Annotated in this window: 50 protein-coding genes (1 of these 50 running past the window's edge); 14 read left to right on the top strand and 36 right to left on the bottom strand. The window is 65.8% G+C overall.

All coding sequences use genetic code 11. The features are described 5' to 3' along the window. The first annotated feature begins 10 nt into the window (after positions 1-10). Positions 11-976 (top strand): transcriptional regulator FeaR, encoded by a 966-nt coding sequence (gene feaR, locus DMX06_RS11925; protein ID WP_110737240.1) that lies wholly within the window; start codon positions 11-13, stop codon positions 974-976. A gap of 243 nt (positions 977-1,219) precedes the next feature. Here the strand turns inward: feaR and DMX06_RS11920 are convergent, their stop codons facing one another. The 8 genes from DMX06_RS11920 to DMX06_RS11885 form a co-directional block, all read right to left on the bottom strand. Beyond that, positions 1,220-1,585: a cupin domain-containing protein gene (locus DMX06_RS11920; RefSeq protein ID WP_050705511.1), complete on the bottom strand. Its 366-nt coding sequence runs from the start codon at positions 1,583-1,585 to the stop codon at positions 1,220-1,222. Positions 1,586-1,615: 30 nt separating this feature from the next. Then, positions 1,616-2,914, bottom strand: coding sequence for an NAD(P)/FAD-dependent oxidoreductase (locus DMX06_RS11915; protein ID WP_110737298.1), 1,299 nt, complete (start codon positions 2,912-2,914; stop codon positions 1,616-1,618). Positions 2,915-3,182: 268 nt separating this feature from the next. Further along, entirely contained in the window at positions 3,183-4,340 is a 1,158-nt protein-coding gene (cprA, locus tag DMX06_RS11910; protein ID WP_110737238.1) for a cationic peptide resistance protein CprA, read from the bottom strand. Between the two features lie 341 nt (positions 4,341-4,681). After that, entirely contained in the window at positions 4,682-5,353 is a 672-nt protein-coding gene (gene pdeM, locus DMX06_RS11905) for a ligase-associated DNA damage response endonuclease PdeM (protein WP_110737296.1), read from the bottom strand. A gap of 11 nt (positions 5,354-5,364) precedes the next feature. Continuing rightward, entirely contained in the window at positions 5,365-7,959 is a 2,595-nt protein-coding gene (locus tag DMX06_RS11900) for a ligase-associated DNA damage response DEXH box helicase (protein WP_110737236.1), read from the bottom strand. After that, positions 7,956-9,611, bottom strand: coding sequence for an ATP-dependent DNA ligase (locus DMX06_RS11895; RefSeq protein ID WP_110737234.1), 1,656 nt, complete (start codon positions 9,609-9,611; stop codon positions 7,956-7,958). Before DMX06_RS11895 ends, DMX06_RS11900 begins: the two co-directional genes overlap by 4 nt. Further along, positions 9,611-10,621, bottom strand: coding sequence for a ligase-associated DNA damage response exonuclease (locus tag DMX06_RS11890; RefSeq protein ID WP_110737232.1), 1,011 nt, complete (start codon positions 10,619-10,621; stop codon positions 9,611-9,613). Before DMX06_RS11890 ends, DMX06_RS11895 begins: the two co-directional genes overlap by 1 nt. Before the next feature lie 108 nt (positions 10,622-10,729). Continuing rightward, the gene (locus DMX06_RS11885; RefSeq protein WP_110737230.1) at positions 10,730-11,560 is read right to left on the bottom strand and encodes an alpha/beta fold hydrolase; all 831 of its coding nucleotides are present in this window, start codon (positions 11,558-11,560) and stop codon (positions 10,730-10,732) included. Positions 11,561-11,677: 117 nt separating this feature from the next. Here DMX06_RS11885 and DMX06_RS11880 point away from each other — a divergent pair, with 117 nt between their 5' ends. After that, on the top strand, positions 11,678-12,118 hold the full coding sequence (locus DMX06_RS11880) for a MerR family transcriptional regulator (protein WP_110737227.1): 441 nt from the start codon (positions 11,678-11,680) through the stop codon (positions 12,116-12,118). A gap of 171 nt (positions 12,119-12,289) precedes the next feature. Here the strand turns inward: DMX06_RS11880 and DMX06_RS11875 are convergent, their stop codons facing one another. Continuing rightward, a complete protein-coding gene (locus DMX06_RS11875; RefSeq protein WP_110737293.1) occupies positions 12,290-13,243 on the bottom strand; it encodes an acetoacetate decarboxylase (ADC) in 954 nt (317 codons plus the stop codon). A gap of 211 nt (positions 13,244-13,454) precedes the next feature. On the opposite strand from DMX06_RS11875, the gene DMX06_RS11870 reads away from it, so the two are divergent. From DMX06_RS11870 to katB, 3 genes are all read left to right on the top strand, one after another. Beyond that, positions 13,455-14,681 (top strand): NADH:flavin oxidoreductase/NADH oxidase family protein, encoded by a 1,227-nt coding sequence (locus tag DMX06_RS11870; protein WP_110737225.1) that lies wholly within the window; start codon positions 13,455-13,457, stop codon positions 14,679-14,681. A 56-nt stretch (positions 14,682-14,737) separates the two neighbouring features. Beyond that, entirely contained in the window at positions 14,738-15,151 is a 414-nt protein-coding gene (gene arfB / locus DMX06_RS11865) for an alternative ribosome rescue aminoacyl-tRNA hydrolase ArfB (RefSeq protein ID WP_110737223.1), read from the top strand. A gap of 155 nt (positions 15,152-15,306) precedes the next feature. After that, a complete protein-coding gene (gene katB, locus DMX06_RS11860) occupies positions 15,307-16,848 on the top strand; it encodes a catalase KatB (protein ID WP_110737221.1) in 1,542 nt (513 codons plus the stop codon). Between the two features lie 130 nt (positions 16,849-16,978). Here katB and DMX06_RS11855 read toward each other — a convergent pair whose 3' ends face one another. Further along, positions 16,979-18,202 (bottom strand): MFS transporter, encoded by a 1,224-nt coding sequence (locus DMX06_RS11855; RefSeq protein WP_181427813.1) that lies wholly within the window; start codon positions 18,200-18,202, stop codon positions 16,979-16,981. A 144-nt stretch (positions 18,203-18,346) separates the two neighbouring features. Between DMX06_RS11855 and DMX06_RS11850 the strand changes: the two genes are divergently transcribed. Beyond that, positions 18,347-19,279, top strand: a complete 933-nt coding sequence (locus tag DMX06_RS11850; protein WP_110737216.1) for a LysR family transcriptional regulator — start codon at positions 18,347-18,349, stop codon at positions 19,277-19,279. 33 nt (positions 19,280-19,312) lie between these two features. Here the strand turns inward: DMX06_RS11850 and DMX06_RS11845 are convergent, their stop codons facing one another. From DMX06_RS11845 to DMX06_RS11815, 7 genes are all read right to left on the bottom strand, one after another. Continuing rightward, positions 19,313-20,218, bottom strand: a complete 906-nt coding sequence (locus DMX06_RS11845; RefSeq protein ID WP_110737214.1) for a MurR/RpiR family transcriptional regulator — start codon at positions 20,216-20,218, stop codon at positions 19,313-19,315. Between the two features lie 78 nt (positions 20,219-20,296). Next, on the bottom strand, positions 20,297-21,061 hold the full coding sequence (locus DMX06_RS11840; RefSeq protein ID WP_110737211.1) for an ABC transporter ATP-binding protein: 765 nt from the start codon (positions 21,059-21,061) through the stop codon (positions 20,297-20,299). A gap of 19 nt (positions 21,062-21,080) precedes the next feature. Continuing rightward, positions 21,081-22,193 (bottom strand): succinylglutamate desuccinylase/aspartoacylase family protein, encoded by a 1,113-nt coding sequence (locus DMX06_RS11835; protein WP_110737209.1) that lies wholly within the window; start codon positions 22,191-22,193, stop codon positions 21,081-21,083. Between the two features lie 9 nt (positions 22,194-22,202). Then, the gene (locus DMX06_RS11830) at positions 22,203-22,901 is read right to left on the bottom strand and encodes an ABC transporter permease (RefSeq protein ID WP_110737207.1); all 699 of its coding nucleotides are present in this window, start codon (positions 22,899-22,901) and stop codon (positions 22,203-22,205) included. A 12-nt stretch (positions 22,902-22,913) separates the two neighbouring features. After that, the gene (locus tag DMX06_RS11825) at positions 22,914-23,603 is read right to left on the bottom strand and encodes an ABC transporter permease (RefSeq protein WP_110737205.1); all 690 of its coding nucleotides are present in this window, start codon (positions 23,601-23,603) and stop codon (positions 22,914-22,916) included. 24 nt (positions 23,604-23,627) lie between these two features. Further along, entirely contained in the window at positions 23,628-24,404 is a 777-nt protein-coding gene (locus DMX06_RS11820) for an ABC transporter substrate-binding protein (protein ID WP_110737203.1), read from the bottom strand. A gap of 133 nt (positions 24,405-24,537) precedes the next feature. Continuing rightward, a complete protein-coding gene (locus DMX06_RS11815) occupies positions 24,538-25,317 on the bottom strand; it encodes an NAD(P)H-dependent oxidoreductase (protein ID WP_110737200.1) in 780 nt (259 codons plus the stop codon). An 84-nt stretch (positions 25,318-25,401) separates the two neighbouring features. On the opposite strand from DMX06_RS11815, the gene DMX06_RS11810 reads away from it, so the two are divergent. After that, positions 25,402-26,310 carry a LysR family transcriptional regulator gene (locus DMX06_RS11810; RefSeq protein WP_110737197.1) on the top strand — a complete coding sequence of 303 codons (909 nt, stop codon included), beginning with the start codon at positions 25,402-25,404 and terminating at the stop codon, positions 26,308-26,310. Between the two features lie 313 nt (positions 26,311-26,623). Then, positions 26,624-26,938: a hypothetical protein gene (locus tag DMX06_RS11805; RefSeq protein WP_110737195.1), complete on the top strand. Its 315-nt coding sequence runs from the start codon at positions 26,624-26,626 to the stop codon at positions 26,936-26,938. Positions 26,939-27,015: 77 nt separating this feature from the next. Here DMX06_RS11805 and DMX06_RS11800 read toward each other — a convergent pair whose 3' ends face one another. The 13 genes from DMX06_RS11800 to DMX06_RS11740 form a co-directional block, all read right to left on the bottom strand. Continuing rightward, positions 27,016-27,534, bottom strand: coding sequence for a GNAT family N-acetyltransferase (locus DMX06_RS11800; protein ID WP_110737193.1), 519 nt, complete (start codon positions 27,532-27,534; stop codon positions 27,016-27,018). Between the two features lie 76 nt (positions 27,535-27,610). Next, positions 27,611-28,660, bottom strand: a complete 1,050-nt coding sequence (locus DMX06_RS11795) for a hypothetical protein (protein WP_110737191.1) — start codon at positions 28,658-28,660, stop codon at positions 27,611-27,613. Positions 28,661-28,692: 32 nt separating this feature from the next. Next, on the bottom strand, positions 28,693-30,504 hold the full coding sequence (locus DMX06_RS11790) for a hypothetical protein (RefSeq protein ID WP_110737188.1): 1,812 nt from the start codon (positions 30,502-30,504) through the stop codon (positions 28,693-28,695). A gap of 3 nt (positions 30,505-30,507) precedes the next feature. Beyond that, on the bottom strand, positions 30,508-31,800 hold the full coding sequence (locus DMX06_RS11785; protein WP_110737291.1) for a hypothetical protein: 1,293 nt from the start codon (positions 31,798-31,800) through the stop codon (positions 30,508-30,510). Between the two features lie 18 nt (positions 31,801-31,818). Continuing rightward, positions 31,819-32,742, bottom strand: a complete 924-nt coding sequence (locus DMX06_RS11780; RefSeq protein ID WP_110737186.1) for a hypothetical protein — start codon at positions 32,740-32,742, stop codon at positions 31,819-31,821. Positions 32,743-32,799: 57 nt separating this feature from the next. Further along, positions 32,800-35,187: a hypothetical protein gene (locus DMX06_RS11775; RefSeq protein WP_110737184.1), complete on the bottom strand. Its 2,388-nt coding sequence runs from the start codon at positions 35,185-35,187 to the stop codon at positions 32,800-32,802. A gap of 10 nt (positions 35,188-35,197) precedes the next feature. Next, positions 35,198-36,340, bottom strand: a complete 1,143-nt coding sequence (locus DMX06_RS11770) for a hypothetical protein (RefSeq protein ID WP_110737182.1) — start codon at positions 36,338-36,340, stop codon at positions 35,198-35,200. Further along, a complete protein-coding gene (locus DMX06_RS11765) occupies positions 36,319-37,764 on the bottom strand; it encodes an alkaline phosphatase family protein (RefSeq protein ID WP_110737288.1) in 1,446 nt (481 codons plus the stop codon). The genes DMX06_RS11770 and DMX06_RS11765 overlap by 22 nt, the downstream gene beginning before the upstream one ends. Further along, a complete protein-coding gene (gene eboE / locus DMX06_RS11760; protein WP_110737179.1) occupies positions 37,754-38,986 on the bottom strand; it encodes a metabolite traffic protein EboE in 1,233 nt (410 codons plus the stop codon). Before eboE ends, DMX06_RS11765 begins: the two co-directional genes overlap by 11 nt. After that, positions 38,983-39,867 carry a TatD family hydrolase gene (locus DMX06_RS11755; RefSeq protein WP_110737177.1) on the bottom strand — a complete coding sequence of 295 codons (885 nt, stop codon included), beginning with the start codon at positions 39,865-39,867 and terminating at the stop codon, positions 38,983-38,985. The genes eboE and DMX06_RS11755 overlap by 4 nt, the downstream gene beginning before the upstream one ends. A 35-nt stretch (positions 39,868-39,902) precedes the next feature. After that, complete coding sequence (locus DMX06_RS11750; protein WP_110737175.1) at positions 39,903-40,676, bottom strand: EboA domain-containing protein; 774 nt, start codon at positions 40,674-40,676, stop codon at positions 39,903-39,905. Next, on the bottom strand, positions 40,673-41,542 hold the full coding sequence (locus tag DMX06_RS11745; RefSeq protein WP_375538096.1) for a UbiA family prenyltransferase: 870 nt from the start codon (positions 41,540-41,542) through the stop codon (positions 40,673-40,675). Before DMX06_RS11745 ends, DMX06_RS11750 begins: the two co-directional genes overlap by 4 nt. A 5-nt stretch (positions 41,543-41,547) precedes the next feature. Further along, positions 41,548-43,422 carry a 3-dehydroquinate synthase gene (locus tag DMX06_RS11740; protein WP_110737171.1) on the bottom strand — a complete coding sequence of 625 codons (1,875 nt, stop codon included), beginning with the start codon at positions 43,420-43,422 and terminating at the stop codon, positions 41,548-41,550. A gap of 599 nt (positions 43,423-44,021) precedes the next feature. Between DMX06_RS11740 and DMX06_RS11735 the strand changes: the two genes are divergently transcribed. Both DMX06_RS11735 and DMX06_RS11730 read left to right on the top strand, forming a co-directional pair. Further along, positions 44,022-45,224, top strand: a complete 1,203-nt coding sequence (locus DMX06_RS11735; RefSeq protein WP_110737169.1) for a DUF3142 domain-containing protein — start codon at positions 44,022-44,024, stop codon at positions 45,222-45,224. Continuing rightward, positions 45,211-47,358, top strand: coding sequence for a hypothetical protein (locus tag DMX06_RS11730; protein ID WP_110737167.1), 2,148 nt, complete (start codon positions 45,211-45,213; stop codon positions 47,356-47,358). Before DMX06_RS11735 ends, DMX06_RS11730 begins: the two co-directional genes overlap by 14 nt. A gap of 43 nt (positions 47,359-47,401) precedes the next feature. Here DMX06_RS11730 and DMX06_RS11725 read toward each other — a convergent pair whose 3' ends face one another. The 6 genes from DMX06_RS11725 to DMX06_RS11700 are packed head-to-tail and all read right to left on the bottom strand — an operon-like array spanning position 47,402 to position 53,618. Beyond that, positions 47,402-48,943: an ABC transporter substrate-binding protein gene (locus DMX06_RS11725; RefSeq protein WP_110737164.1), complete on the bottom strand. Its 1,542-nt coding sequence runs from the start codon at positions 48,941-48,943 to the stop codon at positions 47,402-47,404. A gap of 34 nt (positions 48,944-48,977) precedes the next feature. Next, a complete protein-coding gene (locus DMX06_RS11720; RefSeq protein WP_110737162.1) occupies positions 48,978-49,952 on the bottom strand; it encodes an ABC transporter ATP-binding protein in 975 nt (324 codons plus the stop codon). Further along, a complete protein-coding gene (locus DMX06_RS11715; protein WP_110737160.1) occupies positions 49,949-50,935 on the bottom strand; it encodes an ABC transporter ATP-binding protein in 987 nt (328 codons plus the stop codon). The genes DMX06_RS11720 and DMX06_RS11715 overlap by 4 nt, the downstream gene beginning before the upstream one ends. Next, a complete protein-coding gene (locus tag DMX06_RS11710) occupies positions 50,932-51,780 on the bottom strand; it encodes an ABC transporter permease (RefSeq protein ID WP_110737158.1) in 849 nt (282 codons plus the stop codon). Before DMX06_RS11710 ends, DMX06_RS11715 begins: the two co-directional genes overlap by 4 nt. After that, positions 51,777-52,724: an ABC transporter permease gene (locus DMX06_RS11705; RefSeq protein ID WP_110737156.1), complete on the bottom strand. Its 948-nt coding sequence runs from the start codon at positions 52,722-52,724 to the stop codon at positions 51,777-51,779. Before DMX06_RS11705 ends, DMX06_RS11710 begins: the two co-directional genes overlap by 4 nt. Before the next feature lie 3 nt (positions 52,725-52,727). Next, positions 52,728-53,618 (bottom strand): proline iminopeptidase-family hydrolase, encoded by an 891-nt coding sequence (locus tag DMX06_RS11700; RefSeq protein WP_110737154.1) that lies wholly within the window; start codon positions 53,616-53,618, stop codon positions 52,728-52,730. Positions 53,619-53,790: 172 nt separating this feature from the next. Here DMX06_RS11700 and DMX06_RS11695 point away from each other — a divergent pair, with 172 nt between their 5' ends. From DMX06_RS11695 to DMX06_RS11680, 4 genes are all read left to right on the top strand, one after another. Further along, complete coding sequence (locus DMX06_RS11695; protein ID WP_110737152.1) at positions 53,791-54,552, top strand: LuxR family transcriptional regulator; 762 nt, start codon at positions 53,791-53,793, stop codon at positions 54,550-54,552. A gap of 98 nt (positions 54,553-54,650) precedes the next feature. Then, entirely contained in the window at positions 54,651-55,550 is a 900-nt protein-coding gene (locus DMX06_RS11690) for a proline iminopeptidase-family hydrolase (protein ID WP_110737150.1), read from the top strand. Between the two features lie 171 nt (positions 55,551-55,721). Beyond that, positions 55,722-56,144 (top strand): PA0061/PA0062 family lipoprotein, encoded by a 423-nt coding sequence (locus tag DMX06_RS11685; RefSeq protein ID WP_110737148.1) that lies wholly within the window; start codon positions 55,722-55,724, stop codon positions 56,142-56,144. Positions 56,145-56,186: 42 nt separating this feature from the next. Next, positions 56,187-56,440 carry the 5' portion of a dTMP kinase gene (locus DMX06_RS11680; RefSeq protein WP_110737146.1) on the top strand. It continues 364 nt past the right edge of the window, so the window shows 254 of its 618 coding nt (coding positions 1-254); its start codon is at positions 56,187-56,189; its stop codon lies off the right edge, out of view.

Here is a 56,440-nt window from a genome sequence, read left to right as displayed (position 1 = left end):
GGAGGTTGCCATGCCCCAGCCCGTCACTCAGTGCAACGCCAGACCCGCCTTGGACGGCCTGGAGCGCTGGACCACGGCCATGCAGAAGGTCTGCGGCCGGTTCCAGACCGAACTGGCCTTCAACCGCTCGCTGTTCATCGGCGAGATCTCGACCTACAACCGCGCCGGCCTGGCCCTGGCCAACCTGCGCACCAACGCCGGCACTATCCGCCGCCTGGGCGACAACCCCGACCGCGACGACGACCAGCATTGCTTCCTGGTCAGTCAACGCATGGGCTACTCGCAGATCACCCAGGACGGCGTGAGCATCCAGCTGTCACCGGGCGAGTTGCTGCTGATGGACTCGGTGGGCCCGTGCGAAATCACCCCGTTCGGCCTGATCGAGCATGTCTCGCTGTCGCTGTCCCGCGAGCAGGTGCGCAAGCACGTGACCGGGCAGGGCGCGACCTTCGGCAAAATCTCCTCGACCAACGCCTGCGGGCGCATGCTGCACCTGCTGATGGACCAGTTGTGCCGCGAGGGCGACGAGGCCGGGGAAACCCAGGGCGAGGCATTGCAGGCGGCGTTCATCGCCTTGCTGGAGCCGGGTTTCGAGCGCGGCGACGACAATCCCGGGTCGCTTGCCGGGCTCAGCGGCGCCAGCCTGCGCGGCTACGTGCAGAAGGTCATCGACGAATCGCTGGGCCAGCCGGGCCTGACCCCGGCCAACCTGGCCGAACGCCTGAGCATCTCGGTACGCCACCTGTACCGCCTGTTCGAGGAGGAGGGCGACAGCGTCTGCCGCTACATCCAGCGCTCACGCCTGAAGCGCAGCGCGGACGACCTGTCCAACCCGTTCCTCAAGCGCGAGTCGATCACCTCGATCGCCTACAAGTGGGGGTTCACCGACTCGGCGCATTTCAGCCGGGCATTCAAGAAGCACTTCGAGCAGTCGCCGAAGGATTTCCGGGCCATGGCGTTGATGGCTGGGCGATGATGTATTCAGACTTGGCGCGCTTACCGCCGCTGTTCCTGGGCCAGGCGTTGCAGCGCCGGGGCCAGGGCGTTGATCAGCGTGAAGTGGTGGGATGCGAGGAAACAGGACATGGACGTGGGAGCGGCGGTGCGCCGATGCGACTTGCCCCGCGATAGCGTCCGTTTGCCAGGCGAGGATGTGCCGGCGCACGCTATCGCGGGGCAAGTCGCATCGGCGCACCGCCGCTCCCACGGGGGCGTTTCGTCAGGCGATCGCCAGGTAGTGCTTCACAAAGGTCTCGCTCAGCACCTCCCACAGCACCGGCGTGCCCTTGGTCACGAACCAGGCATCGCCCGCCTTGTAGCGCGTCACCTGACCGGTGGATTCATCGGTCAGCTGGATCTCGCCGGTCACGATCACCGCCTGCTCACTGAACGGATAGACCATGCGGAACTTGCCCTGGGTGGTGCCGAAGTAGGCGCTGCTGACCGGGTCGGTGGGGGCGCCGTGGGTCATCTTGCCGTAGCACTTGACCTCGCCTTCGAGGATGGTCGAGCCGAGGTCGGCAACGGTGCCCCAGGCGTCGAGTTCGGACAGTTGCACACCCTGGCGGACGGCGGTGAGGGTCATGGTGGTTCTCCTGGTCTTGTTCAAAAGGAATCAACGGCGGCCGTTGAAGAAGCCCGACAGCTGGTGCACGGTCTTGCCGGCGGTCAGCAGCAGCGGGCGGATATGGTCCTTGCCGAGGATGCGCGCATGCTTGACCGAGCTGATCAGGTCGTAGCGGCTGGAGCCTTCGCTCATGCCTTCGGCGAGGATCTTGCAGATGATGTGGCTGGGAGTGACGCCGAAACCTGAATAACCTTGGACGTAGAAGGCATTGGGGCGATTGCTCAGGGTGCCGATCTGCGGGAACAGGTTGGCGCTGGTGGCCATCGGCCCACCCCAGGCCAGGTCGATGCGCACCTCTTTGAGGTACGGGAAGATCTTCAGCATCAGGTTGCGGTTCCAGGCCTTCAGGTCCTTCGGGATGTGCTCCACGAAAGGGGTGGCGGCGCCGAACAGCAGGCGGTTCTCGCGGGTGACGCGGTAGTAGTCGATCACCGGGCGGATGTCGCTGTAGGCGCCGCGGATCGGGCTGATGCGCTGGATGAGCTCATCCGACAGCGGTTCGGTCATCAACTGGAAGGCGTAGGTGTTGACGGTGCGCGCATGCAGCTCGGGTTCGAGCTTGTTGAGGAAGCTGTCACAGGCCCACAGCAACTTGCTGGCCTTGACCGAGCCGCGTCCGGTACGCACGGTGATCCGCTCGCCGTAGTGCACCTCCAGAGCCGGGCTGTGCTCGAAGATCCGTGCGCCGTGGCCGACCAGGGCCTGGGCCTCGCCGAGCAGCAGGTTCAGCGAATGCACGTGGCCGCCGCCCATGTGCAGCAGGGCGCTGCTGTAGGCGTCGGAGCCGATGATCTGCTTGACCTGCGAGCCGCCGAGGAAGCGGATCTCGTCCTTGCCGTTGATTGCCTTGAAGTCCTTTTCCCAGGCGCGTAGGGTCTTCTCCTGGCGAGCGTTGAAGCCCATGTAGCCGTAGCCGTGACAGAAGTCGGCGTCGATCTGGTAGCGGGCGATGCGTTCCTTGATGATGCCGGCGCCCAGTTCGCTGATCTCGAAGATCTCGCGCAGGCCTTTCTCGCCGACGCTGCCCTTGATCTTCTCCAGGTCGTGGCCGATGCCGGCCATGATCTGTCCGCCATTGCGGCCGGTGCCGCCGAAGCCCAGATAGCGGGCTTCGAGCACGACGACGTTGGTGATGCCTTTCTCGGCCAGTTCCAGGGCGGTGTTGATGCCCGAGAAGCCGCCGCCGATCACCACCACATCGGCGTCGATGTCGCTTTCCAGGGTGGGGAAGCTCAGGTTGTATTTCTTGGTGGCGGTGTAGTACGTGGGCGTTTCGATGTTGATCATGGCGCAGCCTGGACAGTTGGAATTGTTGGACAGCAGGGCTTGCACAAGCGCTGGCGGTTGCAGGCATTGAGCACCTAACGACAGGTAGGTGTCTTGCCTGGGGCTGCCAGGGTTTTGCTTCAGGCTGCCAAGTTGTCCATCGCGTCCAACACCGTAGGCATACGGCGGCAGCATGACCTCCACAGGAGAAGTGGTGATCATGCGCTCATGAATATGTTAAGTAAATTACCCTCTGTTGCTGCTTTCCTGTAGGCGCGGCAAATGGCGCTTACTTGAAATCCCACTGCATCTGCGTGGCGATGCTCACACCACTGGACGACCTGACACACACGTCCAGGTAGTCGGTGAAGCGTGGCGGCACGGCGATGCCTTCTTCCAGCAACCGGCTGTTGTCGAACAGGTAGTTGAGGTCGGCGAAGCCGCTGTACAGGCGCAGTGCGCGCAGCACCAGGCGTGGGTTGGCCGGCCCGATGCGGGTTTCGAAACTGCTGGCCAGCGACTTCAGGTCGTCGACATCGACCTTGCGGTAGCGCTCGCCCACCGGTTGCGCGCCATTGGCCAGGGCGAAGGCCTCGTCGATCTCGGCGAAGGTGCAGGCCGAACCATGGCCAGCGGAGATGTGGTACAGGTCATGGCCCAGGCGCGGCTTGAGGGCCAGGCCGATCAGCGCCTCGGCACAATAGTCCACCGGGATCACGTCGATCTGTTCGTCCAGGCCGCAGGTGAAGCTTTCCAGGGCGAAGCCCATGCGGAACACCCAGAAGATGCTGCCCGACGCCTGGCAACCCAGGCTGCGGTGGCCGACCACGATGGACGGCCGCGCCACCACCAGGGGCAGGGCGGGCAGCTCTTCACGCAGGCGTCGCTCAATCTCTGCCTTCGAGGCGGTGTAGTCCACCAGTTGCTGGGCCGCCTCGGGGAATTCCCAGGATTCGCTGATCGGCGACTCCCGCTGCGGGCCGCAGCACATGGCGGTGCCCACGTGCAGGAAGCGCTTCAGGCGCGTGGAGCGGCTCAGCACCTGGGCAAAGGCAAAGGTGCCCTCGACGTTCACCGGCCAGATGTTGGGGTTCTTCGAGAATGACGCCACGGCGGCGCAGTTGATCACCCGGTCGATCTGCATCAGCCGTGGGGTCTCGCGGGCCAGCCAGGTGGTGTCGAGAAAGTCGCCGCAGAGGATCTGCGCTTCGTTCAGTGCCTGGCACTGGCTGTCGTCGACACCGTGCTGGCGCAGGTTGTCACGCAGGCGCTGCAGGCCCTGCGCCGGGTTATCGGCGCGAACGAGAAAGCACAGGGCCTCGGCATGCCCTTCGGTGATTATCTGGGCGGCGACGGCGCCACCGAGAAAACCTGTAGCGCCGGTCAGCAGAATACGCTCCTGGGACGGTTGAGGGGCGGTGGGCGTATGGATGGCGGGGGTATTCATAGGTTTCCTCGGCAAGTAGTTTGCCCGTGTTCGATCCGTTCTGACGGATGTGAAAGTTGCGTAAAAGTTTGAACGCTGAGCAAGTTCAGGTCGGCACGTATCAGCCTTATTTAATAAGAAGGTGCTGTGCGCCAGTGCAGGCTTATAAGTGTGCCACCTCTGGGCCAGGCCTTTGCGGCCGGGGTGGTGAGTAATTGTCTGGCGGGTGGGCAATTAATGCAATTAACTGTTTATGCCGCTTTGCAGGGTTTTGGTGAAAGAATTTTAATGGCGAATGCGACGATGTGAGTAATTGTAGAAAATGTGTAAATATATTTAGAAATATTGTTCGATAACACGCATTACGTGGGCACTTCCCAGATCCCACCGTCACCCATGACGAATACCCGCTGACCCGCACTCGCCTGCAGTGTCATCGCCCCGGTGAAGCTGCCGAACGATGGCAACAGGGTCAGGTGTTCTGAAACCATGAAACAGGGCAGACGCACCTGCTGGCGACCACGGCCGCGCAAGCGGTACGCCGGATGCACATGCCCCGCCAGCACATGCCGGCCAGGGTGCGCGCAGGGTTCGTGGTGCAGGGCGAACGGGCCGAGCAGCAAAGGCTCGGCCACCACCTCGAATCCCAGTGCGGGCGGAGGGTCACCGGCATGGCGGTCATGGTTGCCGCGTACCAGAGTGATGGGCAGCGCCGCATTGCGCGCGCGCCACTCGGCCAGGGTCGCCAGGGTCTGTGGGGTCCTGCCTTGGGCGCTGTGCAGGAAGTCGCCGAGGAACACCAGCTGTTGACAGGCAAGACTGTTCAGCAGCGCATCCAGACGTTGCAGGTTGCAGGAGGTGGTGCCGCTGGGCACCGGTTGGCCCAATGCCCGGTAGCCAGCCGCCTTGCCCAGATGGAGGTCGGCGACCAGCAAGGTATGGCGCTCGGGCCACCACAGGGCCTTCTGCGCCAGCAAGCAGAGCTGGGTGCCGGCCACCCATACCACCTGGTGTGCCAGGGGGACGCTGGGCATGCCCTTCATGGTCACGGCCGCTGCCGCGCCGGGCGCGGCCGCCCGTTCTTGGTACGCCGCGTTCGGCGCGCGCTGCCCGGCTCGCGGTTGTCGTCCTCGACCCACACTGTTGTCACAGGCGTGTCGTTGCCACCTGGCCCTGCGGCCTGTTCCAGGTCGGCGACCATGCGCCGGATCCGGTCGGCGAGTTTCTCCGAACTGAGGCTTTCGCGAAAGCGCTCCACCAGCAGGGGAAAGGCAAACGGCGTGGCGCGCCTGATCACGCGCACGTCCAGGCGCAGCGTCTGCAGGCGCTGCAAGGTCTGGCGCAGGCGCTGCACGTCGAGCTCCTGGCTCAGCACCTCCTGGCGCGCCTGCGTGAGCAACAGGTTGTCGGGGTCGTGCTGCTGGAACACGTCGAAATACAGCCCGCTGGAGGCCTGCAACTGGCGTGTGCTCTTGGGCGCACCGGGATAGCCGGTGAACACCAGCCCGGCGATCCGGGCGATCTCGCGAAAGCGCCGCCGCGCCAGCTCGCTGGCATTAAGGCTGGCGAGCACCTCGGGCAACAGATCGTCGCTGTCGAACAGGGCTGGGGTGAGGGCGCCGGGGTAGTCGACCGGGCTCGCACAGAGCAGCTCCAGGCCATAGTCGTTGACCGCGATGGAGAAGCTGCGCGGCGTCTCCCGCGCCAGGCGCCAGGCCAGCAGGCTGGCGAGGCCCAGGTGCACCGAGCGACCAGCGAAGGGGTAGAGGAACAGGTGCCAGCCTTCACGGGACTTCAGCGTCTCGGCCAGCAATGTGCATTTGCCGGGCAGCGCCGACCAGGCTTGCTGCACGGTCAGCAGCGGGCGCAACAGGCGTATCTCCGGGCTGTGGTAGTGGCCCTGGTCCGCGGCATCCAGCTGCTCCAGCAGCGCCTCGGCGAGTTCGCCGCTGAGCGGCATGCGCCCGCCATTCCAGCGCGGGATGGCGGCCTTGCTGCCGCTGGCGCGGCGCACGTAGACGCACATCTCACGCACTTCCACCAGCTCCAGGGTGCGGCCGCCGAACAGAAAATGGTCGCCCGGGCGCAGGCGGGCGATGAAGCCCTCCTCGACGGTGCCCAGCGAGCCGCTGCCACCGCGGCCCCAGAACTTCACAGTGAGGCTGGCATCGCTGACGATGGTGCCGATACTCATGCGGTGACGCCGCGCCAGGCGTGCGTCGGGCACCCGCCAGCGGCCTTCGGCATCCGGCTCGGCGCGGCGGAAATCGGGGTAGGCCGTGAGCGAGAGACCGCCGTGGCGGATGAACGCCAGGGCCCATTGCCATTGGCCGTCGGACAGGTCGCGGTACGACCAGGCGCTGCGCACCTCGGCGAGCATGTCCTGGGCCAGGGAGCCATCGCCAAGGGCCATGCTCACCAGGTGCTGGACCAGCACATCCAGCGGCCGCTCGGGCGCCTGGCGCGCCTCGACCTTGCCTTCGGCCACCGCCGTGCGCACGGCGGCAGCCTCCAGCAGCTCCAGGCCATGGGTCGGCACCAGCGTTGCCCGCGAAGGGCGGCCCGGCGCATGGCCGGAGCGTCCGGCGCGTTGCATCAGGCGGGCGACCCCCTTGGCCGAACCGATCTGCAGCACCCGCTCCACGGGCAGGAAGTCCACGCCCAGGTCCAGGCTTGAGGTGCACACCACCGCTTTCAACTGGCCTTTCTTCAAGGCCAGTTCCACCCAGTCGCGCACCTCGCGTGACAGCGAGCCGTGGTGCAACGCCAGCAGCCCGGCCCAGTCGGGCCGCGCCTCGAGCAGCGCCTGGTACCAGGTTTCCGCCTGCGAGCGGGTGTTGGTGAACACCAGCGTGGCAGGGCTGCCCTCCAACTGCTCGACGACCTGCCCGAGCATGCGCAGCCCCAGGTGCCCGGCCCAAGGGAAGCGCTCGAGGGTGGCCGGCAGCAAGGTGTCGATGCGCAGGTCCTTGGCGTCGTGCCCCTGCACCAGGCGGCCCGCCGGCATCAGCACTTGCTTGGCATGGCCCAGGTTGCCCAGCGTGGCCGAAAGCGCCCAGACCAGCAGCGACGGCTGCCAGCGGCGCAGGCGGGCGAGGGCCAGTTGCAACTGCACGCCTCGTTTGTTGCCGAGCAACTCGTGCCATTCGTCCACCACCAGCATGCGCAGGCCGGCGAACGCCTCGCGCGCATTGGCCTGGGTCAGCAGCAGGGTCAGGCTTTCCGGCGTGGTCACCAGAGCGCTGGGCAGGCGCCGCGCCTGGCGGGCGCGCTCGGCGCTGCCAGTGTCGCCGGTACGCAGGCCGATGCTCCAGGCGATCCCCAGGTCATCCAGGGTCGCCTGCAATGCCCTGGCCGTGTCGGCGGCCAGGGCGCGCATGGGGGTGATCCACAGCACGGTCAGCGGCGCCATGGCAGGCTTGCCGCGACGTGCGGGCGTGGGCAGGGGGGCAAACTGCCCGGCGAAGCAATCCAACGCGGCGAACCACACGGCATAGGTCTTGCCGGCGCCGGTGGCGGCGTGCAGCAGCCCCGATTCGCCATCGGCCACGGCTTGCCAGACGGCCTTCTGGAAGGTGAACGGCTTCCAGCCGCGCTCGGCGAACCAGCGGCTGGAAGGCTGGCGGCGCTTGACCGTCACAGCAGCCCCTGCAAGGTGGCCAGCGTGTCGGCCTGCTCGATGGTCTTGTCGGTGCGCCAGCGCAGCATGCGCGGAAAACGCACCGCGATGCCGCTCTTGTGGCGCTTGGACAGGGCGATACCTTCGAAACCCAGTTCGAACACCAGGGTCGGGGTGACGCTGCGTACCGGACCGAACTTGTCCACTGTGGTCCTGCGCACGATGGCGTCGACCTTGCGCATCTCTTCGTCGGTGAGGCCGGAGTAGGCCTTGGCGAAGGGCACCAGCACCCGCTCGCCGAGGGCACTGTCGTCCCATACCGCAAAGGTGTAGTCGCTGTACAGGCTGGCACGTCGGCCATGGCCGCGCTGGGCATAGATCAACACCGCGTCGATGCTGAGCGGGTCGATCTTCCATTTCCACCACAGCCCCAGGTCACGGGTACGGCCCACGCCGTACAGCGAGTCACGGCGCTTGAGCATCATGCCCTCCACACCCAGCTGGCGCGAGGCCTCGCGCTGGCGGGCGAGCGCCTGCCAGTCGTCGCCGGTCACGCGCGGCGACAGGCGCAGGTGCGCATCGCCGATGCTATCGACCAGCGCCTCAAGCCGTGCCCGACGCAGGTCCTGGCTGCGGCTGCGCCAGTCTTCGCCTTGCCACTCCAGCAGGTCGTAGGCCAGCAGCGCTGCGGGCAAGGTTTCCAGCAGCTTCTTGCCCAAGGTCTTGCGCCCGATGCGTTGTTGCAGCAGGGCGAACGGCTGGACGCCGAATGCCTGTTCGCCGCTGTCGGATGGCGCCTTCCAGATCACCAGCTCGCCATCGAGCACGGTGCCGTCGGGCAGCGCGGCGGCAAGTTGCGCAAGCTCGGGGAAGCGCTCGGTGATCAGCTCCTCGCCCCGCGACCACAGCCAGGCACGCCCCTCGCGTTTCACCAGCTGGGCGCGGATGCCGTCCCACTTCCATTCCACCAGCCACTCCTGGGGCGGCCCGAGCACCGCGTCGAAGCGCTCGAGCGGCTCCTGCAGCGGGTGCGCCAGGAAAAACGGGTAGGGCTGGCCGCCGCGCTGGGCATGTTCCTCAGCCGATTCCGGGGCGATCAACGTCAGGTAGCGCTGGGGCGTCGGCTGGTACGCAAGGTCGGTGTAGCCGACCATGCGCTGCGCCACGCGCTTGGCGTCGACCCCGGCCAACGTGGCCAGGGCGCGGGTCACCAGCAGCTTCGAGACACCGACGCGAAAACCACCGGTGAGCAGCTTGAGGCTGACCATCAGGCTTTGCCGGTCGAGCCGCGTCCACAGCGCCTGCAGGCGCGGCGCGAGTTCCTCGGGGGGCAGGCCGCGCAACGGCAGCAGTTGCTCAAGCCACCACTGCAAACTTTCATCCGCGACCTGGGTCGACTCTGGCAGCAACAGCGAAAGGGTTTCGGCGAAATCGCCGACGGCCTGGTAGCTCTCCTCGAACAACCACTCGGGCAGGCCGCACAGGCGGATCGCCAGGTCGCGCAGCACACGGGTCGGCACCACCTGGCGGGGGCGCCCGCCAGCGAGGAAGTACACCGCCCAGGCGGCATCGTCTGGTGGTGCGGCGGCCAGATACTCTTGCAGCGCGGCGAGCTTGGCATTGCTCGAGGTGGTGGCATCGAGCCGGGCGTAGAGTTCGGCGAAGGCTCTCATCAGGCGCTTGGCTCCAGGCTGTCATCTTCCTCGCCGTACTCGGTCTGGAAGGCTCGGGCATCCAGGCCGCGCTCGGTCAGGTAGCGAACCAGCACATTGACCTGACCGTGAGTGACCATCACCCGCTCGGCACCGCTCTGCTCGATGGCCCAGAGCAGGCCGGGCCAGTCGGCGTGGTCGGAAAGCACGAAGCCGCGATCGACGCCGCGCCGGCGTCGCGCCCCGCGCAGCAGCATCCAGCCGCTGGCGAAGGCGTCGCTGTAGTCGCCGAAGCGGCGCATCCAGGTGCTGCCCCCCGCCGAGGGCGGGGCGAGGACCAGCGCCTGGCGCAGCAATGGATCGCCCTTGGCGGTCGCCGTGGCGGGCAGGGTTTCGGGCAGGCGCACACCGGCGGCGCGGTAGACCTGGTTCAGCGGCTCCACCGCGCCATGCACAAGCAGCGGGCCAATACCGGCATCGATGCCGTGGAGGATCCGCTGGGCCTTGCCGAAGGCGTAGGCGAACAGCACGCTCGGACGCCCGGCGGCGGCATTGGCGCGCCACCAGGCGTCGATGTCGGCGAAAATGCAGGCCTGGGCTTGCCAGCGGTAGATCGGCAGGCCGAAGGTCGATTCGCTGATGAAGGTGTGGCAACGCACCGGTTCGAAGGCTTCGCAGGTACCGTCCGCTTCGACCTTGTAGTCGCCCGAGGCGACCCACACTTCGCCCCGGTACTCCAGGCGTACCTGGGCCGAGCCGAGCACGTGGCCGGCCGGATGCAGGCTCAGGGTCACGCCATGGTGATCCAGGCGAGCGCCGTAGGGCAGGGTCTGCAGGTCGATGTCTTCGCCCAGGCGGGTGCGCAGGATGCCCGCGCCGGGCGCTGCCGCAAGGTAATGCCGATTGCCGCGGCGGGCATGGTCGCCGTGGGCATGGGTGATGACTGCCCTGTCGACCGGGCGCCACGGGTCGATGTAGAAATCACCGGGTGGGCAGTACAGCCCTTCGGGGCGGGCGACGATGAGCTCCATGGCGCACCTTGGCCTTGGGGGTTAAAAGCTCAGAGCGTCGGAAGGCGGGACAGGTTCATTCGGGCAAGAGCCGACGTCGGGATCGACGTCGGCCGTTGGCCGGTAGGGTTAGGCGCGGAAGAATGCCAGCAGATCCTTGTTGATCACGTCGGCGTGGGTGGTAGGCATGCCATGGGGGTAGCCCTTGTAGGTCTTCAGGGTGCCCTTGGCCAGCAACTTGGCCGACAGTGGCCCCGAATTGTCGTAGGGCACGATCTGGTCGTCGTCGCCATGCATGACCAGCACCGGCACCGTTACCTTTTTCAGCGACTCGGTGAAGTCGGTCTGGGAGAACGCGACGATGCCGTCATAGTGCGCCTGGGCGCCGCCCATCATGCCCTGGCGCCACCAATTGAGGATCACCCCCTGGTCCGGTTTGGCCCCGGGGCGGTTGTAGCCGTAGAACGGTCCCGCCGGAATGTCGTGGTAGAACTGCGCCCGGTTGGCCTTGAGCTGGGCCTGCAGATCATCGAACACCGACTTGGGCAGCCCGCCGGGGTTGCTGTCGGTCTTGACCATCAACGGTGGAACCGCGGCAATGATCGCGGCCTTGGGCACCTTGTCTTCGGGATGGCGGGCCATGTAATGGATCACCTCGCCGCCCCCGGTGGAGTGGCCGACATGGATAGCCCCCTCGACGCCCAGGTGCTTGACCACGGCGGCCACATCGTCGGCGTAGTGGTCCATGTCGTGGCCGTCCCAGACCTGGCTCGAGCGGCCGTGGCCACGGCGGTCATGGGCGACCACGCGAAAGCCCTCGGCGACGAAGAACAGCAGCTGGGCATCCCAGTCATCGGCGCTCAGCGGCCAGCCGTGGTGGAAGAAGATCACCTGGGCATTACGTGGTCCCCAATCTTTGTAGAAGATCTCGACACCGTCTTTGCTTGTGACGTATCCCATTTCGCGTCTCCTGTTTCTAGGGTGTGGAGCGGGCAGGCCGGTGACAGTTCACTTGGCCACCGGACAACTCTAGGATTAAAGTGCGCTTGAAGGTCAATGCAATTTCAAAGGTGCCGCATGAGAATAGGAGAGTTGGCCAGACTGACCGGGCTGGCCGCGTCGCGCATCCGTTTCTACGAGGCCAGCGGGCTGATCACCTCGGTAGAACGCAAGGCCAACGGCTACCGCGACTATGACGCCGACGCGGTGTGGGTGCTGGAAATGATCACCAACGCCCAGGCTGCGGGATTTTCGCTGGAGGAAATTCGCCAGTTGCTGCCGGCCAAGGCCAAGGGCTGGCAGCATGACGAACTGCTCGGCGGGCTCAAGCGCAAGGTCGAGGAGATCGAGCAGCTGCAGGAGCGCCTGGCGCGCAACAAGGCGCAGTTGCTGCTGGTGATCGAGGGGATCGAAAACAAGCCCGAGGGCATGCCCTGCGTGGACAACTCGCAACGGGTGCTGGAGCGGCTTCGCGAGGAGCTTGCCCAGGGCAAGGCGCGGCGGGCCACTGACTTGTAGGAAATCACCCAGCCCTTCGGACCGCGTTGTTGCGCAGGAAACTGGCCCCTGTGGGAGCGGCCTTGCGTCGCGAAAGGGCTGCGCAGCAACCCTGGCAATTTCGATGGTGGCTCGAAATCTGGGGCCGCTTCGCGCCCCTTTCGCGACGCAAGGCCACTCCCACAGGGTCTCTCATTCGCCCGCGGCCAGCGCCGCCAGCGGCCGGGGCGCATACAGCGCGCTCTGGAACGCAGGCACATACTCGTACTTGACCATCCGCCCCAGCTGCAGATCGCGGATATAGCGCGACAGCTCGCCATCCCCCAGCACCAGCTGCGCCGAATCCTGGCTCATGCTCGAGGCGTGCTGGGTCTGGCGCGAGGTGGCGTAGCCGTAGGCCAGCTGCCCCTTGTGGTCGAGGTTGGTGAAACTGTTGGTCACCAGGCCCGGCTCATCGGACAGCCCCTCGAGCTTCTTCGCCCTGAAGATCACATCCACCTTGCCGCTCTGCGCATCGCCGATGTCGTAGGTCACCGCCCGCGCATCCTCGCGGCGGTCGATCGCGGTGAGCCACTTGGGCAGGTTGTAGCCCACCACGCCGCGCACCCGCGCCAGCTCGGTATTGACCGGCAGCTTGAGCACATAACCCCAGAAGTCCTTGGCCATCGACTGGCCGACCAGGGAGAAGGGCCCGAGATTCGCCTTGCCGGGCTTGCTGGTGATGATCGACAGGGCGATCTCGTTGTAGCTGTCGTTGTCGCAGTAGTCGTAGGTGTAGGCGGTAAACGCCACCAGCCCGCGGCCCGGCCAGACCTGCAACGGTTGCACCTGCTCGAGCACTGCGGCGGGCATCAGGGCGCGCAGGCGGTCGAGGTCGGCGGTGTAGACGGCGGTGAAGCGGCTGTTGCTGTAGTAGAAGTTTGGTGAATAGGAGGTAAAGCCCATGTCGACCCGGGTCTTCTCCAGGCCCTTGAACCAGCTCAGGTCGATGCCCGGTGCCTCGGCCTGGATCACGGCCAGCGGCGGGTTGGAACGGTAACGGTCGTACAGCCCGCCCTTGAGCACCGGCACCGAGAGCCCGGCGATGTCGATCTGCGTGGTTTCGGCGTGTTCAGGGAGGCCATTGGCGGCGTGGGTGGCGGGCATCAGCAGGGCGCCGGCCAAGGCGGTTGCGCTTGCGAGTTTCACGGGGCGGTATCTCCGGGGTGGATGACGTAGGGGCAGTCGCTGCGCAACCACCCTAACGTTCAACCCAACTTGAGAGTCAATGATCAAATTTTCGCCAACCCAGGGCTTGACCTTAAAGCTGACTTCAAGGCTAACGTCTGCGGCACGCCACTTTTTCGAGGTATTGCCGATGGACGTGTTCTCCTCCCTGACCCTGCCCAATGGCGCGGTCGTCCCCAACCGCATCGCCAAGGCCGCCATGGAGGAAAACATGGCCGATGCCGACCATGCACCTTCGGATCGGCTGATGCGCCTGTACCAGACCTGGGCGCAGGGCGGCGCCGGTCTGCTCATCAGCGGCAACGTCATGGTCGACCAGCGCGCCATGACCGGACCCGGCGGCGTGGTGCTGGAGGATGACCGGCACCTTGAGCGCTTTCGCCAGTGGGCCGCCATCGGCCGCGCGAAGGGGGCGCAGTTCTGGCTGCAGATCAACCACCCCGGCCGGCAGATGCCCGCGAGCCTCGGGCAGGAAACCTGGGCCCCCTCGGCCGTGGCGTTGGACCTGGGCAACATGTCCAGGCATTTCTCCACCCCGCGGGCGATGACCCACGAGGTGATCGATGATGTGATCCGGCGCTTCGCCAACACCGCGCGGCTGGGGGAGCAGGCGGGCTTCAGTGGGGTGGAAATCCACGCGGCCCATGGCTACCTGCTCAGCCAGTTCCTTTCGCCCCTGAGCAACCAGCGCACCGACCAGTGGGGCGGCACCTTGGAAAATCGTGCGCGACTGCTGCTGGAGGTGGTCAAGGCGGTGCGCGCAGCGGTGTCGCCCGGTTTCGCCGTGGCGGTCAAGCTCAACTCGGCGGACTTCCAGCGCGGCGGCTTCAGCGCTGACGATGCCCGGCAGGTGGTGCGCCTGCTCAATGAGCTGGCGGTCGACCTGGTGGAACTGTCCGGTGGCAGCTACGAGGCCCCGGCGATGCAGGGCCAGGCCCGGGATGGCCGCACGCTGGCGCGCGAAGCGTACTTCCTGGAGTTCGCCCGGGACATCCGCACGGTGGCGAAGATGCCGGTGATGGTCACCGGCGGCATCCGCCGTCGACCGGTCGCCGAGCAAGTGGTGCAGAGCGGCGTCGAGATGGTCGGCATCGGCACCGCCCTGGCCATCGCACCGGCCTTGCCCCGTGACTGGCAGGCGGGGGAGGAGGCGGTGCCGGAACTGCGCCCGATCACCTGGAAGAACAAGGCGCTGGCCTCGCTGGGCAACATGGCCATGGTCAAGTTCCAGCTGCGCAGGCTGAGCGAAGCCAAGGCGCCCGATCCGCAGGTGGCGCCCTGGTGGGCGCTGCTGCGCCAGCAATGCACCGACGCCGTGCGCGCCAGGCAGTACCGGCGGCGCATGGCGCAGGCCTGACACCCCAGGGCGCCAAGGAGATGCGATAATGGCCGCGCTATCACAAGAGGCGCACCATGCTGAGCATCTCCAACAACGTGCATCTGCCGGATGCCGAGATCGAACTGACCTACATCCGCGCCCAGGGCGCCGGGGGGCAGAACGTCAACAAGGTCTCCAGCGCCGTGCACCTGCGCTTCGACATACCGGCCTCGTCGCTGCCCGCGTTCTACAAGGAGCGGCTGCTGGCATTGCGCGACAGTCGCATCACCGCCGACGGCGTGGTGATCATCAAGGCCCAGCAGTACCGCACCCAGGAGCAGAACCGCATGGACGCACTGGAACGTCTGGCCGAGCTGATCATCGGTGCCGGCAAGGTCGAGAAGAAGCGCCGGCCGACCAAGCCGACCCTCGGTTCAAAGACCCGCCGCCTCGACTCGAAGTCCAGGCGCGGCACGATCAAGGCGGGGCGCGGCAAGGTGGACTTCTAGTGACACCTGGGCCTTCCTATAACATTCATGAATAAAAAACAGGATTAAAATTACCAATTGCACTGATGAGCAGGATCAATTTAGGGATCGGTCACGGGCTACTTACCCTTTTCGAGGCGCATCAAGACGCCTGAAAAGAACCCTTAGGAGTACCCATGATCCCTTTGCTCAAGCTGTTCCAACCCGGTCGCCTGCTGGTGGCGGGCAGTCTCGCCGCCAGTCTGCTGTCGCTGTCCGTGCAGGGCGCCACCCTGACCCGTGACAACGGCGCGCCGGTGGGCGACAACCAGAACTCGCAAACCGCCGGCCCCAACGGCTCGGTGCTGCTGCAGGACGTGCAGCTGCTGCAGAAGCTGCAGCGTTTCGACCGTGAACGCATCCCCGAGCGCGTGGTGCACGCCCGCGGCACCGGCGCCCATGGCCAGTTCACCGCCAGTGCCGACATCAGCGACCTGAGCATGGCCAAGGTGTTCCGCCCCGGCGAGAAGACCCCGGTGTTCGTGCGCTTTTCCTCGGTGGTGCACGGCAATCACTCGCCGGAAACCCTGCGTGACCCGCGCGGCTTTGCCACCAAGTTCTACACCGCCGACGGCAACTGGGACCTGGTCGGCAACAATTTCCCGACTTTCTTCATTCGCGACGCGATCAAGTTCCCGGACATGGTCCACGCCTTCAAGCCGGACCCGCGCAGCAACCTCGATGACGATTCGCGCCGCTTCGATTTCTTCTCCCATGTACCGGAAGCCACCCGCACCTTGACCCTGCTGTACTCCAACGAAGGCACGCCGGCCAGCTACCGTGAGATGGACGGCAACAGCGTGCACGCCTACAAGCTGGTCAACGCCAAGGGCCAGGTGCACTACGTGAAGTTCCACTGGAAGAGCCTGCAAGGGCAGAAGAACCTCGACCCGAAACAGGTCGCCCAGGTCCAGGGCCGCGACTATAGCCATATGACCCACGACCTGGTCAGCGCGATCAGCCAGGGCAAGCTGCCGAAATGGGACCTGTACATCCAGGTGCTCAAGCCTGAGGAGCTGGCGAAGTTCGACTTCGACCCGCTGGACGCGACCAAGATCTGGCCTGACGTGCCGGAGCGCAAGATCGGCCAGATGGTACTCGAGCGCAATGTCGACAACTTCTTCCAGGAGACCGAGCAGGTGGCCATGGCACCGTCGAACCTGGTACCGGGTATCGAGCCCTCCGAGGACCGTCTGCTCCAGGGGCGCCTGTTCGCCTACGCCGATACCCAGATGTACCGGGTCGGCGCCAATGGCCTGAGCCTGCCGGTGAACCGCCCGCGTGCCGAGGTCAACACCGTCAACCAGGATGGCGCGATGAACGCCGGGCACACCGACAGCGGCGTGAACTACCAGCCGAGCCGCCGCCAACCGCGTGACGAGCAGGCCGACGCGCGTTATGTGCAGACAGCGCTGGCCGGCAGTACCCAGCAGGCGAAGATCCAGCGCGAGCAGAATTTCAAACAGGCGGGCGAGCTGTTCCGTTCCTACGGCAAGAAGGACCAGACCGACCTGATCAACAGCCTCGGCCAGGCCCTGGCGACGGCGGACGAGGAAAGCCGCTACATCATGCTGTCGTTCTTCTACAAGGCGGATGCGGACTACGGCACCGGCCTGGCCAAGGTGGCCAGGGCCGATCTCGAGCGGGTCCGGCAGTTGGCGGCGAAGCTCAAGGACTGAACGGCGCAGATCTGTAGAAGCGGGTTTCCCGCGAAGCCGGGCGCGTCATGGGTAAATCCGTTTCTCCACCGATATCGCGGCCTGGGGGTGTAATGTCTCCCGATCTGTCCAGCGAGTGGCAGTAGAGGGTTCAAGCCGGGTGGTTGCGCGAGCAACTGCCCCGGGGACCATCGACCACGTGACGATAGGCGTAAAGCACGGCCAGCATCGCCACCAGCGAGGCCAGCGCGCCGATCAGGAACACCACGGGCACTTCCTGCTGGCGGGCGAGCAGACCGGCCAGCGGTGCCGTCAGGCTGATGGAAATATCGAAGCAGGCGTCATAGAAACCGATGGCCAGTCCCAGGCTGTGCACTGGCACCGCACGCAGCGCCACCAGTGCCAGCAAGGGATAGATCATCGACACGCCGAAGCCGCTCAGTGCCGCCCCCAGCATCGCCTGGGCGGGGCTCGCCGCCAGCCACAGCAGCAACTGGCCGATGGCTTCGATGGCCAGCATCGACAAGGCCATGCCCGGCCCCGAGGTGCTGTCCACCCGAGCGCCGAGCAACAGGCGGGCGCAGACGTAACCTGCGCCGAACGCGGCGAGGGCATAGCCGGCGCCGTTCCACTGATGGTGCGCGTAGGTGAGGGTGATGAACGACGAGACCGATACATAGCCAACGGTTGCCAGCGCGAACACCAGGCCGGGGCGCCAGATCCGGGCCAGCAGCGCCGCCAGGGGCATCGACGCGCCCGAAGCGTGGACGAGGCGGGCCGCCGGCGTGCGCAGTGCAACGAGCAGGCCGAGCAGCGGAATGATCGCCGTCACCGCCGACACCCAGGCAAAGCTTACGACTTCACCCAGCTGCGCCGCCAACGCCGCGCCGCAGGCGATGCCGGCGAACATGGCGATGCCGATCCAGGACAGCGCCTTGCCGGCCTGCTCTGCGCCGAACAGGGCGATCGGCCAGGTACTGCCACCGGTAAACAGCAGGCTCTGGGCAAACCCCATGGCGATCCGCCCGGCGATGATGGCCCCCAGGCTGGCCGCAGGGGCATCCTGCAGTTGCGCGGCCACCAGGTAGCAGAGGCCGGAGACCACGCTGCCCAGCAGGCCCAGGACCACTGCTCGTTTCGGGCCGCGGCGATCGGCGGCGGTCCCGGCGAAATGACGGGTGAGCAGGGTGGCCAGCGACTCGACGCCCATGACGCACCCCACCATGAGCATCCCGTAGCCCAACTGCCCATGGACCCACAGCGGCACGCTGGCCAGCGGCATGCCCATGGTCATCAGGCCGAGGAACACCGCGGTGGCCACCGGTAGCAAGCGGCCGGTATCCGTGTGCTGTGCAGGTTGCGTTTCAATGGTCATGGTCCAGGTCCCTGGGCAGGTGAAGGGGGCAGGTAGACGCTTGGGCCCACCTTGCTTTTTGCCGTAGCCTATTGGAGAACCCAGGATTGATCTGGGCGATAAATTCCGCATGTAGTGGAATTTTCGTCATCAATGGAGTGGCTGATGTACGCATCCGAACGGTTGAAGGGAATCGACGTCTTCGTCGCGGTGGCCGAAATGGGCAGTTTCAGCGCCGCCGCCGAGCGCCTGAGCCTCAGTGGCTCGGCGGTGAGCAAGAGTGTGGCGCGGCTGGAGGCGCGCCTGGGCGCGCGATTGTTCAACCGCACCACCCGCAGGCTGTCGCTGACCGAGGCGGGCGCGCTGTTCTACAAGACCTGCACCGGCGTGCTGGCCGATCTGGAAGAGGCCGAGCAGGCCATCTTCGCCGAGAGCGACGCCCCCCACGGCAAGGTACGCATCGACCTGCCGGCCGCCTTTGGCCGACTGCATGTGCTGCCGCTGATCGTGGCGTTCACCCGGGCGCATCCGCGGTTGCAACCGCATGTGTCGTTTTCCGACCGCTACATCGACCCGGTGCAGGAGGGCGTGGACATCCTCGTGCGCATCGGCGGTGCGCAAGCCTGGCCCGCGGCCCTGGGGCACCAATACTTCGGTGCCCAGCGCCTGGCGTTCTGCGCCTCGCCCGACTACCTGGCGCTGCGTGGCACGCCACAGGACGAGCAGGCCCTGGAGCACCACCTGTGCATCGGCTATGGCGAGGCCGCAGGTCTGGTCACGCCATGGTATCTGGGCGGTGGGTTGCCGGGCGAGATCAGGCAGCGGATCGTCCAGCCACACCTGGCCATTGGCGATGGCGAAGGCATGCTCGGCGCGGTCCTGGCGGGCCTGGGCATCGGCCAACTGCCGACTTGGCTGACCCGAACGCATATCGAGTGTGGCACGCTGGTCGAGGTCTTGCCGCAGCTCACCTCACAAGGGTTGCCGATGAATCTGGTCTGGCTGAAAAAGCGAGAGGGATTGCCCAAGGTACGGGCGTTGCTGGATTACCTGCTGCCCCGATTGAGTGCCGAAGGCTGCTCAGGGGGAGCGGAGTAGATTCACGGTGATCTATCCAGCTGTCTGGCGCACCTACTTTCTGGTGAACTTGTCACCCGGCACATGCAGATACGACATCACGCTTTCGGTGAGCTCGGTGGCCAGTTTCACCGCCTCCTTGTTGCGCGCCATGACCCCGGCCACCAGGCCTTCGATCAATGCCAGCACGGCGATGTTGGAACTGGTCAGCACCGGATGGTCGGCGGGGGCATACAGCACGTGACGGGCCAGCGGCGCCAGCGGCGAGGCCGGGGAGTCGGTGATGGCCAGCACGGTGGCCTTGCGCTCATGGGCGAAGCGCGACAGCTGCAGGGTGTCCTGGGAGTAGCGCGGCAGGGCGATGGCCAGCAGCACATCCTGTTCGGTGATCGCGGCCAGGCGGTAGGCAGCGTTCTCGTTGCCGCCTTCCATGCTGATGGCGCAGGCGTCCTTGCAGAACGGCACCAGGGTCGAGGCGGCCAGCCCGGCCAGGTAGACACTGTTGCCGAACCCCAGCACATAGACCTTGCGCGCCTCGAGCAGGCAACTGACGAATGCCTCGAAAGCGTCGGCCTGGTTGTTGCTGGCGGTGGTCGCCAGGTTGCTGGTGGCGCTCTGGATCTGTTCATGCAGGCCGAAGTCGCCCCCCGGGCGCTGGGCCAGTTCGTTGCGCAGCTTGTCCACCGGCGAGACCATCTGTTGCAGGGTCGCCACCAGCTCGGCCTTCATGCCGCTGTAGCCGCCCAGGTCCAGGGCCTTGGCCAGGCGGTTGACCGCGGCCGGCGAGGTGGCGGTGGCCTGGGCCATCTCCTCGATGGTCAGGGTCGCGGCCTTCAGCGGATGGCGCAGGATGTAGTCGGCGACCTTGCGCAGGGACGGCGGCAGTTCGCTCAGGCTCTGCGATAGCTTGAGCATGACCGCAGAGGCGTAGACGGTGGTGTTCTTGGTATGGCTCGACATCCGGCGCGACGCTCCCTGAAAGTTGCCGGTAGTGTATCCCAAGGCGCCCGGCGGCGGTGCCGCAGAGCGCCCTGGCGCTTACTTCAGGCTGCCGGCGAGGAACTGGCGCAGGCGTTCGGACTGCGGCCGGGCCAGCACTTCGCGTGGGTCGCCGCGCTCCTCGGCCTGGCCCTGGTGGAGGAACAGCAACTGGTTGGACACCTCGCGGGCGAAGCCCATTTCGTGGGTGACCACGACCATGGTGCGGCCCTCCTGGGCCAGGTCCTGCATGACCTTGAGCACCTCGCCCACCAGTTCCGGGTCGAGCGCCGAGGTCGGCTCGTCGAACAGCATCACCTCGGGCTCCATGGCCAGCGCCCGGGCAATGGCCACCCGTTGCTGCTCGCCACCGGACATGTGCGCCGGGTAGGCGTCGCGGCGATGGCCGACACCGACCTTGGCCAGGTAGTGCTCGGCCTTGTCCCGGGCCTCCTTGCGGTTCATGCCGAGCACGTGCACCGGGGCTTCCATGACGTTTTCCAGGGCGCTCATGTGCGACCACAGGTTGAAGTGCTGGAAGACCATGCTCAGCCGCGCGCGCAGGCGCTGCAGCTGGCGCGGGTCTGCAGCGCGCAGCCCGCCGCGTGCGCATTCGCGCAGCTTGAGCTGTTCGCCGTTGACCAGGATCTGCCCGGCATTGGGTTGCTCGAGCAGGTTGATGCAGCGCAGGAAGGTGCTCTTGCCCGAGCCGCTGGAGCCGATGATGCTGATCACATCACCGGCGTCGGCCTGCAGCGAAACGCCCTTGAGCACCTGGTGGTTGCCGTAGCTTTTGTGCAGGTCGTGGATTTGCAGTTTGTTCATCAGTCGGTACTCGCAGGAGTCAGTCGCTGAGCAAGCGACCTTGGCGGATGGAGGTGCTGCCGGCGACCTTGGCCAGCCACAGGCCGGGCTGGGCGAAGCGCAGGCGTTCGCGGGCGTAGAGGATGCCGTCGGTGGTGGCCCTGACCACGCTGTGGCGGTCGCTGAGCGGATCGAGCACTTCGAACAGCGGATCGCCGACCCGCACCTGCGCGCCCAGCGGCTGCAGGTAGCTGACCACCCCCGGGTGCTCGGCGTAGGCATACTGCGCCCCGGCGAAGGGCGTGGGCTGGCAGCAATGCTCCGGTGCGGGCGGCCACGGGCCGCTGATCAGGCCTTGATCGGCAAGGTAGCCGAGGATCTGCTCGGCGCTGGCCTGGCATTGCTCGCGCTCGGTGTCGGCCATGCCACGCAACTCGATGGTGGTCGCCACGCAGGCCAGGGGAATTTCGGCCTCGGGGAAGTACTCGCGAAGGTGCAGCCACGGCGCCGAGCAGGCTTCGTCGAAGGCATCGCCGCCGGCGCCCTCGGCCAGCAGCGCCGCTTGCGCGCCGAGGCGGGCGGCCAGCGGACGCAGCTGGGTCCAGTGCTGCGGCATGGCGTACAGCAGCATCACCGATTCGAAGTCGCAGTGCAGGTCCAGCACCAGGTCGGCGTCGCAGGCGTGGCGCAGCAGCTGGCGGCGCAGGCCGTCCAGTTCCGAGTGGGGCGCGGGCAGTTCGTCAAGAAGCTCGAGCATGGCCTGGCGGATGGTTGCCACGTTGGCCTGGCCATCGCTGCCCAGGCGGCCTTCCAGGTGTGCGGCCAGCGCTTCGGTCAGCGCCGGAAAATCGCGATTGAAATTCTTGCCGCTGTTGAACTCGAAACGGCCCTGGTGGGTGGCCTGGAACATCTGGCCGATGCCGATCGGGTTGGCCAGCGGCACCAGTTCGATCTGCGCCTGCAGCCGACCCTGCGCCTCGAGTTCGAGCAGGCGGCGCTTGAGTTCGATGGCCACGCGCATCCCCGGCAGCTCGTCGGCGTGCAGCGAGGCCTGGATGTAGGCCTTGCGCGGGCCGCTGCCAAAGCGCAGCACGCGCAGCGAGCGCTGGGTACCGCAGGCGCTCCAGGGCAGGATATGGTCGATGTGCTGCATGGAAGCTCCTTAGTGCTTGCGGGGGGCGAGGTAGGCCAGCCAATGGCGCTCGGCCAGTTTGAACAGGCGTACCAGCAGGAAAGTCAGGACCAGGTAGATCAGCCCGGCGGTGATGAACGCCTCGAACGGCAGGTAGTAGCGCGCGTTGAAGGTCTTGGCCGCGCCGGTGATGTCCACCAGGGTGACGATCGAAGCCAGGCTGGTGGTCTGCAGCATCATCAGCACCTCGTTGCCGTACTGCGGCAAGGTGCGGCGCAGGGCCGAGGGCAGCAGGATGCGCCGGTACAGCGTCAGCCTCGACATGCCCATGGCGCGGGCCGCCTCCACCTCGCCGCGTGGCGTGGCGCGCAGGCTCCCGGCCAGCAACTCGGCGCTGTAGGCGCTGGTGTTGATGGCGAACGCCAGGCAGGTGCAGAACGTGGCGCTGGACAGGTAGGGCCACAATGGGCTCTGGCGCACCGCCTCGAACTGGGCCAGCCCGTAGTAGATCAGGAACAGCTGCACCAGCATCGGCGTGCCGCGGATCACATAGGTGTAGAGCCAGGCGGGGTAGCGCAGCAGGCACGCGCGCGAGACCCGCATCAACCCCAGCGGGATCGCCAGGGCCAGGCCGCAGGCCAGCGAGATCAACAGCACCTTTAGGGTCAGGGCGATGCCGTTCAGGTACAGCGGCAGGTTCTGCCAGATCAGCTGATAGTCGAGTGTCATCGGGCAGATCCCCTAGAGTTCGGCGGCTTTGAAGCCGACCGAGTAACGTTTCTCCACGCCGCGCAACAGCAGCAGCGAGGCACTGGTGAGCAGCAGGTACAGCGCCGCCACGGCGAGGAAGAAGGTGAACGGCTGGTGGGTGGCGTCGGCGGCGTTCTTGGCCTTGAACATCATGTCTTGCAGGCCGATCACCGAGATCAGCGCCGTGGACTTGGTCAGCACCAGCCAGTTGTTGGTGAAGCCTGGCAGCGCCAGGCGCACCATCTGCGGCAGGCTGATCCGCCGGAACACCTGCAGGGCGCTCATGCCGTAGGCCATGCCGGCCTCGGCCTGGCCCTTGGGGATGGCCAGGAAGGCGCCGCGGAAGGTCTCCGAGAGGTAGGCACCGAAGATGAAGCCCAGGGTGCAGACCCCGGCGACGAAAGGGTTGATGTCGATGTACTGCTCGTAACCCAATGCCAGCGCCAGGCGGTTGACCAGGTCCTGGCCGCCATAGAACACCAGCAGGATCAGCACCAGGTCGGGAATGCCGCGCACCACCGTGGTGTAGACCTCGCCCGGTACCGCCAGCCATTTCAGGGGGGACAGGCGACAGGCCGCACCGAACAGGCCCAGGCCGATGGCCAGGGCCATCGCCAGCAGGGCCAGGTGGATGCTCAGCCAGGCGCCATCGAGAATGCTCGATCCGTAGCCGTGAAGCATGATGAAAACCCTCGTCAGCCTGCGCTATTGGCCGTAGATGTCGAACGGGAAGTACTTGCGTTGCACCTGCTGGTAGGTGCCGTTGGCGCGGATCGCGGCGATGGCGGCATTGAGCCGTGTCAGGTTGGCGCTGTCGCCCTTGCGCACGGCGATGCCGGCGCCGCGGCCGAAATAGTGCGGGTCGGCGATGTCCGGGCCGACCAGGGCAAAGCCCTGGCCTGACGGGGTCTTGATGAAACTTTCTTCGGTGTTGACGATATCGGCGAGGGTGGCATCCAGGCGCCCGGACACCAGGTCGAGGAAGGCTTCATTCTGCGAGGCGTAGCGGACGATCTCGACCCCCGCCGGTTCCAGTTGCTCGGTGGCGAAACGGTCATAGGTGGACGACCGCTGTACCCCGACCTTGCGGCCTTTGAGGTCCACCGCCGGGGTGTCGAGCCGGCTGCCGGCCTTCATCGCGAACTTGCCGGGGGTCTGGTAGTACTTGTCGGTGAAGTCGACCGACTTCAAGCGATCCTCGGTGATCGACATCGACGACAGCACCGCGTCTATCTTGCGCACTTTCAACGACGGGATCATGCCGTCGAACTCCTGGATCACCCACTGGCATTTGACCTGCATCTGCGCGCACAGGGCATTGCCGATGTCGTAGTCGAAGCCGGCGAGCTCGCCTTCGGGGGTGCGGTAGGAAAAGGGCGGGTAGGCGGCCTCGATGCCGATGCGCAGGCTGGCGTCGTCAGCCTGGGCGAAGGCGCTGCAGGCACAGAGTGCCAGCGCGCCGAGAAGTCCTGTCTTGTTCATGTTCTTGACTCCGGTGGGTGGGGCGTACCGCCAAGGGCTCCGGTTGGGAGGGACCTGGGCACGGAGAAGAAAATGACATGAAATATTTCAATTATCAATATGGTGAAAATAATTGTGTCAGCGTGGCGGACACCTAGTCGGCAACATGCACACCCAAACCATCCCGACCAGGCGCAAGCTCAGCCCGCAGGGTCAGCGCCGGGATCGCATAATCCCCGCCGTTCTGCCGCCGGAACGGGATGGGCGCATCACTCCACAAGCCATCGAGCCGCTGGCCCAGCGCCACGCACGCTGCCGCAAAGCCTGCATCATCGACCCGGCTGGTGCGGTACACCGCGAACGGCGGCAGCACCTCGAACCCCGGGTAGAACAGGATGCCGTGCTGGATGGGAAACAGGATGTCGTTGAGCGGGCCATTGATGCCGCGCTCGCTGTAGTGCGAGGCCCAGCCACCCATGCTGACCATCAGCATGGCGCGCTTGCCCGCCAGCCGGCCTTCGCCGTAGCGATCCCCCCAGTGCCGGTCGGAATGTTCGCCGACACCGTAGGCGAAGCCATAGGCGTACACGCGCTCGACCCAGCCCTTGAGGATCGCCGGCAGGCCGAACCACCACAGCGGAAACTGCAGGACTACCGCGTCGGCCCACTGCAGCTTGGCCTGTTCAGCGACGATGTCGGCCGCCTGGGTGCCGTTGGCGAACGCCCGGCGCGAAGCGTCGGAGGGGTTGAAGCGCTCATCGGCGCGGTGTTCGACGCTGTCGTCGGTGTCCAGCACGGCCTTGAACTTCATCGCATAGAGGTCCGATACCTGGACATGGTGACCCTGGCCTTCGAGGTGGCGGACGGCGAAGTCCTTGAGGGCGGCATTGAGCGAGCGGGGTTCGGGATGGGCGTAGACGATCAGGATGTTCATGGTCGGGCTCCGGTAGGGGATGGTCAAAGCATGCGGATGCCCTGCATATTGTTGAAATGAATAGATGAAATTGCAGGTATTGCCATGCATGATTCCTTGCGAAGTCTGGACCTGAACCTGCTGGTCACCCTCGACGCGCTGCTTGCCGAGCTCAACGTCACCCGCGCCGCCGAACGCCTGCACCTCGCCCAGCCGACGGTCAGTGTGCAGCTGGCACGGCTGCGCGATGCGCTGGGTGATCCATTGCTGTTGCCGGGTGCCCGCGGCATGCGCCCGACCGCCCGCGCCCTGGCACTGCGCGAGCCCTTGAGCCAGGCCCTGGAAGCGTTACGCCTGGCCATCGCCGCCGAGCGCCCGTTCGACCCGGCCCGGGCCCAGCTGACCTGGCGGGTGGCCGCGACCGACTACACCGAAGCGACCATCCTGCTTCCTGCGCTGGGCGCACTGCGTGCGGCCGCCCCCGGCACACGCCTGGCGATGATCGACATGAACCCGCCGACACTGGTGCGCAAGGCCGAGCAGGGCGAGTTGGACCTGGCTTTCCACATCGCCATCGATGCGCCGCCCGGCTTGCGCCAGCGCCCGCTGTTCACTGACCGCTACGTGCTGGCCGGGCGTGTCGATCATCCGCGTCTCAGGCGCCGGCCGACGCTCAAGCAGTTCTGCGCGCTGGAACATGTCATCGTGTCGCCCGACGGCGGCGGCTTCAGCGGCCCCACCGACGACGCCCTGGCCGAGCAGGGCCTTGCGCGCAACGTAGTGCTGTCGGTACCGCGCTTCTCGGGCGTTGCGCCAATGCTGGTCGATAGTGACCTGGTGGCCATGCTGCCGCAGCGCTTGGTAGCCGGGAATCCGGCCCTCGCGGTGGTGGAGGCGCCCCTGGTGGTGCCGGGCTTCGAGATGCTGATGCTGTGGCCAGAGCGGGTGCACCGCGATCCTGCGCATCAGTGGTTGCGCGAACAGTTGGCGGGGGCCGTCACAGGGGCAAGCTGAATCGACTGACAGGCTGAAGGGCGGCGCCAGGCGACAAGCCAGGCAATGTTTGAAACATGGTATGTAGTACGTATCAAGGTCGCATCATCAATAAAATGGCATTTCTAAATAGGCCAAAGTACGATTAGCTAAAAAATCAGTACGATTCGAGTGAGCTGCTCCGCTAGCTGTGCCGAGCCGGCGGGCGAGTGATAAGCGGCAGGGTTGGCGTTGATCGGCGCCATCGCCCTATCAGTAAGTCCACTGCTTGGGAGGCATCGCAGCATCAGACAGACGTACGCTGCCTACCGTCTATTCAAACAGTGAGCAGCGCATGAAAAAACGCCTGACCAAAGCGGAAGTGGAGAAACTGGCCATTCGCTACGCCCGACTGTTCCACGGGCCGACGGTATCGGGAGGGCCAAAGACCCGAGAGTACTGGCGAGCCATGTTTCTTTTCGGCTGCCTTGCCATCTGTGCCGTGGTCGGTGTTTTCGTCACTGTGCTGCGGCCGGAATACACGCTGATCCCCGGGCTCGCGGCGCTGTGCCTTGAGGCTGGGGCGCTGTTGCTATGGGTGCGTACGTACGAGCCGCAATTCAGAGAGCATGTGCTGCGCAAAGAGGCGGTGCTCAAGTTGGCCGGCTAACGGCTGTATCGCACCGGCGACCTGGCGCGCCTGCGCGTCGATGGCCAGCTCGAATTCCTTGGGTAGGGGTTCATGGGCTATCCGTGCAGGTCGAGGCTGTAGATGAGGTCGTCGTGCCAGCGGCCACCCAGCCGGTAGGCTTGCGGCACACGGCGGGCGAAGGTGAAACCGCACTTTTCCAGGACCCTGCAGGAGGCCGTGTTGCCGTCGGTGACGGTGGCCTCCAGCGAGGTGAGGCCGGTGGCGCTGGCGAAATCCACGATAACCCGCAGCGATTCGCTGCCCAGGCCCTGGCCGTGCCACTCGGGCAGCAGCAGGTAGCCGCTCTCGGCATGGCCCTGGCGCAGCATGCGCAGGCCGGTGACCCCGACCTCCCGGCCGCTGGCCTTGTCGGTCATCACCAGGCACAGCCAGTGTTCGGCGCCGGGTGACCAGTCCGGCAGACGATGCTCGAAACCCCGGCGCACTTCGCTTTCCGGTAGCTCGTCGAACACATGGCGCATGGTATCAGGCTCGCGGTGGAGCCTGAGAAACAGCGGCCAGTCGGCTTCGATCAGGGGGCGCAGGTACAACCGATCGGTGTGCAGCTCCAGCATCCGGTGCTCCTTGCGGGATTGGTAGGGCTGGAGGATTTGTACGCCGGGTTGCCTGGATGTTCAAGCCTGCAGTCACTCACAACTGCACCCGCCGAAGCCGGCCAGTCAACGGCACCGCCTCGCCCTCCGGCGTCGGCAGTGCCCGGCCCACCAGCCCCATGCCTTCGCTCACCAGTACCGCATCCTCTACCCGGCACAGGTTGGAAGGGGTATCCAGGCCGCGGGCGAGCACTGTCACCTGCTGCGTTTGCAGGTTGCAATGCAGGAGCCGTCCGCTGAAGCGGGTAAAACCGCCATGCCGCGGCTCGCCTTGCCAGTCGGGCGTCAAGGGTTGCTGCAGGCTGTCGCAGAGCTCCAGCACCAGCAGGTTGCCGTCGCGGTCCAGCGCCAGCCCGGTGGGCAGTTGCAGGCCATCCACCACGATTTCGATCCGGCCACTGCCCGGCCAGACCCGGATCACCTGGCCGGCCCTGTCGGCGAAGTCCATGCCCCGGCGACCCGGGTCAGCGTGCAACTCGCCGGAGAACAGGCTGATCAGCACCGCGTCCGTGGCCGGTTCGTACACCAGCGTGACAGGCACGGCTTCCTGGCCTTGGGGCAGCTCGGGCAACGCCACGAGCTCACGTTCCTGCTGGCCGTCGGCGAACTCCACCAGCTGGTTGCTATCGGGCTTCACCGCCAGCCAACTGCGGCGCGTTGGGTGATAGCACAGCGCATTGAGGTTGCCGTGGCTGTGAAACACCGGCTCGGGCGGCGTGAACTGCAGGTCCAGCAACCGCGAGCCGCTGACGTAGTCGGTCTGGCTGGCCAGACAACGGCCATCACCGCAGGCGATATCCGACAGGCCCATGATTTCGTCGCGCCACATGCGCACCTGCATGTTCATGGCGCGAAAACCCTGGGCCACGGTTTCCCGGGGCAGGTAGGTGCCGGGGGCGCGCGGGTCCGGTCGCAGCCGGCTGATGCGGCCGCTGAAGACCTGCTCGGCCAGGCCCGAGCCGGCTTCGGCCAACAGCAGGCTGCCGTCGGCCAGCAGGCAGACGCCGCGCGGGTTGAGCAGGCCCTCGGCGATGAGCGTATTGGGTCGCAGGTTTTCGTCAGGGTGTGTCGGAACAAGCACAGGCATGGGGACTCTCCGTGGAAAGGGGATCGGCGCAGCTACTGTGGCGGCTGCCAGGGCTCGCCGGTGAGGTAGGCGCGCAACAGCGCACGCTGGCTGGGCGACATCGAGCGCACCACCGGCATGAACAGCGTGGTGTTCTTGTAGGCATCCGCGGTGCGGGCGAGGATCGGCGCCTTGGCGGCCATGATCGCGTCGGGCTGGTTCAGCGGGACGTAGCGGGACATGGCGGGGAAGGCCAGGTAGTGAAAACGCAGCACGTTCGGGTACACCTGCTGCCAGGTGACACGGCTGCCCCGGGGGATGCCGAAGTCGGTCTGGGCGAACTTGCGCAAGTTGGTGAAATAGCTGCCGGCGGCCAGGCCGTTGACGCTGTAGCTCAGGGCGACGAAGCCGGCCTGCCCGGCTGTGCCGGGCCTGACCTTGACGGGCACGCTGACGGCAAGCTGGCCGGGGTTGACGGGCAGCGAGTCGGGAACATCGAGGAAGTCCCAGTACTCCGGCGAACCGTATGACGGGCCCGAGGGCGCGGTGCCCAGGTTGATCTTGCAGGGCGTGGTCACCGGGCCGCCCAGGTAACGGACCTGCAGGGTGATCGACAGGCCGTCGGGGTAGTCCTCGGTATAGACGTTGCGCTGGTCGGCGTAGACCCGGTAGACCGACTCGCATGCGTGCAACAGGGTGCCGGCGACCGCGCCGGGTGCGTCGACGTGCAGGACCGAGGATTTCGCCGCCTGCTGCTGGCTGGGGTTGAGCGGCAGGTCGACGATGCCGCCATACACGTAGTAGTTGAACAGCGGATTGCTGTTCGGGTCGAGGGTGGCCAGGGGAACCGCACCGGCGGTGAGGGTGACCGGCCCGTAGTTGGCGTTGGGCCCGATGGGGCTGGTGATGTCGTCGCGCACGGCCCTGAAGGTCTGCTTCGGAATCAGGTTGACCATGTCGATGCTCAGCATGCCGTTGCTGCCCAGCTCGGCATAGGCCGTACTGCCGGTACTCTGGTTGACCAGCTGGCGGCCGGGCTGGCAGTTCAGCGGCTCGTTGGCGAAGGCCGGGGCCAGGGTGCCGATGACCCGACCGATGCTCGGGTTGGGGGTGTAGCGACCTGCGGCGTAGTCGGCGTCCAGTTGCGCGGTGGTCATGGCCGGACACATCTCGAACATCACGAAACGCAGGACGATCCCGGTCGCCCCGGGCGCCTGGATGATCGCGCGCAGGCCGGGGCTGTTGCGGTTCCAGCTGACGATGCTGCTGAGCGGGAAGGTCAGCTGGAAGGTGCCGCTCAGGCGGAACGAGCCTGGCGCATCCATGGACGTGGGCAGCAGCACGCGCTTCTTTACATCCAGGCTGCTGCAGACGGTGTTGCCGTGGATCAGCAGCTGGATATTGCTGCTGGCGCCGATCTGCAGGCCGCCGACGAAGATCTGCGTGGTGGTGGTCGAGGTCGGGTCCAGGTCCACCATCATCGGCCCGGATACCGGTGCCTGCCCGGTCACCGGGTCCACCGAGCCGAGCAGGTAGACCGGTTGCCCCACCAGGTCGCCCGTGGTGCCGACATTGCCCGGGCTGCCCTGGGAGCTGATCACGGCGTTCTGCAGGTCGACGACATGCTGCCCGTAGTGGTTCCAGCCACCGGCGGTGTAGTAGTCGCCCGTCGGCGCATTGAGCATGGCGTTCAACTGGTCGTCGGTGAAGGACTGGGCGCCCGGGGCCAGGGTCGAGGTGGTCAGGTCGAAGATCGGCCACTCATCGTTGTCCTGGTAGGGAATGGTGGGCGAGTTGTTCGGCAGGCTGACATCGGTGCGGATGCCACCCCAGAAGTTCAGGCGCGGGCCATTCAGGATGCTCATGGTTCAATCCTCGTCCTTGATGGGTTTGCCCAGGGGCGAATGGGCGAATTTGAACAGGTAGGAGTAGTCGGACTTGTAGGGGCTCTTGACCGGCGTCGCCATGGAATGGCAGTTCATGCAGCTGCTATTGGGCTGGATGTAGCTTTCCATGGTGACGTTGGCCGACAACGCGGGTGTCGGCTGGCCCAGCGGGTTGCCGGGGTTGTCGGGCATCAGCGGACGCTGGGTGGTGATCAGCTGGTAGTACTTCAGCACGCTGCGTTGCAGGCCCGGGGCGGCGCGGTAGCTGGCGTTGACCTGCTGGGTGACGTCGGCGATCGGGGTGACCCGGTTCAGCGGGTTCGGGGTCTTGAAGGTGGTGCCGGGCCGGGGCACGCAGACCAGTTGCGCGCCCTGGGTCTGCCAGTTGCAAGGCGACTGGTTGAGGCTGGCGGCGGGCGCGGCGGAGTTGAAGTAGGAGTAGGCAGTGCCAGGGACCGGCTGGTCGACCCACTGGCCGTTCACCAGCGCCTTGGGCGCCACGTTGTCGACCTGCTCGAAGGTCGACCAGATCCATTGCGGATAACCGTTGGCCTTGGTGATCACATGCAGGCCCACCAGTCCCAGGAAGGCTTCGGTAACTCCGTTGCGCCGGCCCTGGTCGTCGAACGTGGCGACCCGCGCCAGCATGGTCAGGTAGCGGCTGGCGTTGTCCCGCGGCCCGAGAATGCGCCAGCTCGACTTGATCTCGATGACCCCGTAGGGGAACTGGATGTTGCGCGCCCGGGAGACGATATCGGCGTTATAGAAGCGGTTGCCGACGATGTAGTTGTAGGACGCCTCGTTGGCCGAGATGTCGTAGTAGGTCGGGTTGCCGGCCTGGTCGATCAGCCAGCCGCCGACGGCCTGGTCGATGGCGTTGACCAGCGAGCTGTTCTTCAGCGCGGCGATGTTGATGATGCCCAGGCTCCTGGGGCCCAGCGGGCTGTTCCAGGGGCCTGGATCAGCGCCGCCCGGCAGGAAGATCTCATCGACGGTCTTGTAGGTCTGCCAGACGGTGTAGCCGGCGTCCCCGGGTTGCCGGGTGCAGTCCGGATTGCCGCGTCGGCGGTCCTGGGCAGGCCAGTTCAGGGCAATGAACAGCTGCCAGCTGTACTGGTCGAACTGCGCCTGGCCGGCCATGGGGGCCGGCGCATTGGCAGGAGGCTGGCAGTTGAGCTGGATGGCCAAGGGTGATGGCAGGGTCTGTTCCCTGGCCAGCGTCGGCAGGCAGGCCAGGCCCAGCAGCAGCACGGAAAAACGCATCATCGGTTTCATGGCGATCCCTCGCATGGCTCAAGGTTTACGTTGCATCAGCTGGTTCCATTGCGCCTTGTGGCCGTTGCTCTGCGCGGCCGGCGGCTCGAACAGCTGGCAGGGCGGCGGGTTGGCCGGGCACATGGCGGCGACCCGTGCCCAGGTCTGGGCCGGGTCGGGCTTGACCATGCGAAAGCCGGTGTAGTTCTGGCTGACGATCGGCGCATTGGCGACGCTGGCGTCTCCGGAAAAGTAGAACGACTGCGGCTGCCGGTAGGGCGGTTGCCCCGAGGCTTTGCGGTAGAAGGCATAACCGAACAGGATCGGCCCCTGGGGTGAGTCGAGGTCCAGGGCGTAGGCCTGCACGCTGGCGTCCAGGTGCTGGCTGCGCGTGGCGCTGTAGGGCAGGTGCTTGATGAAGTCCTGGCGCGGCGGATGGTTCATCGGCGAGAACAGGCAGCAGGCCGGCATGTCCTTGGGGCGGTCCTGCGGGTAGGTCAGGAAGTACGCCTTGTTGCCCAGCGAGACGAACGAGCAGGTGTAGTTGTTGTTGCGGATCGGGAAGATCGGCAGGCAGTACTTCTCGTAGTGCTCCATCATGGCGCCGAAGCCGTCACCGTCCGGCGGAATGTAGGTGGTGTCGTAGTAGCTGGTGCCGCGGGAGACGGTGTAGTCCGCCGGGCTCAGGGTGGCGGGCGGGTTGCTGTAGGGCGGCGGGTTCTTCTGGTAGTTGCGCATCACCCGGTACATGGTCCAGTCGCTGATCCAGTACGCCGGAAAGAACGGGTCGGACGGGTCGCTCGCCGCGCGTTCGGCGATGCAGTTGCCGTTGCTTGCATCGCATCCCAGGGTGTTGTGCACCCCCATGGTGAAGTAGACGGCGCTGTCGTCCGCCTGGGCGTAGAGTGAGGGGCACAACAGCAGGATCAGCAGCAACAGTCGGTCGAGGATGCGCTTGTTCATTGGACACTCCTGTGAAGTGTGCCGGGTGACAGTCTCGTCACCCGGCGGTCCTTGCGGTCAACCCTGCGGGTAGTCGCTCATGCTCAGCGGGATCGGTGGGTAGTTGCGTTTCACCAGGGACTGCGCCCAGAGCTCCAGCACCGCCCGGCGGCTTTGCGGCATGTCCCGGGTGATGGGCATCGCCAGGGTGCTTTCCTCCTGGTACTGCTTGCTGATCAGCACGATGAGCTGGTCCACGGCCCCTTCTATGCGTGCCAGCGAGTTCAGCGGCATGTACTTGTTCATGATCGGGTACATGTAGAAGAACGGTTGCAGGATGAACGGGTAGATGAAGCGCTGCCAGATCAGCTGGCCGGCGTCCTGCTGCTGGTAGACCTGGTTCCAGGCATCGACGAACGCCTGCTGCATGTCCGGTTCCTGCGGCAGCACGCGCAGCGGTGCCAGGAAGTCGGTATAGGTCTGCAGCAACTTGAAGCTGAACGGAACCTGCGGTGGCTGCCCGCCCTCATGGACGAAGAAGCGCAAGGTCGGGAAGCCCGGTGCCACGGCCTTGACGGTCAGCAGGGCGACACCGTTGGCGTCGGTGGTGATCTGCGTGGTGCTGTACTGCACGTTGCCCTTCGGCGCATCCTGCAGCGTACCCTGGCCCTGGATGGGGTTGGCGAACGCCAGGCTGGGGCTCAGGGCCACCGAACCAGGCGTCGGCAGGTACTGCTGGTAGCTCACCGCTTTCATGCCGGTGGCCGAGTTGGCGGGATGGATCGCCGTGAGCCGCCGCCCCGTGCCTTCGCTCAGCTGGCGGGTGAGTGAAGGGGTACCGACGAACTGCGGCAGGTTGGGGGTGTTGTTGGCGGGGTTGTCCGGATCTTCGAGAAACAGCGTGAAGTCGGCCTGGTTGCTGAACGCCAGGTAGTAGTCGGTGGTGCACATCATGTAGGCGTTGTTGTACTCGGCCACCGTCAGCACGGTGCCGGCCGGCGCGGGCAGGCCATCGTACTGCACCATGATCTGCAAGGTCTTGCTGTCGCCGACGTCGATGAAGCTGGCGCTCTCGACCACTTCGGCGGTCCACATCTGCTGGGTCGCTGCCTGCACGGGCGTTGCGCCTTGCTGTTGCAGCTCCAGCGATCCGCTTTGCAGCTGTTTCTGCGCTTCGGCGCTCAACGGCAGGTCGAGGATCCCTGAGCGTTTGTCGAAGGCCGCCTGCTGGTAGTCGTCATAGCCGAAACTGGCCAGTGGCGTGAACTGCTCGCCCTGGCGTATCCCCAGCTGGTAGCTGCCGGCGTCGAACTTCGCCGCCACCGGAATCTTGGCTTTTGCGTCGAGCGCATAGCTGGGGAACCCGTTGAGCAAGTCCAGCGACAGGGTGTCGTCATGCACCTGCGCCGAGATCACGCCCAATGTCATGGGCTTGAAGTCCACGCCGTCCTTCTGCAACTGTACCGGATTGCAAGCGACCAGCCGTCGCCCGGCCGGCGCGGTGGGAAACTCGTCGTCGAACCACAGGCCCAGGGTGCCGGCGGTGCGGCTGTAGGCCGGGTTGAAGAAGATGCTGCCGACATTGTCCAGGCCTTTCTGGTACATCGCCTGCACGTTGGCCAGGACCGTCGGGTCGGTGGAGTGGGTAGTGATGGGCGGCTGGTCGTTGAAGACGCCGTTCTTGTCGTAGCAGGTCAGGTAGGTGGAGAAGCGGAACATCAAGCCTTTGGCGTTCTGCTGTTCCATCTGTTGCTGCAGGTTCTGCAGCAGTTGCGAGTTGCCCAGCGCCCAGCTCAGGTTCTCTTTCGGGAAGCAGGTCTGCCAGGTGGTGGTCACGTAGATCAGGCCACCAAGGCCAGCCCAGTTGAAGTTCAGGAAGCGGTCGAGCATACGGTGCTGGCGCTTGAGGGTCAGGCCGCACTGGGCGTCGCCGAGCACCAGCCGGTCGAAATACAGCGCCGTGAAGGTGTTCTGCCAGGGGCTGACGTCAACGAAGCGCGCCGGGGTGGGGGCGTCGCTGCCGAACGGGTTGCCGAGCAGGTTGTAGGTCTGGTTGATCAGCGGGTCCTGGCTGACGTAACCCCCACCGGGCAGCTCGCCGCCGGTGATGACGGAAGCTGTCGCCGGGATGCCGGGATCTGCCGGCGTGTAGTTGACGGTACCGCAGGCGTTGTCGCCGAACAGGTTCCACTCGCCGGGGATCATCACACTGGGGTTCTGCGCGACGTTGCCCGGCACCTGGGTGACGTACTTGGGGGCCTCGAGCAGAATCTGCGGGGTGATCACCCAGGGCATCAGCTTGCTGCTGGCATTCGCCGGGTTGATCCCGTAGTAGTCGAGGAAGCGCCAGTTCAGGCGCATCCTCGAGGCGTCGTAGAGCGGGAACATGTCGTTGTTGTTGGCGGTCGGCGGGCTCCAGTACATATGGCCGCCCAGGTAGATGCGCGGAAAGTTCAGTACGCTCATGTCTTGCTCCTTAGCGTTGCCACTGGGCGCGTTTCAGCGACCAGACAAAGTCCAGTTTGTTGTACCCGGCGAATTCGGACGCCGGCACCGGGGCGGTGGGGTAGACGATGCCGTCCTGCTGCTTCTGGGCGAAATTGAAGTAGCCCTTGGTCTTGGAGTACGCCGCCGTGCCGTGGCAGGCGAAGCAGGACGACTGGCTCTGGAAGGCCGACTCGAGCTGGGAGTTGGCCAGCAGGGTCGGATTGGTCTCGGACTGGGTGCCGATCAGCTCGTATTGCGCCAGATCCGGGTACATGGCCTGGAAGGTCGTGTTGGCCGTCTGCGCCGCCGGTGTTGGCCCGGTGCTGTTGCTCATCGGGGTGGGCGGAATCGCGTTGGTCACGGTGTACTTGCCGTTGTTGCGATTCTCGAAGGTGGTCCAGACCCATTGCGGGTTCAGCTTGTTGACCACGTGCAGGCCGCTGAGCGCGGCGTAGCCGACCTGGTACTGGCCGTTGTCCTGCTGGTAGTAGGCCTGGGCGATGTAGTAGCCATCGCCTTGCAGCACCTGCTGGTAGCTTGGGTCGTTACCGATCCACAGCCAGGCGGCCTTGAGCTCCCAGGCGGTGGAGGGGAACTTCAGGTCCTCGGTCAAGGCGGCCTGGCCGTTCACGTTGTACACCTTTTCCTGCACGATGTAGTCGAAGGTGTCCTCGCCCATCAACAGCTGGAAGCGTACCGGCTGGCCCTGTTGCGCGGTCGGCACCGCGCCACCCATCTCGAGGATCAGGCCGTCCACCTGCTGGACGGCGTTGAGGTTGTGGAAGGTGCGGTTGACGTTCATGCCCTGGGCCTGGGCCGCCTGCAGCACAGCAGCCGGCACCGGTTCGCTCTGGCCCCAGGGCAGCGGGGCGGCGCCATTGCTCAGGTAGACCTGATCCGAGGGCTTGAGAGTTTCCCAGACCCGGTTGGGACTGTTGGACTCGACCGGCTGGTTCAGGCAGACGAACCAGTTCCAGCTCATGGATTCAGGCCCCTGGGCGAACGCCTGGCGGGCCTGGTCGACGTTGCCGCCGAACTGCATGAACTGGTTGCAATCGAAGCTGTTGGTGCCCTCGGCCTGGGCCAGTCCGGCCAGTGCGCTGAGGACGGTTATTGAGATGGCTCGCCGCATGTATGCTCCTTGGCATTGGCCAGGTCGGTGTGTGGGTGCCCCAGGAAATGCTGCAGGAGCAGTTGTTTCACCGCCGTGGCCGCAAGGCGCTGCGGCAACGGCAGGTCACAATTGGTGATGAGCAGCGGGCCTTCCCGCTCGCTGGCGGGCAGCCGGCCATGGCTGCCGCGTACCAGCGTGGTATCCAGCGGGATCAGGTCCATGTAGTAGCGAAAGCCGAGCTTTTTCTGCAGCAGGCGGCGCGCCACCTTCAACCGGGGGAAGCGGATGGCAGGGTCGATGAACAGCTCCAGGGGGTCGTAGCCGGGCTTGCGATGGATGTCTACGGTGCGGGCGAAATCCGGCGCCTTGCGGGCGTCGAGCCAGTAGTGGTAGTCGAACCAGTGGCCGGCGGCGGCCACCGCCACCAGCTCGCCGCTGCGCGGATGGTCCAGCTGCCAGGCCCGCTGCTCGGTCTTGTCCAGTACCCGCTCGATGCCGGGTTGGCGCTGCAACAGTGCCTTGACCCTGGCGATGTCCACGGGCTGGCGCACATAGATGTGGGCGATCTGGTGATCGACGACGGCGAAGGCATCGCTGGCACCGGGATCGAGCAACTCCCAGGTCAGCGACTGGCGCACCTGCAGCAGGCCTTCGGCGCGCAGCAGGCGATTGATGGACACCGATTGGCTGACCGCCTCGATGCCGTACTCGGACAGCAGCATCACCGCCGCGCCTTGCTCCTCGGCCAAGCGCAGCAGGCGCCCCACCTCGTGGTCGATGGCCCGCACCTCGTCGGCGATCGACGGATGATCCGGCCCCAGCCGTTGCAGGCAGTAGTCCAGGTGCGGCAGGTAGACCAGCTGCAGGTCCGGGCGATCGAGCTGGAACTCGGCGATGGCGCAATCGACGATCCAGCGGCTGGAGGCAATGCCGGCGGCCGGCCCCCAGAACGCCGGGAACGGAAACTCGCCGATCTGCGCCTCGATCCGCGCATGCAAGGTTGCCGGTGACGAGTACAGCCCGAAAAGCTTGCGGCCATCGGCCGGATAGTGCGGGCGCGGGGTGATGGCGGCGTCCACATCCGCATACATGTTGTACCACCAGAACAACTGGCTGCAGCGAAAACCCGGCAGCTCGCGCTTTAGCATCTGCCAGACCTTCTCGCCCTGGATCAGGGCGTTGGGTTGCAGCCAGAAACGCACCTCGGCCTGGTCGCGAAAATACCAGCCGTTGCCGACGATGCCGTGGTCGGCCGGCGCCAGGCCGGTGAGTATCGAAGCCTGCACAGTGGAGGTGACAGCGGGAAACACCGGTTGCAGGCTGGCCATCCTGGCCGATTGCTGCAACCGGTTGATGTGCGGCGTTGCCGCGCCGAGCAGCGCGGGCGTCAACCCGACCACATTGATCAGCAGCAACGGTCGACGTGGCGAGTCAGAGGGCATCGGCATGCACCTCCCGATCCTGGGATTGCAGCAGGCGACGCTGGCGCAGTTGCTCTTCGACCCAGCGCAGTTCGTCGCGGATGCCCCGGTGCTGGGCCTGCTCGTCGCTGGGGCGCAGAGGTGCGGGCAGTACGCCCCAGCTGTAGGTTTCCACCTCCAGCACCGGACGCACGTCCTCGTGCGCGGCCAGGAAGTCGAAGGTCTGCGCCAGGGCCATCTGGCTGCCGCCGAGTTCGGGCAGCAGCAGATGATCGCTGAACAGCGGAATGTGGAAATGAACCCGCAGCTCCAGATAGCGCGCAGGCTGTGCCGTACAGGCGGCGAGCGCGTCCGGCAGGTCCGCCCAGCACTGGATGCGGCCCTGGACGTCGCGCGCCTGCACCTGGTGCAGGTAGGTGGCTTCGGCAAAGCCGCCCAGCACCTTGAGGACCTGTGCGCAACGGCTCGGGTCGTGACTCGGCAGGCGGCAGATCATTGCGTTCGACAGCTGGATCTTGCCGATGGGCACCCCGGCCTGGCCCAGGCTTTCCAGGGACTGCCGGCAGTCCTCGAACATCACCGCCTGGTGACAGACGTCGAAACACAGCGCCAGGTGGTCATGATGCGGGTCGCTGGCCTGCCATTGGCGGAAGAAGGCGATGGCCTGGTCGGTGGTCTGCAGCACGCAGTCCGGCTCCATTTCCAGGCAGATCACGATCTTCTTGCCGGTCTCCTGGTGCAGCCGGGCCAGTGCCGCCGTGAGCTGGCGCAGCTGTTCCCTGGCCTGTTGCTGCAGCGTCGGGTTCCAGTGGGCGGCGTAGCCCAGCGGCACGCTGGAGATCACCCCTTGTGGGCACTCCGGCGGCAGGGCCTCGGCCAGCAGTCGCGCCAGGTCCAGGCTGTAGGCCAGCCGTTGCGGCTCGGCCCAGCTGGGCAGGTAGACGGCCGCCTTCACCGCGCCCTCATGAAATTGCCCATAGGGGAAGCCATTGAGCGAGGTCAGGCGCAGCCCGCTGCGCCGCAGCAGATCAAAAAACGCCCGCCGTTTCGCCGGCTCACGCAGTTCGGTTGCGGCTGCGGCGCTGATCCACAGTCCGCTGTCCTGCTGGCCGAGCCCGCGCAGCCTGCGCACGCCCTGGAAGTGCCGGTCGATGGCGACGCGCAGCGCGGCGAGGTCGCGGGCCGGGTGCACGTTACCGCAGTAGCCGAGCTGCGCGGCGGTCCAACCACGGCCCAAGGTCATTTGATCACCGGGTCCTGGCCGCGCAGGGCCGAGTTTTCCTGCCACTGGCGACGCTGGTCGATGGGCAGCGGGGTGCTGACCAGGGCCTTGTCCAGCTGGCCGCTCTGGGCAAAGAAATCCACCGGGTTGTGGAACAGCACCTGTTCGACCTGGGCTTCGCTAAAACCTGCCGCCAGCATCGCCTGGCCGGTCTTGGGCACCTTCAGCGGGTCACTGATGCCCCAGTCGGCGGCGCTGTTGACCACCATTTTTTCCGTGCCGTACTGCTGCAGCAGCGCGACCATGCGCTGCTCCGACATCTTGGTGTTGGGGTAGATGGAATGGCCGCGCCAGCAATCGCTGTCGAGCACCAGCGGCAGGGTCAGTTCGTTGAGGTGGTCGATGATTACCAGGTGTTCGGCGATGCCGACTTCGCGGATCACCGCCAGGGTGCGCTTGGTGCCGCCGATCTTGTCGCGGTGCGGGGTGTGCACCAGTACCGGCAGGTTGAATTGCCTGGCCAGCTCAAGCTGCGCGGCGAGAAAGCGGTCTTCTTCCGGTGTGATGTCGTCATAGCCGATCTCGCCGACGGCGACCACGCCATCCTTGACCAGGTAGCGCGGCAGTATCTCCAGCACTTCATTGGCCACCGACAGGTCGTTGGCTTCCTTGGGATTCAGGCCGATGGTGCAGAAGTGATGGATGCCGAACATGCTGGCGCGAAAGCGTTCCCAGCCCAGCAGGGTGTCGAAGTAGTCGACGAAACTGCCGATGCTGGTGCGCGCCTGGCCTTGCCAGAACGCCGGCTCGATCACCCCGGTGATGCCGGCGGCGGCCATGTTCTGGTAGTCGTCGGTAGTGCGGCTGACCATGTGGATATGTGGGTCGAAATACTTGGGCATGGTGAATCCTCGTCAGGGAAATGCGTAGTCGGGCATCAGCTTGCGTGGTGGTCGGCCAGGTGGTCGTGCCACGCTGGCGGCAGGCGTTGTTGCAGGGCCAGCCCGAGCAGGCGCTGGCGTTGCGCCGGGCTGAGCAGGTCGAAGGCGATGGCCAGGTGCAACCCAGGCGATACCGTGCGTGCTGCCGCGAGCTGCTCATCCAGCAGGTCCAGGGCCAGCTGGTTGAGCGGGACGCCATGGCGCTGCGCCAGACCGACCAGTCGCCGTACATCGAGCCCCATGCCAAGCGCCTTGAGCACCAGCTGGTGGAAGGCTCGCTCCGGGTAGTGGCGGGACGGGTAGGGGGTGTCCAGGGCGAGGGCGGCGAACACCTCGCTGTTGCTGGTACGCCCGGCCTGCAAGGCCAACGGCACGCACAGCCCCGAGCTGTCGATCCAGTCGAGGGCCTTGAGCAGGGCGACCTTTTCCTGGTCGTCGCCCCACAGGAACAATTGGCGCAGCAAGGGCAACTGAGCGGCCTGGGGCTGCTCCCCGAGGACCTGGGCCAGCAGCAAGGCGCGCGCCAGTTGCAACTGGCTCCACCCGTTATCGTCGAGCATGGCCCGCTCGCGAATACGCCGCTTGCACTGGCTGCTCAGCAGCGCTGTGGTGTTGACATCCGGCGACTGCCCGAGGCGCTCCTGGGCCTCATTCCACCAATGCAGCTCGGTCGGCTCGAGCTGCGCGGCCAGGGCCTGGTGCCGTGCTGCCAGGTCGTCATGGCGCATCTCGAGCGCCGCCGTTGTCGAGGTAGCGATATCACTGTTCATGTCGGTTTGATCCAGCGCTGTAGGTGTGGAAGCAGGAAGAACACCAGGACACACAGCAGGCTGCCCAGGGGCTGGTCGGCGACCGCCAGCACCAGGGCATCGAACAGCGGCAGGGCCGCCAGCCCCGCGCCGATGAAGGCGCGCACCTGCCGCCGACGCGGGTCGGCCAGGTGCAGCCAGTAGTGCCAGCCCAGCCAGCCCAGCCACAGCAGCAGCACCGGCCAGAACCACAGGGTGTCGGCGTAGGCCGCCAGGGCCAGCGGGCTCAGCATCAGCACCAGGGGCAGGCGGCTGAGCAGTTGGTTGAGGTGCTCCTGGCGCGCCAGGTAGGTCAGGCCGCTGATGTACACGCCAAGCAGCAAGGCGCACAGCCAGATGGGCCGGGCCGGCATCGCCAGGCTGGCCGCCGCGGTGAGGTAGAGCGCCGAGCGGCAGGCGCCCATCAGCCAGACGCTGTGGGCGTATTTCTTGTGCAGCAGGTTGTAGCCGAGGATGCAGCCCACCAGCAGGGTGACGCCGGCCAGCAGCCACTGGGGCTGCTCGATCAGCCGGCTCAGCCCCAGGGCCGCGGCTGCCGCCAGCAGCAATGCCAGCCAGGTGGCCAGGCGCACCTGCCGACGGCTGACCAGGCCCAGGGTGATAGGCCTTGGGTTGTGATGCTGCTGGTCCCAGTCGGCGTCCAGCAGGTCGTTTAGCAACATGCCGGCCAGGTACAGCAGCGACAGCATGGCCAGCAGCAGGATCCACACCAGCGACGAGGGCGGTGCCAGGGCACCGGCGCTGCTGGCCAACAGTGCGGCGGCCAGGGTGTTGGTCCATACCGTCGGCAGGTTGGAAACGCGGCCGACGGTCATCCAGGTCTTCATCTGGCTCATTGCGCACAGCCCTCGCCGAGGGCCAGCGAATGGCCGCGATAACCGGCAAGGCGCAGCAGCGCCTGTTCCATCAGGCCGTCGTCGATCTCGTGCAGGTCGACCGAGGCGCCGATGCCGCTGAGCATGGGGATGGAGAGCTGGCCGCCCAGGTGCTGGCGAAACTCCTCGAGCCCCAGCAGCACCCGCGAACGTCCCTGGTCATCCTTCAGGTTCAGCTCCGGCGGGCACAGGTTGAAGCCGAGCCTGAGCAACAGGCCCAAGATCCGCTCGCTGTCGAAATCGCTCAACAGCCCCAGGGCATTGGCGTACAACCCGTCCAGAGCCATGCCCACCGCCACGGCCTCACCATGGCGCAGGCGGTGCTGGCTGAGATTCTCCAGCCGATGCGCCGCCCAGTGGCCGTAGTCCAGCGGGCGGCCATTGCCGCGTTCGAAAGGATCGCCGGCGCCGGTGATATGCCCCAGGTGCAGCTCGGCGCAACGGCGGATGGCATGGCGGCTGGCCGGGTGGTCGAAGCGGGCGAGAGCGTCGGCCTGGCGCTCCATCCATTCGAAGAAGGCGCGGTCCTTGATCAGCGCCACCTTGACCGCCTCGGCGAGCCCTGCGATCTGGTCGCGGTGACCCAGGGTGGTCAGCAACTGGAAGTCGTTGATCACTGCGGTGGCGGGGTAGAAAGCACCCAGCACGTTTTTCTGGCCGAAGGCATTGATGCCGTTCTTTACCCCGATGCCGGCGTCGTTCTGGGCCAGCACCGTACTTGGCAGGCGAATCAGGCGCATGCCGCGGTGGAAGGTGGCGCAGGCGTAGCCCACCGCGTCCAGCACCGCGCCACCGCCCAGGGCCAGGACGCAGCAGTGGCGGTCCAGAGCATGGGCCAGCATGTCTGCATACAGCTGCTGCAGCACCTGTGCGTCCTTGCTCAGCTCGCCGGCCGGCACGGCGATCGGCGCCGCTTTCAGGTTCAGGTCGGCGTCATGGGCGGCGAAGTACGCGTCGATCTGGCCCGGCAGGTGCGGTGCGCAGCGCAGCAGCTGCTCATCGGCGAAGATCAGCACCGTCACCCGGCCAGTGTGCTGGGCGGTGAGCTGGCGATGCAGGCAGGGGTTGAGCGGATCGAACAGGTGGTCGGTGAACAGCACCGGATAGTCGTAGCTGACCGTGAAGCGTCCGCGCAGTGGCCGTGACGGTTCGCGCCGGCGCAAGGCCTTGAGCAGGCTGTACCCGGCAATGAACAGGCCGGGCAGGATCATGCTGGCAAGAATCGTCACCAGCAGTGCGTTTTGCTCGACGAGGAAGCTGCCGATGGCGCTGTAGGCCAAAGCCAGGCCCGCGTTGGCCAAGGTGGTGACCAGCATGAAGGCGCGCAACGGATAGCGCTGCATGCCGGCGGCCACCACCGAGGTCTCCGCCAGCACCGGTACGCCGCGCAGGCAGGCCAGCGACAGCGTGCCCAGGCGGTACGCCAGTTGCCCCGGCTGGCGCTGGTGCAGACCTAAGCGGTTGGACAACACCCGCAGATATCCGGCACCCAACGCGTAGCCCAGCCCGGCGCCCAGGCACAGGCCGATGAAGATTGTCAGGTAGCCGCCGACACTGCCCAGGGTGGCCACAGCCAGTAGCGCCACCATGCTCGAGGGCACGGGCAGCACCACGTCCAGGGCCAGCAAGGCGATCAGCAGCAGCGCCAGCTTGAGCATCTGGCCAGGCGTCGAAGGGCGGTACAGGTCGAGATGGGTGAGGAAACCCTGGATCTGCTGTTCGAACAACAGGAAACTGGCGATCACCAGGCCAGAGAAGCACAGCAGTGACAACCAGAAGTGTGCGGCCGGCCCTTTTTCAAAGAGCGCGCGATAGCCATGGCTGCGCTTCATCAAGCGTCCCTCTTGTTGTTTTGACTGAGTTCCGTTTCAGCAGTAACACGCAGTGGCGGGCGTCGCCCGGAAGAATAATGCCTCCTGTTCTTGGGGGAGGTCGTTTTGTATTTATAGTGTCGGCAAAGACAATCACAAAACTAGCCGGTCGCTTCGCTTTTGCAAGGGCGAAAGGTCCGTAATCATTAGATGAAACGCTAGGTGTTCGCCGCGACGTTAGAAGTTTTGTGAATTATTGGTTTTGATTAAATATTTTTGATTAATTACATTTTCAGGCCTTCGGTGAAGTGACCTGATTACTAATGAGAATCGTTAGTTTCAAGTAAGTGATCGCGCCAGCGCCCAGTAATACGCCATCATCCGTCTTCGCTGGATAATTTATAAAAGTTAAATATTGCATATATAGGTAGGCCTCGTCTTTAAGCAGCAAAGACCTGCAGAAACCTTTGGGCAGCGCCACCACGGCTACCGAGTGCCGCCAAGGGAAACATTTGTACTCCTCCTGGTTTGACGCTTTGTGCGGGGTGTTCGCCGGATGTAGCGTTGAGGTAAAATTTCCACTTGTTTCCGGCGCTCAACCCCGTCAGACAAAGGACTGTATGCCCGCTATCCCACCGCTGCGCCGCCTGCTTGCATGTGCCGTTCTCGTAACGCTCACCGGCTGCCAGCCCGAGCCTGCTCCGCCCCTCGACCAGCAACTCTACATCTGGCAACGCCAGTGGCGGCCGGCCCATGAACAGGCCCTGGCCGAAAGCCGTGCCGACTTCTCGACCCTGCGTGTGCTGGCCTTGCAGGCTCAGCCCAAGGCCGGCTGGAGCAAGGCGCTGGTCGACCTGCCACGGCTCAAGGCCGACGGCCGCCCGGTGATCGCCGTCGTACGCCTGGATGGTCAGTTGCCCGCGCTCGACCTGCAGGCGGCCGGTACCCATATCGCCCAATTGCTGGCCGACTGGCAGGCTGCCGGCGTGAACCCGAGTGGACTCGAGATCGACCATGACAGCGGTAGCGCCCGCCTGCCGGGCTACACCGAATTCCTCCTGAAACTGCGCGAGCAACTGCCACCGGGCCTGAAACTGAGCATCACCGCGCTGCCCGCCTGGCTCGACAGCCCGCAGCTGCCGGCGCTGTTGCAGGCGGTGGACAGCAGCGTGCTGCAGGTGCACGCGGTGAGCGATCCGCGTCGAGGCCTGTTCGATCCGCTCCAGGCGCAAACCTGGGCCGAGCGCTGGGGGCGCGTCAGCGACAGACCGTTCTATCTGGCCTTGCCCGCTTATGGCGTCGCGCTGCTGGCGGATACCGGCGGCGCACCGATGGTGGAAAGCGAAGCCCCGTTGAACCGTGCCGGCGAGCGCCGCGAGCTGCTGGCCGACCCGCAGCAACTGGCGGACCTGGGCAGGCAACTGCGGAACAAGCCTCCCGCGAACCTGGCCGGGCTGATCTGGTTCCGACTGCCGTTGCCCGGCGACCGTCGGGCCTGGAGCCTGGTCACCCTGAAGGCCGTGGCGCGCGGCGACGCGCTTGTCAGTGAGTGGCGGGTCGAGCTGTCCGGGCAGGCCGGACTCTACGACATCAGCCTGGCCAACGTCGGCAATCTCGACCTGCCGGTGCCCGCAAGGGTGGAACTGAACGTTGAATCCTGCGATGCCGCGGACGGGCTGAATGGCTACCGCCTGCAGCAATCCCCGCAACACCTCGTCTTCAACCGCCAGTCCAGCGTGCGTGTGGCCGCTGGCGGCCGGCGCGTCCTCGGTTGGGCGCGCTGCCATGGAATCGATCAAGGAGCATGGAATGTCTACCCCTGACTGGACCCGGCACCTGCTGTGCCTGTCCCTGAGCGTGCCGGTCGGTACGGCGCTGGCCTGTGGTCCGGACTTCCCGATGCGCCTGCTGGACGACCGGGCGCAAACCCTGGCCGAGCTGCCGGAGGGCAATTTCGGCTTCGAGGTGAATCGCCTCGGCGAGCAGTTGGCGGGTCTCAAGCCCACCACCGAGATGACCCTGACACCTTACTGGGACAGCGACGACAACGACCGACCTTACCGTGAGCAGCGCAGCCATATCGAGGCCAGCGAGTTGCCGGAATCGCTGCGCGAGAAGGTCGCGCAACTGCGTGCCCTGGACGATCCGCAACAAGTCCTGGAGCAGGGCGCCGAACTGCCGGATGAACTGCGTCTGTACATTGCCGGCGCAGTCGCCTTCGATGCCGGCGATCACGCCCTGGCGGCGGACTATTTCACCAAGGTGCTGGCCCTGCCTGCCGAACAACGCAAGCTGCGCAGCACCTGGGCGGCCTACTCGCTGGGGCGGTCCTTGATGGCCCAGAGCTTCGAGGCCAGTGATGATCCGCAACAGACGCCACAGGCCCTGCAAGCCCAGGCGCGCGAGGCCTTCCTCCAGGCCCGCACGCTCAGTGCCGAAGGTTTCAGCGACCCGTTGGAACTGGGGGTGGCCAGCCTTGGCGAGGAGGCTCGCCTGGCCAAGCTCGCCGGCGACTGGAACAGCGCCATCCAGTTGTATGCCAGCCAGAGCCGGCTGGGCTCGGGCAGCGGCTACAGCTCGCTCAGGCAGCTTGCCAACGAACTGGTGAACCTGCCGGATGAACAGCTGAAGACGCAGCTGGCAAAGCCGATGCCGCGCAAGCTGCTCACTGCTTATCTGCTCAGCCATGTCGGCTGGGACTACGACGGCCAGCCGCCAACCCAGGCCCGGCGCCTGCCCGCGTTTCTGCAGGCCAGTGTCGGCGACAAGCTCGAAGACGCCGACCGCCTGGCTGCGTTGACCTACCAGCAAGGCAACTATGCCGCGACCAGAAGCTATCTGCAGCAGGCTGGCGATACCGGCCTTGCCTGGTGGCTGCGCGCCAAGCTGGCCCTGCGCGACGGCGACAAGGCCCAGGCCGCGGCTGCCTATGCCAAGGCCGCCGCGGCGTTCCCCCGCGAGGAATCGTGGGGCTCGCGACAGACGCCTGATTGGGACTACGAAAGCGTGAAACCCGGCTGCCGGGTCGAAGGCGAGGGCGCGATCCTGGCCCTTGAGCGCGGCGACTACCTGCAGGCCTTCGACCTGCTGTACCGCAGCCAGGAGATCTACTGGCAGGACACGGCCAGCGTGGCCGACCGCGTGCTGACCCTGGATGAGCTCAAAGGCTACGTCGATGCCCATGTGCCGGCACCGCCAGCGCCCAAGGCCGAGGAGGGCGGCTATGTGCCGCGGCCGGTGGCGACGCAGCTGCGCGAGCTGCTGGGCCGACGCCTGCTGCGCGAAGGGCGCTACGACGAAGCGCCCGGCTACTTCGCCACGCCGCAGTTGCAGGCCGACGCCAAGGCCTACGGCGAGCACCGCCAGGACGCCGTCTCGCGCTGGACGCCCACCGGCCGCGCCGAGGCGCTGTATGCCGCGGCGACCTTGGCGCGCACCGCGGGCATGGAAATCCTCGGTTATGAAATGGCGCCCGACTATGCCTGGCTGGGCGGCAGCTTCAGCCTGGGCAGCGACGAACTGCAGCCGGGGCCGTTCATTGGCGCCGGTGAGATGCAGCGTCAGCAGGCGAGCGAAGCCAAGCCCGACCAGCGTTACCACTACCGCTATGTCGCCGCCGACCTGGCCAACCAGGCCGCTGACCAGCTGCCACACAGCAGCCAGGCCTTCGCCGCGGTGTTGTGCACGGCGGCCGGATGGGTGCCCGGCAGCGAACAGGAAAGCGCGCTGTACAGGCGTTACGTGCAGCAAGGGCCGTTCGTGCAATGGGCGGAGGATTTCGGCAAGCAGTGCGAGGCACCCCGGTTCGACCAGGCCAACAAGCGCTACCTGACCGAGAAGCTGGATAGTGTGCGAACGGCGTTGCGGCCGTACAAGGCGCAGGTACTGCCGGTGGGGTTGGTGGTGCTGGCGGGGGTTGCCTGGGCGTGGATGCGGCGGCGCAAGGCGAAGGGCTGAGATGAGGTCGAGCGCCGCGAGGGCGGCGCTCGATCCACCGCCGTCAGTTTTGCGCGGTCTTTTGACCGGCTTCCAGCTTCACCGTCTCCTCCAGGGTGAAACGCCCCAGCGGGTTCTGCAGGAAGTTCTGGATATTGCTGCGCGAGATGTTGATGTACGGGCTGTAGTACAGGTCGATCCAGTGCACGTCCTGCTTGGCCAGTTTCTGCAGGTCCTCATACATCTGCTTGCGCTTGACCGGATCGGTTTCCACTCGTGCCGCGGCCACCAGGTTCTTGACCTTGTCGTTGTGGTAGCGGGTCATGTAGTTCTGGTTGGTGTCGTGGCCCAGCACGAAGGTGGTCTTCTGGTCCGGGTCGAGCACGTCGTTGGTCCAGTACATCACCGACAGGTCGTAGTCGCCGTCGACCAGCATCTGCCAGCTCTGGGTCGGGTCGACCTTCTGCAGGTTGGCAGTGATGCCGACATCGGCCAGCTGCTTCTGCACCAGCACGGCGATCTGCTCGTCGGCCTCGTTGCCGGCGTTGACCACATAGTTGACCTTCAGTCCCTCGGCGCCGGCCTTCTTCAGCAGCTCGCGGGCCTTGGCCGGGTCGAACGGACGCTGCGGGTTGTTGGCGTTGTGGTAGAGCGCGCCCTTGGGAATGTACGAGTAGGCCATTTCGCCGTGGCCGAAGGTGACCGTGTCCACCAGCGCCTTCTTGTCGATCGCCAGGTCGATCGCCTCGCGCACTTGCTGTTTGCCCAGCAGGCCCTTGGAGTGGTTGATCAGCAGGTGGTCTTCACGGGTCGAGGGGTCGATATGGATGGTGATCTTCTTGTCCTTCTGCAACTCGTCCACCTGGGTGAACGGCACAAAGATCGCCGAGTCCAGTTCGCCGGCCTGGACCTTCATCATGCGCGTGCGATCATCCGGGATGGAGATCCACTCCACGCCATCCAGGCTGACCTTGTCGGCCTGCCAGAACTCCGGGTTCTTCTCCAGGATCACACGGTCGCCCCGCAGCCATTCCTTGAGTTTGAAGGCCCCGGACACCACCGGGTTCTGTGCGTATTCCTCCTCGCCGAGCTTGTCCATGGCCTTTTTCGACAGGATCGAAATGTTGGCGGTGGCGAGCTGGGCCAGGAACGGCACCGACTTGCTGTGCAGGGTCACCACCAGGGTATGCGGGTCGGCGGCCTTGGCGGTGTCGATGATCTTGTACGAGTCGGCCCAGAGCGAACCCGGGTTATCGCGGATACGCAGCAGGGAGAAGGCCGCGTCTTCGGCGGTGATTGGCGAGCCGTCGGAGAACTTGGCGTTGCGCATCTTGAAGGTGTAGGTCAGGCCGTCGTCCGAGACCTTCCAGCTTTCGGCCAGGCCCGGCACCAGTTGGGTGCCGCTGTTGTCGACGCGGATCAGCACGTCATAGACGTTGGCGAACACCCAGCTGTCGCGGTTCTGCGCGCTCTTGATCGGGTCGAAGGTGGTGCTTTCCTCACGGCAGCCGATGGTCAGCACGCCGGCTGCCTGGGCCATGCCGCTGGCCAGGGTGCTGGCGGCCAGTATGGCGGCGGTGAGAAGTTTCAATGCGGCGGGTTTCATGCTCAAGCTCCGTTTGATGGTCATGGTGGTGATGTCAGCAGGGCAGTTGCGGATGCACGCAGGCGTGGCGCCGGGCGCCCTGGATATGCTCGGGTGGCGCGGTTTCAGCGCAGCCGGGCAGCGCGTGCCGGCAACGGGGATGGAAGGCGCAGCCGGAGGGCAGGTTCAGCGGGCTCGGCGGCTCGCCGGCCAGCGGGTCCTGCGGCAGGCGCCGGGCCGGGTCGATGTCGGCGATGGACTGGATCAGCGCGGCGGTGTAGGGGTGGCGCGGGGCGGTAAAGACCTCATGCACCGGGCCTTCCTCGACGATCTGCCCCAGGTACATCACCGCCACCCGGTCGCACAGGCGGCGCACCACCCCCAGGTCGTGGGTGATGAACAGCAGCGCCAGGCCCATGCGCTCGCGCAGTTCCAGCAGCAGGTTGATGATCTGCCCCTGGATCGACACGTCCAGCGCGGCGACGCATTCGTCGGCGACAATCAGCCGGGGCTCGACGGCCAGCGCCCGGGCGATGCCGACCCGCTGGCACTGGCCACCGCTCAGCGAGCCAGGCCTGCGTTCGGCCAACTCGGCGCGCAGGCCGACCAGCTCGAGCAGTTCGCCGACCCGGGTCGGGATCTGCGCGGCGGGCACCTTGCGCTGCACCTGCAGCACCTCGGCGAGGATCTGGCCGATGCGCTGGCGGGGATTGAGCGCGCTGTACGGGTCCTGGAAGATCATCGCGGTCTCGCGGCGCAGGCGGGCGATATCCGCCGGGTTGCCCGGGTTCATGTCGGTGCCGTCGAACAGCACCTGGCCGCCGCAGCTCGGGGTGAGCTGGAGGATGGCCCGGGCCAGGGTGCTCTTGCCGCAGCCCGACTCGCCCACCAGGCCGAGGGTCTGGCCGGCAGCGAGATTCAGCGAGGCGCCGTTGACCGCGCTGACCTTGCGCGGGCGCAGGTTGAACAGGCCGCTGCCGGCGGCGGGAAACTGCACCTGCAGGTCCTTGACCTGCAACAACGTGGTCATGACAGGCCTCCGGCCAGCAGCGGGACATGGCAGGCCAGGCGGTGGCCGGGGCTTGCTTCCAGCAGTTCGGGCAACTGTTGCCGGCAGACAGGCATGGCCTGGGGGCAACGCGATTCGAAACGGCAGCCTGCCGGCAAGTCATCGAGCAGCGGCGGCTGCCCGGCGATGGTGGTCATGCGCCGTACCTCGGGCTGCGCCGCCGGATGACAGGCCAGCAGCCCGGCACTGTAGGGGTGTCGAGGCCGGGCCAGCATCTGGTGCTTGGCGCCGTGTTCGCAGAGGCGCCCGGCGTACATCACGGCGATGCTGTCGCAGGTCTGCGCCACCACGCCGAGGTCGTGGCTGATCAGGATCATCGACAGGCCGCGGCGGTCGCGCAGCTCCAGCAGCAGGCGCAGGATCTGCGCCTGCACGGTGACATCCAGGGCCGTGGTCGGCTCGTCGGCGATAAGCACCCGAGGGTTGCAGCCCAGGGCCACGGCGATCATCGCCCGTTGGCGCATGCCGCCGGAGAACTCGTGGGGGTAGTTGTCGACCCGGGATTTCGGGTCGGGAATACCGACCTGGCGCAGCACTTCGATGGCTTCGGTTCGTGCCTCGCGACGCGAAGCTCCCTGGTGCAGGCGTATACCTTCGGCGATCTGCTCGCCGATACGCATCAGCGGGTCCAGGTGGCTGCTGGGGTTCTGGAAGATCATCCCCAGCTCGCGGCCACGCAGGCGGCGCATTCCGGCCTCGTCCAGCCGCAGTAAATTGTGCTCCGCCAGGCGCACGGCCTGGCCTTCGACCCGCAGGTTCGGCGCCGGCAGCAGGCGCATCAGGCCCCGGCAGGCCAGGGTCTTGCCCGAGCCGCTTTCGCCGACCAGGCCGAGAATTTCGCCTTCGCCGAGGTCGAAGGACAGCCGATCGACCAGGGTGATATCCCGTTGGCCGGCGCGGGCGATGACGCTCAGCCCGCGGACCTGGAGCAGCGGCGTGTTCATGAGCGGTCTCCCAGGGGTTCGGCGACGCCGTCGGCCAGCAGGCTGAAGCCCATGGCCAGGGTTACCACCGCCAGGCCCGGGAAGGTGCAGATCCACCAGGCGCTGGTGATGAAGCTCTGGCCCTCGGCGACCATGGTGCCCCATTCCGGGGTAGGTGGCTGCACGCCAAGGCCCAGGTAGCTGACGGCGGCGCCGTTGAGCAGCACCAGCACGGCGTCCGACATGCAGAACACCACCGAGCCGAACAGCGCGTTGGGCAGCAGGTGGCCGAACAATGTGCGCCGGTGGCTGAAACCCAGGCTCCTGGCGGCCAGGGCGAAGTCGCTCTGCTTGAGCACGAGGATCTGCGAGCGGATCAGCCGCGCATAGGACACCCAGCCGACCAGGGCCATGGCGATATAGAAGCTGCCCAGGCCCGGGCCGAGAATGGCCATGATCGCCAGCATCAGCACCAGGAACGGGAAGGCCAGGACGATGTCGATCAGGCGCATGCAGGCGTTGTCCAGCCAGCCGCCGACGTAACCGGATACCGCGCCGATGCAGGTGCCGAGCAGGAACGGGAAGATCACTCCTATCAAGGCCATCTGCAGGTCGACACGGGCGCCCCAGATCACGCGCGAGAGCACGTCGCGGCCGAAGTTGTCGGTGCCGAAGGGGTGCGCCAGGCTGGGTGCGGCCAGGCGCAGGTCGCCGTTCTGCAGCAGCGGGTCGAACGGCGCGACCCACGGCGCGCACAGCGCCAGCAGGCACCAGCCGAGGACGATGGCCAGGCCGCAGTACAGGGTCAGGCGGCCATTGCCGAGGTTCCAGGCCAGGCGTGCGCGCAGGGCGATGGTGGCGCTCATTGAATCTTCACCCGCGGATCGAGGACGGTGGTCGCCACATCGGCGAGGAAGTTCACCGCCACCGTGGCGCAGGCCAGCACCATGGCCACGCCCTGGACCACCATGTAGTCACGGGTGAAGATGCCGCGCACCAGCAGCTGGCCGACGCCCGGCAGGGAGAACAGGCTCTCGATCACTACCGTGCCGCTGATCAGCCAGCCGATGTTGACCGCCAGCAGGTTGATGGTCGGCACCATGGAGTTGGGCAGGACATGGCGGCGCAGGATCGCCCCTTCGCCCAGGCCCCGGGCACGGGCGGCGGTGACATGGTCGGCCTGCATCTCCAGCAGGATGCTGGCGCGCAGGTTGCGCACCAGCACCGCCGAGAGCGCCAGGGCGATGGTCAGGCAGGGCAGCACCAGGTGGTGCAGCTTGTCGGCCCAGGTGCGGCCATAGCCGGACACCGGGAACAGCCCCCAGTGCACGCTGAACAACAGGATCAGCATCAAGCCCAGCCAGAAGGCTGGCAAACCGAGGCCGGCGGTGGTGAACAGGCGGATCAGGTTGTCGGCCCAGCCGCCCTTGCTGCGGGCGGCGAGAATGGCCAGCGGCACGGCGATCAACAGCGCCAGGGCCACGCTGCCCAGCACCAGCATCAGGGTCGGTTCGATGCGACCGGCGATCAGCGGCAGGGCGTCGACCTTGTACAGCAGCGACTTGCCCAGGTCGCCGTTGAGCAGGTTCTTCAGGAAGTACAGGTACTGCATCCAGATCGGTTCATCGAGGCCGAATTGCGCGCGAATCTTCTGGATCGCGTCCGGGGTGCTGCGCGCGCCCAGCAGCACCCGCGCCGGGTCGCCCGGGATCGAGCGCACCAGCACGAAGGTGATGATGCTGATGCCCAGCAGCACCGGCAGCAGTTGCAACGGACGGATGAGGACGAACCGGTAGCGTGCCAGGCTCATCGATCAACCCCGGTTGCGTTGCAGGAAGTCCAGCAACACCGGGAAATAGGCCTGGGGTTCTTCGTAGAACGGCATATGGCTGCTGTTGGGGAACACGTGCAGCTCGGCGCGCCCATGCAGCGCCACTTTCATGCGCAAGGCGCAGGCCGGGGTCAGTTCGTCGTGCTGGCCGGTGGTGATCAGCACCGGCATGCAGAACGAGCCCATCTGTTCGAGGCGGTTCCAGTCCTTGAGGTTGCCGATATAGAGGAACTCGTTGGGGCCCTGCATGGTGGTGTAGGGGCCCATGTTCCAGTCGCCCAGCGAGCGCTGGATCGGCGCCGGCCATTCATCCAACCGGCAGACATGTCGGTAGTTGAGCAGGGTGATGGCGGCCTGGTACTGCGGGTGGTCGAGGGTACCCATGGCCTCGTGGCGCTGCATCATCGCCACGGTCTCGCTGCCCAAAGCGCCGCGCAGGCGTTCCAGTTCGGTGATCAGGTGCGGGATATCGCCGACGGTGTTCTCGAGAATCAGACTTTTCAGCGACTGCGGGTGATGAATGGCGTACTCGATCGCCAGCCAGCCGCCCCAGGAATGCCCGAGCATGTGCACACGGCCCAGGTCCAGGGCCTGGCGCACCTGCTCGACCTCGGCCACGTAGCGGGTGATGTTCCACAGGCTGTCGTCATTGGGGCGGTCGGAGGCGCCGGTGCCCAGCTGGTCGAAGGCGACCACGCGGATGCCTTTGTCCTTGAGCCAGGCATGGGCGTCGCGCAGGTAGTCGCAGGGCAGCCCCGGCCCGCCATTGAGGCACAGCAGCACCTCGTCCCCTTCACCAAAGCTGTACACCACGAGATTGTGGCCATCGACCGATACGTTGAACTGCTGGTCAGGTTGCATCTCACGCCACATCGCTACTCTCCTGTTGGCCATGGCTTGCAGCTATAACTAGCGCAGGAGATTTCGTCGCCTACAAGCTAGTGTTTCCTATAGGTTTCGTATGGCAGTCCCGCGCCAAGCCGTGGCATTCTACGTGCCGGACTTCGAGATGGAAATCCAAAAGGAATCACAGGGAGTGTCAGGTATGCAGGCCAAGATGGCTGAACTCAATGCCCGTCTGGCGTCGGACAACAGCCTCGACGAACAGATGGACAGCGTTGCCGAGCTGGCGGCGCAACTGGGCTTCGATGCCCTGGTGTACGACTACAGCCCGGTGCCGCTGGATCACGCCGGCGAGCTGATCACCCCGAGCGTGGTCCGGCTGCGCCAGACCCCGAAAGACTGGCAGGACCTGTGGTGCTCCGAGGGCTTCTACCAGATCGACCCGGTGCAGCAGGTGGCCGTGTCCTCCATCGCGCCCTTCGTCTGGTCGTACCTGCCCAAGGGCGAGACCGTCCTGCAACGCCACATCGACCGGCGCCACGCCCCGGTGGTCGGTTACCTGCACGATGCACAGCTGACCTGCGGCGTGACCGTGCCCATCCACCTGCCACGGGGCGGGCTGGCGACCCTGACCGGCCTGCGCCCCCAGGCCAGCCAGCGCGACCTGGACGACGCCCGGGAACACCTGGGCGATTTCAGCCTGATCGCCCATGCCTTGCAGGAGGCGGCCTATCCCTTGCTGGCCAAGGAATCCGCCACCCGTGCCATCCGCCTGACCCGCCGCGAGGTCGAGTGCCTGCGCTGGGCCGCCGAAGGCCTGACGGCGGGGGAGATCGCCGAGAAGCTCAACCGCTCGTTGGCGACGATTTCCCTGCACCTGACCTCGGCCATGCACAAACTGGGGGCGAAAAATCGCGTCCAGGCGGTCGCCCGGGCGGTGCATTACCGCCTGCTCGACCAATGAAGAAACAAAAAAGGTCGAAAACCTAGAGAACTCTCTAGTTATGCCGCGCCACGTGTAGGGTTATTGTGTGCTCCATGATTCGCACGGAGCCGGATGACATGGAACTCACCCAATCGCGTGAAGGTTTTGCCCCTTTCGGCGACTACCAGACCTGGTACCGCGTCACCGGTGACCTGGATTGCGGCCGCACCCCGCTGGTCATCCTGCACGGCGGCCCGGGTTGCACCTTTGATTATGTCGACGCCTACAAGGACGTCGCGGCCGGTGGCTACCCGGTCATTCACTACGACCAGCTGGGCAATGGCCGCTCGACCCACCTGCCGCAGATGCCGGCGTCGTTCTGGACGGTCAAGCTGTTCCTCGAGGAGCTCGACAACCTCCTGGAACACCTGGGTATCAGCGAGCGCTACGCGCTGCTGGGCCAATCCTGGGGCGGCATGCTCGCCAGCGAGCACGCGGTGCGCCAGCCGCGAGGCCTGCGTTGCCTGGTGATCGCCAACTCGCCGGCCGACATGCGCACCTGGGTGCGCGAGGCTAACCGCCTGCGCGAAGAGCTGCCCAAGGAGGTCCAGGACACCCTGTTGCGCCACGAGGCCGTGGGCGACTACACCGCCGCCGACTACATCGCCGCCACCCGGGTGTTCTACGACCGCCACGTGTGCCGGCTCAAACCCTGGCCGGAAGAGGTGGCGCGCACCTTCGCCGAGGTGGAAGCCGACCCGACCGTGTACCACGCCATGACCGGGCCGAACGAGTTCCATATCATCGGCAGCACCAAGGACTGGACCATCGTTGACCGCCTGCCGCAGATCAACGTGCCAAGCCTGCTGATCTCCGGGCGCTATGACGAGGCCACGCCGCTGGTGGTCAAGCCGTACCTGGACCTGATCCCCGGGATCCGCTGGGCGTTGTTCGAGAACTCCAGCCACATGCCTCATGTGGAGGAGCGGGTGGCGTGCATGGGGACGGTGGTGAAGTTCCTCGACGAAAACCTGTAGCCGTTAACGACCGATAGTTTTCCCTTCCTCAGGCCTGTTCGGGTTCACCCCGGCGGGCCTGAGTTTTATCCCTTCCTTGCCGCCGTACCCCTGCCTCGAGCTCGAGCCAGATGATTAACAGCCCGACGCCCCAGCGCTATCCTTTAACCAGACTCCAAAGGATTACTCACCATGCGCCGGCTGCTACTGCTGTTGCTGATCACCGCCATTCCCGGCTGCCAAACCCCACTGCCAGCCGCCAACCCGCAGATGGCCTGGGTCGACCTCTCGCTGCCATTCCCCAACGACCGCGTGCTGCTGGCCGAACGACTGGACAAGCAGCGTCTGGAGGAGGGCCGCTTCTTCCAGGTCACTCCCGGCAGCCATGAGCTGGTCGTCAGGTTCGACTACGAAACGAGCGGTGGTGGCGGGCTGAGCATGATGGGCGGCACCACCGTCCGCCAATGCTATCTGACCCTCGACTACGCCCACTTCCAGGCAGGCCAGCGCTATGTGCTCGAAGCCCGCTCCATGGCCCTCACGCCTGAGGCGAGGCTGTACAATGCCGCCCGCGAGATCGTCGCAGAGATCAGCGAGTTCTACTGCCTGATGTAAGCCCATGTCTGTCGATGAAGGAATCCAATCGTTGTGTGAAGCATGAATCGTTCGCTGTTCATTTCCCTGGACGGGCCAAAAGGCACCGGCAAGACCACGTTGCTGGAGTCCGTCACCCAGGCGCTGAGGGCGGACAACAGGAAAGTGATTCGCATCAGCGAGAAGAAGAGCGATCCCTACCGGGGCGAAACCATGGCCCTGGTCAACCAGTTCGTCAGGAACCCCTGCCGGGATCTGGAGATGAAGGTCTGTGAGCGTCTTGCGCTCAGCCGGGCCTGGATTTCCCAGCATGTGCT

This window comes from Pseudomonas mosselii, assembly GCF_003205295.1.
GTDB classification, from domain to species: Bacteria; Pseudomonadota; Gammaproteobacteria; order Pseudomonadales; family Pseudomonadaceae; genus Aquipseudomonas; species Aquipseudomonas mosselii_B.
The sequence above is the reverse complement of the archived record's forward strand: the minus strand, read 5'-3'. Positions and strand labels throughout refer to the sequence as shown.

Bases quoted from the DNA above. Each gene is read 5' to 3' on its own strand.
- DMX06_RS11735 (WP_110737169.1), top strand. From the start codon at position 44,022: ATGCCCGCTATCCCACCGCTGCGCCGCCTGCTTGCATGTGCCGTTCTC.
- DMX06_RS11710 (WP_110737158.1), bottom strand. From the start codon at position 51,780: ATGAGCGCCACCATCGCCCTGCGCGCACGCCTGGCCTGGAACCTCGGC.
- DMX06_RS11705 (WP_110737156.1), bottom strand. From the start codon at position 52,724: ATGAGCCTGGCACGCTACCGGTTCGTCCTCATCCGTCCGTTGCAACTG.
- DMX06_RS11785 (WP_110737291.1), bottom strand. From the start codon at position 31,800: ATGAAACCGATGATGCGTTTTTCCGTGCTGCTGCTGGGCCTGGCCTGC.
- DMX06_RS11720 (WP_110737162.1), bottom strand. From the start codon at position 49,952: ATGACCACGTTGTTGCAGGTCAAGGACCTGCAGGTGCAGTTTCCCGCC.
- DMX06_RS11855 (WP_181427813.1), bottom strand. From the start codon at position 18,202: ATGACCATTGAAACGCAACCTGCACAGCACACGGATACCGGCCGCTTG.
- DMX06_RS11695 (WP_110737152.1), top strand. From the start codon at position 53,791: ATGCAGGCCAAGATGGCTGAACTCAATGCCCGTCTGGCGTCGGACAAC.
- DMX06_RS11825 (WP_110737205.1), bottom strand. From the start codon at position 23,603: ATGCTTCACGGCTACGGATCGAGCATTCTCGATGGCGCCTGGCTGAGC.
- DMX06_RS11850 (WP_110737216.1), top strand. From the start codon at position 18,347: ATGTACGCATCCGAACGGTTGAAGGGAATCGACGTCTTCGTCGCGGTG.
- DMX06_RS11870 (WP_110737225.1), top strand. From the start codon at position 13,455: ATGGACGTGTTCTCCTCCCTGACCCTGCCCAATGGCGCGGTCGTCCCC.
- DMX06_RS11875 (WP_110737293.1), bottom strand. From the start codon at position 13,243: ATGCCCGCCACCCACGCCGCCAATGGCCTCCCTGAACACGCCGAAACC.
- pdeM (WP_110737296.1), bottom strand. From the start codon at position 5,353: ATGCCCAGCGTCCCCCTGGCACACCAGGTGGTATGGGTGGCCGGCACC.
- DMX06_RS11730 (WP_110737167.1), top strand. From the start codon at position 45,211: ATGTCTACCCCTGACTGGACCCGGCACCTGCTGTGCCTGTCCCTGAGC.
- DMX06_RS11740 (WP_110737171.1), bottom strand. From the start codon at position 43,422: ATGAAGCGCAGCCATGGCTATCGCGCGCTCTTTGAAAAAGGGCCGGCC.
- DMX06_RS11820 (WP_110737203.1), bottom strand. From the start codon at position 24,404: ATGAACAAGACAGGACTTCTCGGCGCGCTGGCACTCTGTGCCTGCAGC.
- DMX06_RS11775 (WP_110737184.1), bottom strand. From the start codon at position 35,187: ATGAGCGTACTGAACTTTCCGCGCATCTACCTGGGCGGCCATATGTAC.
- katB (WP_110737221.1), top strand. From the start codon at position 15,307: ATGATCCCTTTGCTCAAGCTGTTCCAACCCGGTCGCCTGCTGGTGGCG.
- DMX06_RS11770 (WP_110737182.1), bottom strand. From the start codon at position 36,340: ATGCGGCGAGCCATCTCAATAACCGTCCTCAGCGCACTGGCCGGACTG.
- DMX06_RS11715 (WP_110737160.1), bottom strand. From the start codon at position 50,935: ATGAACACGCCGCTGCTCCAGGTCCGCGGGCTGAGCGTCATCGCCCGC.
- DMX06_RS11780 (WP_110737186.1), bottom strand. From the start codon at position 32,742: ATGAACAAGCGCATCCTCGACCGACTGTTGCTGCTGATCCTGCTGTTG.
- DMX06_RS11895 (WP_110737234.1), bottom strand. From the start codon at position 9,611: ATGAGAGCCTTCGCCGAACTCTACGCCCGGCTCGATGCCACCACCTCG.
- DMX06_RS11885 (WP_110737230.1), bottom strand. From the start codon at position 11,560: ATGGGATACGTCACAAGCAAAGACGGTGTCGAGATCTTCTACAAAGAT.
- DMX06_RS11700 (WP_110737154.1), bottom strand. From the start codon at position 53,618: ATGTGGCGTGAGATGCAACCTGACCAGCAGTTCAACGTATCGGTCGAT.
- DMX06_RS11765 (WP_110737288.1), bottom strand. From the start codon at position 37,764: ATGCCCTCTGACTCGCCACGTCGACCGTTGCTGCTGATCAATGTGGTC.
- DMX06_RS11745 (WP_375538096.1), bottom strand. From the start codon at position 41,542: ATGAAGACCTGGATGACCGTCGGCCGCGTTTCCAACCTGCCGACGGTA.
- DMX06_RS11790 (WP_110737188.1), bottom strand. From the start codon at position 30,504: ATGAGCATCCTGAATGGCCCGCGCCTGAACTTCTGGGGTGGCATCCGC.
- feaR (WP_110737240.1), top strand. From the start codon at position 11: ATGCCCCAGCCCGTCACTCAGTGCAACGCCAGACCCGCCTTGGACGGC.
- eboE (WP_110737179.1), bottom strand. From the start codon at position 38,986: ATGACCTTGGGCCGTGGTTGGACCGCCGCGCAGCTCGGCTACTGCGGT.
- DMX06_RS11830 (WP_110737207.1), bottom strand. From the start codon at position 22,901: ATGACACTCGACTATCAGCTGATCTGGCAGAACCTGCCGCTGTACCTG.
- DMX06_RS11845 (WP_110737214.1), bottom strand. From the start codon at position 20,218: ATGTCGAGCCATACCAAGAACACCACCGTCTACGCCTCTGCGGTCATG.
- DMX06_RS11915 (WP_110737298.1), bottom strand. From the start codon at position 2,914: ATGATCAACATCGAAACGCCCACGTACTACACCGCCACCAAGAAATAC.
- DMX06_RS11840 (WP_110737211.1), bottom strand. From the start codon at position 21,061: ATGAACAAACTGCAAATCCACGACCTGCACAAAAGCTACGGCAACCAC.
- DMX06_RS11810 (WP_110737197.1), top strand. From the start codon at position 25,402: ATGCATGATTCCTTGCGAAGTCTGGACCTGAACCTGCTGGTCACCCTC.
- DMX06_RS11800 (WP_110737193.1), bottom strand. From the start codon at position 27,534: ATGCTGGAGCTGCACACCGATCGGTTGTACCTGCGCCCCCTGATCGAA.
- DMX06_RS11815 (WP_110737200.1), bottom strand. From the start codon at position 25,317: ATGAACATCCTGATCGTCTACGCCCATCCCGAACCCCGCTCGCTCAAT.
- DMX06_RS11835 (WP_110737209.1), bottom strand. From the start codon at position 22,193: ATGCAGCACATCGACCATATCCTGCCCTGGAGCGCCTGCGGTACCCAG.
- arfB (WP_110737223.1), top strand. From the start codon at position 14,738: ATGCTGAGCATCTCCAACAACGTGCATCTGCCGGATGCCGAGATCGAA.
- DMX06_RS11890 (WP_110737232.1), bottom strand. From the start codon at position 10,621: ATGGAGCTCATCGTCGCCCGCCCCGAAGGGCTGTACTGCCCACCCGGT.
- DMX06_RS11725 (WP_110737164.1), bottom strand. From the start codon at position 48,943: ATGAAACCCGCCGCATTGAAACTTCTCACCGCCGCCATACTGGCCGCC.
- DMX06_RS11685 (WP_110737148.1), top strand. From the start codon at position 55,722: ATGCGCCGGCTGCTACTGCTGTTGCTGATCACCGCCATTCCCGGCTGC.
- DMX06_RS11690 (WP_110737150.1), top strand. From the start codon at position 54,651: ATGGAACTCACCCAATCGCGTGAAGGTTTTGCCCCTTTCGGCGACTAC.
- cprA (WP_110737238.1), bottom strand. From the start codon at position 4,340: ATGAATACCCCCGCCATCCATACGCCCACCGCCCCTCAACCGTCCCAG.
- DMX06_RS11880 (WP_110737227.1), top strand. From the start codon at position 11,678: ATGAGAATAGGAGAGTTGGCCAGACTGACCGGGCTGGCCGCGTCGCGC.
- DMX06_RS11750 (WP_110737175.1), bottom strand. From the start codon at position 40,676: ATGAACAGTGATATCGCTACCTCGACAACGGCGGCGCTCGAGATGCGC.
- DMX06_RS11755 (WP_110737177.1), bottom strand. From the start codon at position 39,867: ATGCCCAAGTATTTCGACCCACATATCCACATGGTCAGCCGCACTACC.
- DMX06_RS11920 (WP_050705511.1), bottom strand. From the start codon at position 1,585: ATGACCCTCACCGCCGTCCGCCAGGGTGTGCAACTGTCCGAACTCGAC.
- DMX06_RS11805 (WP_110737195.1), top strand. From the start codon at position 26,624: ATGAAAAAACGCCTGACCAAAGCGGAAGTGGAGAAACTGGCCATTCGC.
- DMX06_RS11795 (WP_110737191.1), bottom strand. From the start codon at position 28,660: ATGCCTGTGCTTGTTCCGACACACCCTGACGAAAACCTGCGACCCAAT.